Genomic DNA, 57,671 nt, shown 5'->3' with positions numbered 1-57,671 from the left:
CATACCCGGCTTTAATTGAGGTATTTTTAAAATGTTTGCTTTGGCAGCTTCTTGTAAACCTTTATTACCGCCAGTCACACTTTTGATTTCAACCTTTCCTTTGGTGTTTATCACAAAGTTTACAACTACACGTCCTTGGATGTTTTTTTGATATTCTTCTGTAGGATATTTGAAGTTTTTTACAATATGCTTTGTCAATTTACTATTAAAGCATTTGTCTTTTTGTGCTACAGATCCAGTACAACCAGGCCATACAGGAGGTAATTCTTTTAATGTCACTACGTTTTTTTCTACATTGCCCCATTCTTCTTGGGCATAAGTTGCAGTGGCTGTAAAAAGGGCTAAAAGGAGGAGCATTTTTTTCATAAGTAAGTATTTGGTTTTGTTTATATAGCAACGGCACCTTTAATGTGCGGATGCGGATTGTAATCAACTAATGTAAAGTCATCAAATTTGAAGCCAAAGATATCTTTTACTTCAGGATTGAGGATCATTTTTGGCAAAGGTCTAGGATCTCTAGACAATTGGAGCTCGATTTGTTCCATGTGGTTATTGTAAATATGTGCATCTCCAAAGGTGTGTATAAAATCTCCAGGTTGGTATCCGCATACTTGAGCCATCATCATGGTAAACAGCGCATAGGATGCGATGTTAAAAGGAACACCTAAAAAGATATCTGCACTACGTTGGTATAATTGGCACGACAGTTTCCCGTCGGCTACATAAAATTGAAAAAACGCATGGCAAGGCGGCAATGCAGCTTTCCCATTGGCCACATTTTCGGCAAAAGGTTTTGAGGTGTCTGGCATCACACTAGGATTCCACGCACTCACGAGCATTCTTCTGCTGTCTGGATTGTTTTTTAGGGTATTTATTACATCACTAATTTGGTCAATTTCTTCACTGTTCCAGTTACGCCATTGGTGGCCATATACAGGACCAAGATCGCCATTATCATCTGCCCATTCATTCCAGATACGTACCCCATTTTCTTTTAAATAATCTATGTTTGTATCTCCATTTAAGAACCATAACAGCTCATAAATAATAGATTTAAGATGCAGTTTTTTGGTGGTGACCATCGGAAAACCTTCACTTAGGTCGAAACGCATTTGGTGTCCGAAGACACTTTTGGTTCCTGTTCCAGTACGGTCATGTTTTTCGGTTCCGTTGGCTACTACGTGTTTAATAAGGTCGTGATATTGCTTCATGGTCTTGCAGTTTTTTTACAAGCGTAAAAGTATGTAACGTAAAAAAAATGATAAAATTTCAGCAGATTGTCTTATAATAAGTTATTAACTATTCTGAAATTTTATAGGGTGAAATTCTGTTTAGTTCCCTTGTTAGTCTATCCAATAATCATCCCCGCAATGGCTGCAGAAATTAAGGAAGCAATAGACCCACCAATTAAGGCCTTCATACCAAATTTAGACAAGGTTTTACGTTGCCCTGGTGCTAATGATCCAATACCTCCAATTTGAATACCAATAGAAGCAAAATTAGCAAACCCACAAAGCATATAGGTTGCCATAATGATAGACTTCTCATAATTGAGGTGCATTGCGTTATTGATATTTTTTAACTCGGCTAATTGTATGTATCCTACAAATTCACTTGCCGCTAATTTTATCCCTAATAATTGCCCCATCATTGTCATGTCTTCTGAAGCAACTCCAATAAGCCACATAAGCGGTGCGAAAATTGTCCCTAAAATTGCTTCTAGAGAAAGCGAAGGGTAGGCTGTATTTGCTGCCATCCAATCATTAATAGTAGTGATTTCTCCTACTCCTCCAATGATCCAATTAAGCATGGCAATAAATGCTACAAAAACAAGTAACATAGCTCCAACATTAACTGCTAATTTTAAGCCTTCGGTAGTTCCATTTGCAATGGCATCTAAAAAATTAGATCCAATTTTTTCTGAAGATACCGTTACGTCTGTATTAATCTCTTCGGTCTGAGGATACAGTATTTTAGAAATTACAATGGCGCCTGGTGCAGCCATTACAGAAGCAGCTAATAAGTGTTTTGCAAAGACCAAACGTAATACTGGATCATCGCCACCTAAGAAGCCAATATAGGCTGCCAAAACAGCTCCGGCCACAGTCGCCATACCACCAATCATGACCAAAAGCATTTCACTTTTGTTCATTTTTTCTAAGTAGGCTTTAATAAGTAAAGGCGCTTCTGTTTGACCTAAGAAAATATTTCCAGCAACACTTAAACTTTCAGCTCCAGAAATCTTAAGTATTTTGGATAATAACCAACCAAAACCTTTAACTACAATTTGTATTACACCTAAATAATACAAAACTGAAGTTAATGCTGAGAAAAATATAATGGTAGGTAATACCTGGAATGCGAAAATAAATCCAAAGGTATCCATGTCTACTACAAGCCCTTCAAACAAAAATTTACTTCCAGCTTGTGTAAATTCAAGTACTTTAATAAAAACTTTGCCAATACCTTCAAAAATACTTTGTATAAAAGGCACTTTTAAAACGCCTACTGCTATTATTAATTGAAAAGTAAGTCCGATACCTACCGTACGCCAACTAATGGCTCTTCTGTTTGAACTAAATAAAAAGGCAATAAAAATAAGTGTGACCATTCCTAGCACACCACGCCAAAGACTATTAAAAGAAAATCCTTGCGAAGGAATAACTGCTGAAGCATTTGAATTGTTGTTTTCATCCTGAATTGTTTCAACAGCAGTAATAGCTTCAGTGTTTTCTGGAGTTGTAAACGAGTAGGTTATATTATTTTCGGTAAACGAAAGGTTGGTTTCTGTGAGTTCGGTAACGCGATATCTACGAATGGTATCGGTTGGTGTGTTGTAAAACAGTACTAATAAGTTGTTCTGGAATAGATAGTCTCCACTTGCTTTTAAGTTGTCTTTTGCAGCAAGAGAATACTCAAAAACACCTTTTTCTAAACGAAACGTGTCGTTGTTTGTGTCGATGTTAAAAAGTGCCAATCCGTCTTGTGATGTGATGTCACTAAAGGTCCATTGCTTTTCTATACTTTGAGCTGTTATATTTCCGAAGAAAAATAAAACACCTATAATACATAACAGCTTTTTCATACGTTTAAGAGATTGGGTTTAATTTCGCTTCGAGATCTCGTCTCTAATTTTTGCAGCGCTTTCGTAATCCTCATTGGCTACGGCAGCATCTAGCATTTCGTTTAATTCTTTGAGAGTGTTGTTTTTGTAGTCGTCTGTATCTAAACTAACAGATTCTCTATCGTCACTAAGCAGTAACTCTTCAATAACAGCTTCTTCATCTACTTCTTTTTGCGCTGTCTTCTGACCCGTTTTTAGGAAGATTCCAGCACTATCTAAAATACCTTTGTAGGTGAATATGGGCGCTTTAAAACGCAAGGCAAGGGCGATTGCGTCACTGGTTCTAGCATCGATAATTTCTTCAATTTCATCACGTTCACAAATAATACTCGAGTAAAATACCCCGTCGACTAATTTGTGAATAATGACTTGCTTGATAACGATCTCAAAACGGTCTGCAAAGTTTTTAAAAAGGTCATGCGTAAGGGGTCTTGGCGGCATGATTTCTTTTTCTAGCGCAATGGCGATGGATTGGGCTTCAAAAGCACCAATTACAATGGGTAACTTTCTGTTTCCATCCACTTCGCTTAGTATTAAAGCGTAGGCGCCGTTTTGGGTTTGGCTGTAGGATATACCCTTGATATTTAATCGTACTAGACTCATTTTTGGTATACAGTTTTACACACTGAAAAAGGGCTGTTTAATCGGGAGGTTGTCCTTTTTAAACAGCCCTTTTTTGAAAGGCACAAATTAATAAAAATTATGCATTTTGAGCTTTAAAGGCTTTTAATTTTTCATTCAGCTGTGGTACTACTTCAAAAGCATCTCCAACAATACCATAATCTGCAGCCTTGAAGAAAGGAGCTTCTGGATCGTTATTGATCACTACTTTTACTTTAGAAGAGTTAATACCAGCAAGGTGCTGGATGGCACCACTAATACCAATCGCAATATATAAGGTAGAAGCTACTGGTTTTCCAGTCTGACCCACGTGTTCTCCGTGAGGTCTCCAACCCATATCACTTACAGGTTTAGAGCAAGCAGTTGCAGCTCCTAAGATAGTAGCCATTTCTTCGATCATTCCCCAGTTTTCTGGTCCTTTGAGTCCACGTCCAGCAGATACTACAATCTCTGCGTCTGCTATGGTTACTTTATCTGTTGCTTTGTCTACAGATACTACTTTGGTATTGTTTTCTGTAAGACTTGGTGAAAATGACTCGGTTACTGCTGCGGCACTTGTTTCATGCAAACCGTATGCGTTTTTACCGAGACCTACTACTTTTGTAGCGGTATTGATTTCTGTAACAGAAAACGCTTTGTTTGTAAATACGCTATGCTTTACCTTAAAAGGTGCTGTGCTCACTGGTAATGCTACTGCATTTGGCACATAACCAGCCTCTAAGTTTACAGCAACAAGTGGTGCCATAAATTTAGCATTTGCTGTTTGAGACAATACCACAACACTTGCACCTTCTGCTTTTGCTGCTTGTGCAACGGTATCTGCATAGGCTTCTGCGTTGAAGTTAGAAAGACTGTCGTTAGCAACTTCTAGTACTTTATCTGCACCATAGGTACCTAATTGCGATGCGTCACCTCCATTAATAGCTACTGCTGTTACAGAAGTACCCATTTCATTTGCGATTGCTTTTGCGTAAGACACTACTTCAAAAGCTGTTTTTTTGAATGAACCGTTTTCAGATTCTGTATATACTAAAACACTCATGTTTTTGATTTTTTATATTAAATTCTCCCCTTGAGGGGAGTAAGAGGGGTGTTTGCTTTGTTACAATGTTTCTATAACATCCCCCTAGCCCCCTTCAAAGGGGGAATTCAGGTTTAAATTACTTTTGCTTCGTTGTGTAATAAGTCGATTAATGCGTCTACATTATCTACTAATTTTACGGCTCCTTTTGGTGCTGGCTTTTCAAATACTGTAGTACTTGTTTCTGCAGCAGCATCGATAGGTTCTTTTACGTGTAGTGGTTTGCTTCTTGCTTGCATGATACCGCGCATGTTGGGGATACGAAGGTCACTTTCTTCTACCAACCCTTTTTGTCCTCCAACGATAAGTGGAAGCGAAGTGCTTAAGGTTTCTTTACCACCGTCAATTTCTCTAATAGCTGTCGCGTTAGTTCCTTCAACTTCAAGACTAATACAAGTGTTTACAAAGTTTGCGCCGATCATTTTAGCAACCATTCCTGGTACCATTCCACCGTTGTAATCGATAGACTCACGACCACCAATAACTAGATCATATCCTCCTTCTTGTACTACATTTGCTAATTGTTTTGCTACAGAATATCCATCTGTTGCTGGCGTGTTTACACGAATTGCTTCGTCTGCACCAATTGCCAAGGCTTTGCGAAGTGTTGGTTCTGTTTCTGGTCCGCCAACATTTACAACATGCACACTAGCACCTTGTTTTTCTTTAAACCACATAGCACGAGTAAGTCCAAATTCGTCATTAGGATTGATTACAAAGTTAACGCCGTTGGTGTCAAACTGAGTATCGCCATCGGTGAAGTTGATCTTTGAAGTAGTGTCTGGTACGTGACTAATACACACTAATATTTTCATAGAAATCTATATTTTAATTGAAGTAATTTTATTTGTTATTCTGAAATGCAAATATCTCAAAATTTCGGATGTCAAAGATAGTCAAAAATTTCTAATTTGCTATGCGTGCATAGTAAAAATTTAGCGTCAAAATGTGAAATTGCCTTCCTTTGGGTGTGTAAAAAATAAGATATTAATACTATTTTTGTTATTCTGAAATTTTAACGGGCATCTCATATTTCCGAAGTATTAAAATTTCCGAGGCTAAAAAAAATGGTACTATTAATCTGTAGTACTTTAAAATTGACTTGTTTGCTTAAAACGAAACAAGTTGACGTATAACTAAAATATACCCGCCTTTGCGGGCACTGAAGATGAAAACATTACAATTTAGAGAAGCCATTGCCGAGGCTATGAGCGAAGAAATGCGCAAAGATGAATCTATTTACCTCATGGGAGAAGAGGTGGCAGAATATAACGGTGCCTACAAAGCTAGTAAAGGAATGCTAGATGAGTTTGGTGCAAAGCGTGTGATTGATACACCCATTGCCGAGCTTGGTTTTGCGGGAATTGCCATTGGTAGTGCCATGAATGGTAACAGACCCATTGTAGAATACATGACCTTTAACTTCTCTTTGGTAGGTATTGATCAAATTATCAATAACGCAGCAAAGATTAGACAAATGAGTGGCGGACAATTTAACTGCCCGATTGTGTTTAGAGGTCCTACGGCAAGTGCGGGTCAATTAGCTGCAACGCATTCGCAGGCCTTTGAAAATTGGTATGCCAATACGCCTGGATTAAAAGTGATTGTGCCTAGTAACCCTGCAGATGCTAAAGGATTATTAAAGAGTGCTATTCGCGATGATGATCCAGTAATCTTTATGGAAAGTGAGCAAATGTATGGTGATAAAGGAGAAGTGCCAGAAGGAGAATACTTAATACCTATAGGTGTTGCCGAAACAAAAAGAAAAGGAACCGATGTGACCATTGTTTCTTTTGGTAAGATTATTAAAGAAGCATACAAAGCAGCAGATGAGCTTGCAAAAGAAGGGATAGAATGTGAAATTATAGATTTACGTACGGTACGCCCATTAGATCATGATGCGATTTTGGAATCTGTAAAAAAGACCAACCGTTTGGTGATTTTAGAGGAAGCATGGCCTTTTGGAAATGTATCTACAGAGATCACCTACCAAGTGCAAAGTCAAGCATTTGATTATCTTGATGCTCCTATTGAAAAAATAAACACAGCAGATACGCCTGCTCCTTATTCTCCAGTATTATTGGCAGAATGGTTGCCTAACAGTAATGATGTTATTAAAGCTGTAAAGAAAGTAATGTATAAAAAATAACCCTTCGGTTATTTTGTAATAAAGCTTTTTTAAACGAGTCTATAAAAGACACTAGTTTAAAAAAGCTTTTGTTTTACTGAAACGTTAATTTTAAGATTCCTTTACGACCAAGAAGCAATTTTTTATTTTTAATTTGTACGCTCCTAGTCTTAATTTAATACTAGGACTTTTATTTTATGAAGAATACCCTTTTTCTTTTTCTACTTTTTCTTTCGGTATGTGCATTTGCGCAGACTAAAATAAGTGGTTTTGTTAAAGACACTGACGGGGAACCAGTTCCTTTTGCAAATGTGGTTTTTAAAGACAGCTTTGAGGGTACTATTACCAATGAAGATGGACGCTTTTATCTAGAAAGTGACGAGACCTATACTACCGTAGTATTTTCTTTTGTAGGGTTTAAAGACAAAGAGCTCACCTTAACACAAAGAACCAATTACAAAATGGAGATTGTGCTAGAACAAGAATCTGCTGCTCTAGATGAGGTTGTTATTTTTAGTGGAAAACAGTCTAAGAAAAATAATCCTGCTATTGATATTCTTCGTAAGATATGGGAAAACCGTAGACAAAACGGAGTAAAGAAATTTCAACAATATGCCTACGACAAGTACGAAAAACTTGAATTCGATTTAAATACTATAGATAGTGCCCTTATAAAGCGAAAGATCTTTAAAGGCATGGAATTTATTTTTGATGAGGTCGATACTTCAAAAGTAACAGGGAATACCTATTTGCCTATTTTTATTAATGAGGCGTTTTCAAAAGTGTACGGTGATAATAACCTGAAAAAGGAAAAAGAAATTCTCGAAGGAAATAAAAACTCTGGTTTTGAGAATAACAATACCTTAATTGCTTTTCTAAAAGATTTGTATAGTGATTATGATGTGTATGATAATTATCTAAAGTTTTTTGACAAAGCTTTTACGAGTCCGTTGTCAAGAACCGGGATCGATGTATATAATTATGTATTGCTTGATAGTGCCTATCGAGGGGATAAATGGTGTTATAATATTGTCTACTATCCAAGACGTAAAAATGAACTCACTTTTAAAGGAGATTTCTGGGTAAACGATACCACCTGGGCTATTAAAGAAATTAACCTTCAGGCCACAAAAAGCGCCAATCTTAACTGGATTAGAGAGGTGTATATAGAACAAGAATTTGATGTATTAAACGATTCTATTTTCTTAATCACCCGTGATTATTTTATGAGCGATTTTAGTCTTCGAGATAAAGAGGAGGCAAAAGGTATTTATGGAAGAAGAACCACCCTATATGATGACTATACTTTTGATCAACCCAAAGACAAAGCATTTTATAAGAAACAAGTAGATCCGTATCAATACGAAGTTTTTAATAGACCAGATGAATATTGGGAAGAAAACAGATTAGAGAAATTAAATAAAGACGAATTAAGTGTCTATAAAATGTTAGACACCTTAAAAACAGTGCCGCGTTTTAAAGCGCTCTATAGTATAGGATCTGTTTTAGCCTCTGGATATTATGAGGTAGATAACTTTGATATTGGTCCGGTGTTTTCTATTGTAGGATTTAACGAGGCTGAAGGATTTAGAATTCGATTAGGAGGTAGAACGTATTTCTCTCAAAATGACCCGTGGCGTCTCGAAGGTTTTGGAGCCTATGGTTTTAGAGACAATCGTTTTAAGTTCGGACTCTCAGGAAAATACTTATTGGATAGAAAATCTAGGTTCACTGTCTATGGCGGATTTAGAAAAGATGTAGAACAAACAGGAGCAAGTTTAACTTCTACCACAGATGTGCTGGGAAGAAATTTAGCCTCTTCTTCACTAATTACTGTAGGAGCAAATGATCGACTTACACGTATTAGATTAGGAACGGTAGGAGTCTCTTCAGAACCTGCTAAGAATTTTAACATACGTCTTACAGGATCCTTTAGAACATTAACATCGGCTACCGAAACGTTTTCTATAGACTATCAAAAACAGGGAGAGGACATTCGAAGTGATGTGCAACAAGCCGAGGTCGAATTAGGCTTTTTCTACACCCCAAAACGAAAAACATCGGGCTATGGTGTAGAACGTACGGTGATTAATAGTGGTGATTTTCCAAGCATTTATTTAGGATTTTCAAAAGGTTTTGAAGGCTTGTTGGATAGCGATTTTGATTACGAGCGTATCCAAGGACTTTACTCGCACCCATGGAATATTGGTGGTATAGGACGTCTAACCACAACTATTGAAGCAGGAAAAACATTTGGTGAGGTGAACATTAGCTTGCTCAACCCAATTCCCGGAAACCAAACATTGTTTAGTATTTATAATACCTTTTCACAGTTAGATTTTTACGAATTTGTAAGTGATGAATATGTTTCGGTGCATCTGCAACATAATTTTGGCGGACGCATTTTTCAGCGCATCCCATGGGTGCGAGATTTAAACCTTCGTGAAGTGATTGGATTTAGAACAGTGATTGGAAATATTAGCCCGGAGAACATAGCGCTAAATAGATCTAACATTGACTATGTGGCTCCCACACAACCCTATTACGAATACAGCTTTGGAATAGGAAATATTTTTAAAGTCTTCCGCCTCGACTTCAATATTCGCGGAAATTACCTGAACGAGATAGACTATCCAAATGCCAGAAAGTATGGTTTTACGGGTACCTTTGGCTTTGACTTTTAGGGGTATTTCTGAAATATTATAGGCATTTTACTTCTTAACACACAAATAACATTCAATCTGCTTTCTTATGTGGCAATTTGTAGTATTTTTGCAGCCCGAAAAAGCGCATAACCTACAAGTAACCGTATTGCTTTTTCACTAAAATTTCAGAAGTAAAAAATTATGACAGTAGAAAAAGGAATGACTTTCGATGTGCTTATCGAAATCCCAAAAGGAAGTAGAAATAAATATGAATACGATTTTGATTTAAAAAAAATACGTTTTGATCGTATGTTGTTTTCATCAATGATGTATCCAGGTGATTATGGGTTTATACCAGAAACATTAGCGTTAGATGGTGATCCGTTAGATGTATTGGTAATGGGCACAGAACCTACGTTTCCAATGTGTGTAATGGAGGTAAAGCCTATTGGGGTTTTCCATATGGCAGATGAAAAAGGACCGGACGAAAAATTAATTTGTGTGCCTGTTACAGATCCAATTTGGAATAGCTATAATGATATTTCTGACCTAAATCCTCATAGAATTAAAGAGATCACACACTTCTTTCAAGTGTACAAAGATTTGGAGAAGAAGAGAGTGGATGTAGGAGGTTGGGGAGATGCCGATGAAGCCTATGCTATTTTACACGCCTGTGTAGAACGTTACCAAACAAGCGAACATAAAACAAAAGGAGATTTTACGATTTAATCTCTCATAATTAAGTACTTATAAACCCCTTTTTAGCTCCTAAAAAGGGGTTTTTTATTTGTCATTGATTTTGTTACTTTTAGCGACTTAATTAACAAATCAAAATATATATGGAATCAATGATGATTTATGTGCCAATTGCATTGGCAGTTTTAGGTTTACTCTACATGTGGATTAAACAATCTTGGGTATTAAAACAAGATGCTGGAGATGGAAAGATGAAAGAAATTAGTGACCACATTTATGAAGGTGCCTTGGCATTCTTAAAAGCAGAATATAAATTACTTGCTATATTCGTTGTAATAGTAAGTGTATTATTAGCAATTGTTTCTTTTGTAGTACCAACAACCCATTGGCTCATTGTGATTGCATTTATCTTCGGAGCTGTTTTTTCTGCATTTGCTGGAAACATAGGTATGAAGATCGCAACCAAAACAAACGTACGTACTACGCAAGCGGCACGAACGAGTTTGCCTAATGCACTTAAAATCTCTTTTGGTGGAGGTACCGTAATGGGACTAGGTGTTGCAGGTCTTGCAGTACTAGGATTAACTGCATTCTTTATCTTTTTCTTCCACTTCTTTATGGGAGGTGTGTGGACCAACACGATGGATATGACGATTGTACTTGAAACCTTAGCTGGTTTCTCGTTAGGAGCAGAGTCTATTGCATTATTTGCACGTGTAGGTGGTGGTATTTATACCAAAGCTGCCGATGTAGGAGCAGATCTTGTAGGTAAAGTAGAAGCAGGAATTCCTGAAGACGATCCTCGTAACCCTGCAACTATTGCAGATAACGTAGGTGATAATGTTGGTGATGTTGCTGGTATGGGAGCCGATTTATTTGGTTCTTATGTAGCAACGGTATTGGCTGCTATGGTCTTAGGGAATTATGTAATTAAAGACATGGGCGGAAGTATTGCCGATGCTTTTGGAGGAATAGGTCCTATCTTATTGCCAATGGCAATTGCAGGTGCAGGAATCATTATTTCAATCATAGGAACAATGTTGGTGAAAATTAGCAGCAACGATGCTAAAGAAAGCCAAGTAATGGGCGCTTTAAATAAAGGAAATATTACTTCTATTGTTTTAGTTGCAGTAGCATGTTTTGGTCTTTGTAAGTGGATGTTACCAGAAACCATGAATATGGAATTTTTTGGAGAAGGACTTAAAGAAGTTTCTTCAATGAGTGTATTTTATGCAACCTTAGTAGGTTTGGTAGTAGGAGCAGTGATCTCTGCAGTAACAGAATATTATACTGGATTAGGTAAAAAACCTATTCTTAAAATTGTACAACAATCAAGTACTGGTGCTGGAACAAATATTATTGCTGGTTTGGCAACGGGGATGATTTCTACATTTCCTTCTGTATTATTATTTGCAGGTGCTATTTGGGCGTCGTATGCATTTGCAGGATTTTATGGTGTAGCATTAGCTGCTTCGGCCATGATGGCAACCACAGCAATGCAGTTAGCAATTGACGCATTTGGACCTATTAGTGATAACGCAGGTGGTATTGCTGAAATGTCTGAACAAGAGCCTATCGTTAGAGAACGTACAGATATCCTAGATTCTGTTGGTAATACAACTGCTGCAACAGGAAAAGGATTTGCTATTGCTTCTGCAGCCTTAACTTCATTGGCATTATTTGCTGCCTATGTAACCTTTACGGGTATTGATGGAATTAACATCTTTAAAGCACCGGTATTAGCAATGTTATTTGTAGGAGGTATGGTGCCTGTAGTATTCTCTGCCTTAGCTATGAATGCAGTAGGTAAAGCTGCCATGGAAATGGTACAGGAAGTACGTAGACAGTTTAGAGATATTCCTGGCATTATGGAAGGAACTGGTAAGCCAGAATACGATAAGTGTGTCGCAATTTCTACAGAAGCGTCTTTAAAAGAAATGATGTTACCTGGTCTATTGACTATTGGTTTCCCATTAGTAATTGCTTTTGTACCATTATTATTTGGAATGGACAAGTTGGCTATCGCTGAAATGTTAGGTGGTTATATGGCTGGAGTTACCGTAAGTGGTGTACTTTGGGCAATCTTCCAAAACAACGCTGGTGGTGCTTGGGATAATGCTAAGAAATCTTTTGAAGCCGGAGTAGAGATTAACGGAGAAATGACGTATAAAGGTTCTGATGCACACAAAGCTGCAGTAACAGGTGATACTGTTGGTGATCCTTTTAAAGATACTTCTGGACCTTCTATGAATATCTTAATTAAACTTACTTGTTTAATTGGATTGGTAGTGGCTCCAATATTAGGAGGTCACTCAGATGGAGATACAGCTCATAATTCTGATGCTCAAGAAATGATGTTTATCGATACAGAAGGAAACACCAAAGTGTTAAAGGAAGTTACTGAAGAAGTTGAAAAACAAGTGCGTGTAGAAATGACAGAAGAAAACGGTATTACTACTGCAAATGTAACGATTGAAACAAACCAAGACGGATACACAAAGAAGGAGACAAAAACATTCTCTGGAACTGAAGCAGAAGTCTTAGCAAAAATAGAAGCTATTAAAGGAGTGGATATTAATGTGAATAAAGAGTAAGTGGTACTCAAAATACAATCATAAAAAAAACCTGCCAATTGGCAGGTTTTTTTAGGTTTTTATAGGTGCTTAGAATAATCCGTTAATCTCAGCATCAATTTTACTGATCACTTGCCCTAAGTGTTCTGGGTTATCCACAAAATCTAAATCATCTACATCTAAAATGATGAGGTTGCCTTTGTCATAAGTTGTGATCCAAGCTTCGTAACGTTCGTTTAATCTACTTAAATACTCAATACTAATAGTGTTTTCATATTCACGACCACGCTTGTGTATTTGTTTCACCAAATTTGGGATAGAACTACGCAAGTATATTAAAAGGTCTGGACCTTCTGTAACACTTTCCATTAAATCGAAAAGTGACTTGTAGTTTTCATAGTCTCTATTAGTCATTAAACCCATGGCATGCAAGTTGGGCGCAAAGATGTAGGCGTCCTCATAAATCGTTCTGTCTTGAATAATTTTCTTACCACTTTCTCTAATGTCTAAGATTTGACGAAAACGACTGTTCAAGAAATAGATTTGCAAGTTAAAAGACCAACGCTCCATCTGGTTGTAGAAATCATCTAGATACGGGTTGTCTTCTACATCCTCATAGTGAGGTTTCCATTTGTAATGTTTTGCTAATAAACGTGTAAGGGTGGTCTTTCCAGAACCAATATTTCCTGCTATGGCAACGTGCATACTTCTATTTCTTTGGTTTTTGTGTGGCTAATGCGTAAACATTTTTGCGGTCATAAATATACAAGAAATCTTGAGACAGCTGCAAGTCTTGAATGCTTATTTGAGGAGTTTTTATAGGGTTGATTGCTGTGTTTCCTTCGGAAATTTTATACAACGTATTTTGTTTTAGAATTACTAAAGTACCGCGGTGTTGTACAATCTTTTCTCCGCCTTCAAAAGGAATAGAACTTACCAGGCCACCAAAAACTGTATATATGTGAATTGCAGAGGGTGTAAGCAAGTATTTGTAATTAAAATTACTGGCTTGGTCTGTTAAAATTTCAGCAATTGGAAGTGAAATACTGCTTTTAGTATTCAATCTGTAGTTGTAAATTTCTAATTGTTGTAAGTCTGCATTAAAAAGCCACAACTTGTTACCACCAGCATTACTTGCGGTACTAATATTTGCAAATTCTTCTAGTGTGTTAAAGTTGATGCGTTCAATCTCATTAAGCCTATTGTCTAATAAAATGACAGTATTGGTGTCTGCATAAAAAACCACGACATTTAGTGGGTTTATGATATCTACATTGGTAATGTTTCCCAATTGGAAGTCGGTAAATTGAAAGACACCGGTAGGACCTTCTTTATGAAGTACCATACCAGTAACGGTGTAGGTGTTGGAGTAGATGTCGTATCCAATAAATTGATCAGCTTCAAGCATTATGACATTAGTTTCATTAAGTGATTGACTTGTCACAGCTTGGAAGCAAAAAAAGAAAATAAGGAGGATGCGCTTCATGACCTACAAGGTACAAAAAGCAGACCAGTTGTTCAATACGTTAATTTATAGCCATATCCACGCACATTAATAATCTGAATGTTTTCATCTTTGCTCAGTTTTTTACGCAGTTTAGAAATAAACACATCCATGCTTCGGGCACTAAAGAATTGATGAGTGAAACGCAAAGTTCTCAAAAAAGCAAAAGAAAAAAGGTTTGCTTTTTAGAGAACAACCACCAGTAAACTCTGGAATATTAATACGTTAATTTATAGCCATATCAACGCACATTAATAATCTGAATGTTTTCATCTTTGCTCAGTTTTTTACGCAGTTTAGAAATAAACACATCCATGCTTCGGGCACTAAAGAATTGATGAGTGAAACGCAAAGTTCTCAAAAAAGCAAAAGAAAAAAGGTTTGCTTTTTAGAGAACAACCACCAGTAAACTCTAGAATATTAATACGTTAATTTATAGCCATATCCACGCACATTAATAATCTGAATGGTTTCATCTTTGCTTAGCTTTTTGCGAAGCTTAGAAATAAACACGTCCATACTTCGGGCACTAAAGAAATCGTCGTTATTCCAGAGTTTTTTTAAAATCACAGAACGATCTAACACTTCATTTTTATTGTTGTTTAAATGAAATAGCAAATGAGCTTCTCTATGGGTTAGGGAAATAGGAGGTTCTTCTTTATACTGTAATGTTTGTTTTTTAAACAAAAAAGTGAAATCGCCAATCTGAATATCTTTTGGGATGTTTTGTAGTTTTTTTCTTTGGAGTAAGTTTTCAATACGTACGATTAACTCTTCGATACTAAAAGGTTTTTTTAGGTAGTCGTTTCCACCACTTTCAAAGCCTTCTACGACGTCTTTGGTCTGTGATTTTGCTGTTAAAAAAATAATAGGAATGTGCTGGTCTTGCATGCGTATTTCTTTGGCTAGGGTAAAGCCGTCTTTCTTGGGCATCATGACATCCAGAACCAAAATACTAGGCTGCTCTTTGGTGTAGGTGTCCAATGCCTGCTCGCCATCGGTGCAATGTATGACTTTGAAGTCTCTACTTTCTAAACTTTCTTTTACAATTTGTCCTAGGGCAATTTCGTCTTCGGCTAATAAAATGGTCGATTTATCCATGAGGTAATGTAATTTTAAATATAGTAGGATTCACAGATACGGCTATAGTTCCCCCGTGTTTTTCAATAATAGCTTTGGTGTAGTAGAGTCCAATACCAAAACCTTTTACATCATGCGTATTTCCTTTAGGGACGCGGTAAAACTTTTCAAATACTTGTTTGCTGTGGGCCGCTGTTAATTTATTTCCGTTGTCTTGAATGCTAATTTCAATAGCTTTCGATGTTGTTGCTAATGAAATAGCAATAGTATCACCTCCATATTTTAGGGCGTTGTCTACAATATTATTGAGGGCATTTTCAAAGTGAAAACGATCTATGGGGTATTTAACTAACATTTCCGAAGATGAAAAAGAAATTGTTTTTTCTTCACTACTAAAAATTTCTTTTTGACTAATACCTTCTAGTAGTTCATGAAGATTTGTGGTTTCAAAATTTAGCTCTAATTGTTCTCCATCCAAAGTAGCTGTCTCCAGTAATTTTTCCACCATGGTAGTTAATTTGCTTACTTGATTTGCAGAGATATTAGCATACTTTAGTGTTTTTTCTGTGTCATTAGAGGTATTAAAAACTTGAATGCCTTCCATGGCAGCTCCAATGGTTGCGAGTGGGGTTTTAAACTCATGGGTAATATTGCTTATTAAATCGTTTTTAACTTCTGCCAACTGCTTCTGGTTTTTAATGATTTTTAAAAGATACAATAGTGCTCCAATAATGGCTATGGCAAAAAAACAGGAGAGTAATAGACCAATGATATTTCGTTTTAAAATGGTACTCGCAATATTGCTGAAGTGTACAGCAAGAGAAGCACCATTGGGAAGGTAACTAGATTTAGAATTCGTTGTTAGGTTATGATTTTCTGAAGCAGTACTAGTATCTATCGATGCTTTAAATTGATTGTTTGCATAGTCTAAGCCATAGGCAATGTTGATGTTTTTCCGCTCTAGTTCATTCTTAAAAAGTGTATCAAATGCAACAACATCTAGTTCTTTCTCAGTAATCCCAAAAATGACACGTGAGGTTAATTGCGCTAATGGATTTTTAAAAATAGTATCTCCAGTACGGTGCCATTGCGCCATGCTTTTTTTCATCCCTTCAGAAATGGATATTCTATCGTATAGGGTATCTGTGTTTCGAATTCCTGAACTACTAAAAATTGAAACTCCTTTACTACTGTCTCTTGCATCTATGTTAATACTTAGCTCTTTAATAGTGTTGGTTTCTATAGAATCTAACAAAACAAAACTTTCAAAAATACTATCCAAAGCTTCTTGCTTCATGTTTGTGGCTTGGTCTGATAATGAAAATCCAATAATGTTTTCCTCGGCTAATGCTGCATAGTACGTTTCTACTGCATTGTCTAGACTAATTTGAACTTCATTAACAAGTTGTTGCTTACCCGCTTGGTAATTTTTGTAATTCCAATACACTTGCATAGCTAGTGTTGCGAGTATTACAATACTAATAAAATATAATATCGTTTTATAATGTCTTTCTTGCATGAGTGCAAAATACAACCATAATTTGTTGGTATACAAATCACTTAACACACGTTAACAGTGGTTAACTTTTAAATATAGAAATGTAATGCATCTTTGTGGTGTATTAATTTCTGAAATAGTAAACACAAAATAAATTCTTATGAAAACAATAGTTACAACACTACTCATCCTAACGCTTTCCATCGCTACAAGTTTCTCACAACAATTAGAAGGTATCGCCACCTATAAAACCGATAGGAAGGTCGATTTAAAAATGGACGGACAAGATGGAATGAATGAAGACATTCAAAAGCAAATTCAGGCTCAGTTAAAAGCACAATTTCAAAAAGAATTCACGCTTACTTTCAATAAAGACGAATCTATATATAAGGAAGTGCCAAAGTTAGATGCGCCGCAGGCTCCTTCAAATGCAGCAATACAAATAACTGTTTCTGGAGCAAGTGATTTATTGTATAAAAATACAACAGAAGGAACTTTTGCTAACAAAACTGAGATCATGAGTAAAGAATTTTTAATTCAAGACACACTATCAAAACCAAAATGGATTCTAGAAAAAGAAACCAAAAATATTGGTGACTATTTGTGTTTCAAAGCAAAGCGTATCGATACAATTATGACCAGTACCTTTGGGGAAGAATCAATGGAGTACGAAGAAGTTGAAGAAGAACGAGTGACAACTGTTTGGTATACCCTACAAATACCAGTATCTCATGGTCCAGGAATTTTTTGGGGTTTACCAGGCTTGGTCTTGGAGGTGAATGACGGACAGCAAACAATATTGTGTTCTAAAATTGTACTAAATCCAAAAGAAGGTGTTGTTATTGAAAAACCAAAAAAAGGGAAAAAAGTAACTCAGGCTGAGTTTGATAAAATCCAAGAAAAGAAAAATAAAGAAATGATGGAGCGCTTTCATCAAGGAAACAATAAAAGAAAAGGGAACACGACCACCATAAGAATAGGAGGGCAATAGCCTCTCACGCGCAGAGAATGTATATGTATTAGCAGGCCAATTAAACTTTTTGTGAAAACCTTAGTCAAATGAGTTGTAACAAAACGCTAAGTTTGTTACTAATTACTCAAAATGACATATATGAAAGTTTTATCGATAGCAATTGCGCTGTTTTTTACAAGTATCTCTGTTGCACAGACTATTAATGGTCAAGCCTTTTATGAATCGAAAACCACAGTAGATATGGATGCAATGGGTGGCGGACAGATGAATGAAGACATGAAAAAAAGAGTGGCCGAGATGATGAAGAGCTACCTAGAAAAAACATACATCCTTACCTTTAACAACAACGCTTCTATTTATAAAGAAGAAGTAAAGTTAGAAGCGGGTCCTGGTAGCGGAGGTCCTTTTGCCATGATGATGAGTAGTTATACACCCGGTGCACAGTACAAAAACATTGAAACGGGTGAGATGGTAGAAGAGAATGAGTTCTTTGGAAAAGAGTTTTTAGTTACCGATACCATTGCCAAATTAGATTGGAAAATAGGCAAGGAATCCAAGCAAATAGGGCAGTATGTTGCTTTTAAAGCTACTGCCATAAAAGCCGTAAATCCAAACGATTTTAGCATGGCAAGGCCAAGAAGAAGAGGCAGACGAGGTGACAGAGATAAAAAACCTGAAGATGAGAAGGAACTTACACAGGAACAAAAAGATTCTATGAACGATCCTATGAATCAGTTTGATATTCCTAAAGAGGTCTTGGTTACAGCTTGGTTTACGCCTCAAATACCAGTAGGGCATGGTCCAGGAGAATATGCAGGTTTGCCGGGATTAATTTTAGAACTTAATTTTTACAGAACTACACTGTTGTGTTCTAAAATTGTAATGAACCCTAAAGAAGCAGAAAATATTAAGCCGCCTACTACAGGGAAAGAGGTAACAAGAGAAGAATACACCAAAATTGTAAAAGATAAAACTGAAGAAATGCAAGAAAACTTTAGAGGTCGAGGCGGTAGACGTGGCGGCGGAGGTAGACGCGGAGGCTTATAAAAAATACGAACTAACATATTGAACTGCGCAGAACAAGACAACATATAGGTTGCTTTTGCGCAGTTTTTTTATTCAGAACAATCAAAAAACATGAAAAAATTAATCTTAGTATGTATCGTGCTTTTTAGCACTGCTGCATCGGCACAGAGCATTAACCTTCGAGGAACTATAAAAGACTCCATAGGGTCGCCTTTAAGTTTGGCGAACGTTATTGCAACAGTGAAAGAGAGTGGTGAGATAGAATCGTATGCCATCACAAATGATGATGGACGCTATCAATTAGATCTTCCAAAGGGACAATCCTATCTTTTAAAAGCTAGTTTTTTAGGGTATGAAAATGCCGAGAAAGAATTAAATGTAGCAGACGATGCAGAGAATATGACCTACGATTTTGTGTTACAGCAAAAAGTGTCAAGCCTAGATGATGTGGAGTTGGTATACGAAATGCCTGTTACTGTAAAAGGAGATACCATTATTTATAATGCAGATTCTTTTACAAATGGTGAGGAACGTAAGCTAGGAGATGTCATGAAAAAATTACCTGGTGTTGAGGTTAACGACGATGGTGAAATACAAATTGAAGGAAAAACAGTCAACAAAGTCATGGTCGAGGGAAAAGACTTCTTTGATGGAGATTCTAAACTCGCTACCAAAAATATTCCCGCAGATGCTGTAGATAAAGTTGAGGTGTTACGTAATTATAACGAGGTAGACCAAATGCGAGGTTTGGGGAACGATCGTGATAATGTTGCTATCAATATCAAGCTCAAAGAAGGAAAAAAGAATTTCTGGTTTGGAGAAGTAACGGCTGGTGCAGGCGTTGCCACTGGAGAAGAAAGCCAAGACGACGGACGCTATCTAGTGCATCCTAAATTGTTTTATTACAGCCCGAAATATAGTATCAATATCATCACCGATTTCAATAACATCGGGGAAGTGCCATTTACCTTTAGAGACTACTTTAATTTTACTGGAGGTTTCAGGAACTTTAATAGTGGTGGAGGAACAAACTTCAGTATTCGTGATAGCGAATTAGGGTTTACAACCACCCAAAACAATAGGGCCAATGCCATAGAAGCCAAATTCGTTGCAGGAAATTTCAGCTATGCTTTTAATAAAAAATTAGACCTCACTGGTTTTGCTATTTTATCTGATAACAAAACCAACATCGTGAACAATACCTTACGAACTTTTACATTAAACCAGCAAGTAGAAAATACAAATGCGGTAAGTGATACAAGAAATCAACTCGCCATGGGGAAGTTGAGTGCGGTATACAAACCCAACACAAATTTTCAAATTGATTATGACGCTTTGATAAAAACCTCAAAACAAACCGAAGATTCAAACACGCTTTCTGTGGTACAAGATTTTGAGAACGATATTGTCGAGCAATTAGAAAACAAACCCTTTTCGATAAATCAAAATGTAAATGCCTACTACACGTTAAACGATAAAAATATTTTTGCGGGGCAAGCGCAGTATTTATATCAAGATGAAGATCCTTTTTACCAAGCTGCACAGGATGTGGTTCCTTTTAGAGGAGTGTTTACAGAGTTCGAAGATAATGGAGATGATGTGCCACCCACAGAAAATTTTACACCATTACTCTTTAGTGATCGATACAACATCAATCAAAGTAAAAATGTTGTGAGTAACAAGTTGGATGCAAAAATAGATTACTACTATGTACTTAATAATGTGAGTAACATTAATGTAACGCTAGGGACTACCTACAGTAAGCAGCAATTTGATTCTGGGATATTTCAAATATTAGATAATGGAGATCAAAATACATTTACGGGAGCAGATTTTAATAATGATGTGAGCTATAGTTTTACTGATGCTTTTTTAGGTTTGCATTATAAATTAAAAACTGGAAAGTTTATTTTAACGCCTGGGGTGACGCTACATAACTACGGACTCAAAAATGAGCAGTTAGGCTCAGAGGTTTCGCAAAATGATTGGCGTGTATTACCCGATGTAAATGCGGTTTGGGAAATTAAAAAGAGTCAGAATCTTCGATTTAACTATAGTATTTCTGCCAATTATAGGGATGTAAATAACTATGCACGTGGTTACGTGTTTAACAATTACAACAACTTATTTCGTGGAAATAGGAACTTAGAAAACTCACTAGCGCATACCTACAACTTGACCTATTTTAGTTTTAATATGTTTAACTACACCAATATCGGCGGAAATATTAACTACACGAGAAGCATAGATGCCATTAAACAAACCGTCGGTGGAGAAGGAATTAACCAAGTGGGTTCTCCTGTAAACTTTGACAGTAATTTTCCTGATGAATCTCTGTCAGTATTTGGACGTTTTAGCAAGCGCGTGAAGAAGTTCCAGTTTAGGTTAAATGCTAATGTGTTTTGGAGTAATACCTTTAATACGTTTGGTGAGGAGATTCAAGAAAGTACAAGCTTTACACAAAACTATAGAGCGAGCGTACAAACCAATTTTAGAGATTGGCCTAATTTTGAAGTAGGCTATCGCTATGTATTAAACGATTATGAAAACGGACAAGGAGTACAAAAGTTCACCACCAGCAGACCTTATGCAAATGTTGATGTCACTTTCTTAAAAGATTTTCAGCTAAGTGCCGAGTGGGATTTTTACGATTACTCAAACGATGCAAATACCATAGAAAATCGCTATTCGTTCTTTAATGCAGACCTGTACTATCAAAAAGGAGAAAGTCCTTGGGAGTTTTCTATAAAAGCGACCAACATCCTCAATACCGAAGCGATTAATAATGATAGTTTTAATGACCGATTTAATAGCACCACAGAGTATTTGGTGCTACCAAGAATTGTCATGTTTGTAGTGAAATATGATATTTAATGAGCCAATTAGGTTGTATTAAAAAGCCTCGTTATTATTTAATAACGAGGCTTTTTGTATTCTAAAATTTCCGAAGAAAACCCTAACCTAAGAACGGGTATTTGTAATCTGTTGGAGATACAAAGGTTTCTTTTACCATTCTAGGAGAACACCAGCGGTATAGGTTTAACTTGCTTCCCGCTTTGTCGTTTGTTCCACTCGCACGAGCACCACCAAATGGTTGTTGTCCAACAACAGCACCTGTAGGCTTGTCGTTAATGTAGAAGTTACCCGCTGCATTTTCTAGGATCTTCACACCTACTTCTAAAGCATAACGGTCTTCACTAAATACAGCTCCTGTTAAGGCGTACTCACTTGTTTGGTCTACTAAATGTAATGTTTCTTCCCAAGCATCATCTTCAAATACATATACCGTTACTACAGGACCAAATAATTCTGTACACATGGTGGTGTATTTTGGATCATTGGTTTTAATTACCGTAGGTTCGATAAAGTATCCTTTGCTCTTGTCATATCCTCCACCTGCAATAATCTCAGCGTTATCGTCTTTTTTGGCTTGGTCAATAAAACCTGCGAGTTTATCAAAAGAACCTTCATGAATCACGGCAGTAATAAAATTGCTCATGTCTTCTGGAGATCCCATGGTAAAGGTGTCCATTTGTGCTTTAAGATGCTTCTCGGTAGCAGCCCAAATACTTTTTGACACATACACGCGACTAGCGGCACTACATTTTTGTCCTTGAAACTCAAAGGCTCCTCTAGAAATAGCGGTTGCTACTTGTGCTGGGTTTGATGATTTGTGTGCTACAATAAAATCTTTACCACCTGTTTCCCCAACAATACGTGGGTAGGTTTTGTAGTTGTGAATGTTTAATCCAATTTTTTTCCAAAGCTCTTTAAAGATAAAGGTAGAACCCGTAAAGTGTAAACCACTAAAATCTGGGCTGTCCATTACCGTATCGGTAATCATAACAGGATCTCCCATCACCATTTGGATCACTCCTGGAGGAACTCCTGCTTCTTTAAATACATCCAATACTATCTTAGCTGAATATACTTGGCTGTCACTTGGTTTCCACACCACAACATTCCCCATCATGGCTGCGCTGGCAGGAAGATTGGCTGCAATGGCAGTAAAGTTAAAAGGTGTAATAGCATATACAAACCCTTCTAATGGGCGGTATTCTAAACGATTCCATACATCACTGGTAGAAGCAGGTTGTTCTGCATACATTTCTGTCATGTATTGTACATTAAAACGCAAGAAATCTATCAACTCACAAGAAGCATCAATTTCTGCTTGGTGAATGGTTTTAGACTGCGCCAACATCGTAGCAGCGTTTATTTTTGCACGGTAGGGTCCAGCGATTAATTCGGCTGCGCGAAGAAAAATACCTGCACGTTGTTCCCATGGCATTTGAGACCACATTTTACGAGCTTCTAAAGCAGTAGCAATAGCTTCTTCAATATGCTTTTTCTCTGCTTTGTGGTAGGTTCCTAAAATATGTTTGTGATCGTGTGGAGGTGACATTGTAGCCGTATCTCCTGTAGCGATATCTTTTCCGTTAATATATAAAGGCACATCAATCGTGCTATTGTACATATCCTTATATGTTTTTGCAACAGCTGCGCGCTCTGGAGATCCAGGAGCATATCCTTTTACAGGCTCATTAACAGCAACTGGAACTTTGTAAAATCCTTTTCCCATGGTGAGTTTATTTGTGCATTTGCAAGAGCAAAATGCAATTGGTTACATACTAAAATTCGAACTGCGAAGGTACAAAAAATCTGTTTCAGAATATAGGTGTTGCATCTGTTGCTTTTATAGGAAACTTTATTCCTCAAATCACATTAGTAAATAGAAAAAAGAGAGAGTAAAAGAGTACAATGATGTCTGGTTGAGCGCACGCGTGTCGCTGAAGCTTTAGCGTAAATACAGTCGAAACCTACTTTAAATTAATTAGATGAGTTCTAGTTTCGAAACTTTGGGATCTCCTGTATGCAGAAAAAATAGGTACAGATAAAAATTCTTTATTCAATAAATAGTAATAAGTGTCTAACACAATGAATTGTTTTTAATATTTCCGAAGAGATGCGTATTTTTAAAAAGAATTGTTTTTTGCAGCAGTTTGCTTGCGTATTTTTGAAACCAATTAATGCATCTTTGCGTAAGTTTCTTGAAAGAACAAAGACAACTTCTTTATGTGTACAGTTACTTTTTTACCAAATGGCTTGACGGGTTTTACGCTTACCTCAAATAGAGATGAAGCGCCAAATCGTGAGACGCTGCACCGCAGCAGTATACTGTTAATCAAACTACATTGCTGTTTCCTAAAGATGTGGAAGCAGGAGGAACTTGGATTGGTATGAGTGAACGCAAACGATTGGTGTGTTTGCTAAATGGTGGTTTCGTGGCACATGAACGAGAAGCGAGCTACAGGATGAGTCGCGGTATTGTTGTGACACAGTTGCTTACGAGTTCTAATGCCCTTGAGGCCATACAAGGTTTTGATTTTAAAGGGATAGAGCCTTTTACGATTATTTTAGTAGACTGGAATACAACGCTTTCGCTACATGAGTTGGTGTGGGATGGGGAAGAAGTACACCTAACAGAAAAACCCTGGGCGCCACATATTTGGTCATCTTCTTTATTGTATGCTCCAGAAGTGAAACAAGAAAGAGAAACCTGGTTTTCTGAATTTTTATTTAAAAATTTGAGGCCTTCTAGGGCTGAAATTTTAGACTTCCATACGCATGCAGGTACTGGTAATACAGCAACAAATTTGATTATGGACCGAGGCTTTGTGAAAACGAAGAGTATCTCGCAGGTACATGTTGAAGATGCAAAAGCGACCATGCGGTATCAGGATTTAGAACATCAACAAACAACGAGCATAGCACTTTGAAGTACACAGGAAAAATAATAGCATTGGCGTTTCCTGATACTTTTGTAAAGGGAAGTACAGAGTTAATCTGTAAGTTATTGCCGTATGTAGGTCTTGGTACCAAGCATTATATAAAAGCAGGGCATGCTGCATTATTGCTGGTTGAAAATGAGACAGGTGCGATTCGATATTTCGATTTTGGACGCTATGTCACGCCACCCGGTCATGGAAGAGTGCGCAGTGCAGAAACCGATGCCGAATTAGCACTGCCTTTTAAAGCTGCTTTTGATGAAAAAGGCACCATGCTAAATGTGGAAGAAATATTATTATGGTTAGATGCCAATCCGCAACGTACCCATGGGAGTGGTAGATTGTTAGCTTCTGTCTGTGATCAAATTGATTTTGAAAAAGCAGAAAGGTATATTTTAGCATTGCAACAACGAGGAAATATTCCTTATGGCGTTTTTGAAAAGGAAGGAAGCAATTGTTCTAGATTGGTAGCCGAAGCTTTGTTGGCTGCTACAGATGCTACCCGTATTATCAAAAGATTAAAATTCAATAAACTATTTACACCCAGTACCGTGGGTAATGTAGAAATTGCAGCTACAGATGGTGTTGTGTATCAAGTGTTGGATGGGGCTATACAACCTTTTAAAGGTTCTGCTTTTAAAGAAAATTTGACAAATTACTTCGATAAGAAAAACATTCCTGTGTTAGGCCCCAAAAACAAGGTGTCTATATCTGAGGATTTACACGCCTTAGAGGGTATCGGTAGTGCTGCCTACTTTAAAATGTTGCCAAGTAATCTGCCTAAAGGGCATTACAGAATTCAGCGATATAACGAACAGCTAGAAATTGATTTTGATGGTGTCTATGTGTGTGAAACCTTTGATGCAAGCATAGCCTATACATTTACCTACGATTCGCATTGTAAATACTGTCACGTACTACAAAATGATGAGAAATTGAAAATGGATTGTGTTGGAGAATTTTCAATGTTTAGTTCATCGAAAAAGGTGCACTCAGCTTAAAGTTTGGGATTTTAACTCTAAACTTTTTAGTAGAACTAAAGTTAATCATTTCGTAATAGCCGCTCATAGATCCAAAAGGGCTTAATAATAAACAACCACTACTATACGTATGCGAACTTCCTGGATCGATTACCGGTTTTTTGCCTACCACGCCTTCTCCAAATACCATGTCTATATCGTTTAAAGCGTCTTTAATTTTCCAGTGACGTGATTTTAATTGTACCACATCTTTACTTTGGTTCTCTATACGGATGATATAAGAAAATGCATATTGCTGTTTCCCGTTAGACACGAAAGAATTCTCAAAACGAGTTTTGATTGATACCTTTATTCCCTGCGTAACCTGTTGAACCATATTAATATGTCGCTGCTGTTGCTAAAAAGAACAAACTGGCTGCTGCAGTTGCACTTATTACAAAAACGAAATTTAAAAATACAAATTTTATAATTGTTTTCAAACGAGACTGTTTGTAAAAGTTTCTTAAAGCTTTATAAAAGTAGAACGGACCTAAAATTCCAAATAAAATTCCTACAAAAACATCTGTATCAAATAGCATATCTGGAATTGCTATCAATAATAATACTAAGAAGATAAAACTAAAAATATGAAATATGAGTACGAGGTGCTCCATGTATTTTTGAGGACGTCTTATATAAATAAGTGAGAAAAACAAGGCAAAAATAGGGGCGAAGAAAAATAAGAAAAAAGGAATTTTGTTGAACAAAAATTGGAAGAAAGTAACTGGGTCTTTTTCAATTTTTTCAATAGATTTATTTTTGTTATACAACCAGACATTGGTGTTGGTTTCAGGTAATTGCAAACTGTCTAATGCTCTTGAAGCAGATTGAATTTTTGTCTCTTTATAGAAATCTTGAAATAAATTAAATTTTTCAAAAAAGCCTTGCACATTACCTCGTTTTTCTAACAACTTAGTTCTTGCGATGTAATCGAATTCTTTTACGGTATCTCCTTGTATTATTTTAATGTTTTTCTCTTTTTTTTGTTTTTCTCTACGACGAATAGAATCTTCTTTTCGTAAGATTTCTGCGAATTTTTTTGTGGTTGGATTTGCTTGCAGCGCTTCAATAGCTTTATCTACTTCCTCTTCATCAGTTTCAAAATAAAATTTCCCTTTTTGATTGTTGATGGTAACCTCGTTGTCATCCATATTTATATTAAAAGGATTACCAGCTTGTGGGCTAAAAAACCCAATAATACTGTACAATAAAAAGTAAATAATAGAGACACTTAAGAAAAACCGAAACGGGTTGCTATACTTTAAACGTTGTCCGTTGATGTAATTTCTAGTAATGGTGCCAGGCTTAAAGAGTAAATCTTTTACGGTAAAACGAAGTCTAGAATCGTAACTTACTAAACTACTTAGAAACTCCAAAAAGAAGTCTTTTAAAGAAAGTGGTTTTGTGCTGTTTAGTTGAGAACAATACGGGCAATATCTGTCTGTGACATCAAGAGGTTGTGTGCAGTTTAGGCACTTAGTACCTCGATATTTAAAGTGTCTACGACTGTTTTCGGAAACATTATCCTGTTGCTGTTTTACTTCCTCTTTTGCAGGAGAAATTTCAAGAGATTGATTTTCAGCCACATTTGCTGTTTCTATCTCTTGTGCAGGGTCTATGTGCTCCTCAGGTGTTTCGCTCATAGGGTAAATGTAGCAAAGATTTTTTAGTTTCTGCTATGCTTTTAATGCAAACAAAGCTTCATGTTCGGCCACAAAAGTTTCAATGGTTTTAAAGAACGTAATAATATCTTCGTCACTATTTCCGCTATTAATGGTTACTAAGCGCACAAATTCTGTTCCTCTAAAGGTTCCAAAACCTACCATAGCTGTTGCGTGCTGGTATAGTAAGGTACAAAGTTCTTGGGCAGGAATACCTTTGTAGTTAAAACAGATAGAAATGGAATCGTCAAAACTGTATAAGGTATAGTCTGGATTGCTTTTAATGTAATTCCTTGCAACCTCTCCTAGATGAAATTGCTGGTCTACTATTTTTTCTAGTCCTTTTGTTCCAACAGATTTCCATAATGTCCAAAATTTTAACGCATCATTTCTTCTCCCACATTGAATCGATGTTTTTCCTAGGTTGTAATCATCTCCATCTGTTTGGTAAAGATACGCAGCGTCATTACTAAAGCTATCGTACAAGTATTTTTTGTGTTTGGTTAAAATGATAGAACAGGTAAGAGGTGTTCCCATCATTTTATGAGCATTATAGCTAAATGAATCTGTAAGTTCTAGACCTTTTACAAGGTGTTTGTATTTGTGGCTAAAAATCACACTTCCACAATAGGCACCATCTACATGAAGCCATAGGTTGTGTTCTTTGCAAATTTTTGAAAGAGGTTCAATGGCATCAAAAGCTCCTAGTACTGTAGTTCCCGCAGTAGCATTTACAAAAAAGGGTTCAAAGCCTGCGGCAATATCTTCGGAAATTTTAGTCGCCAAATCTGTTGCGTCTATTTGACCATATTCATTGGTGGCTACATAGCGCACTTGTTCGCGTCCTATGCCTATAAATGCAGCATTTTTAGGGGTTGAGTAGTGAGATTCTATAGAGGTGTAAGCTGTCATTTTTTTTAAGACCCCTTCATTTTTGATGTTGGCATTATGGGCATCACGAGCCATGAGAATGGCCATGAAATTACTCATAGAACCGCCTGGTGCAAAGGTGCCATCAGCCTCTTTTGGGTATCCTATAAGGTCACAAGATTTGCGTAAAATTTCTTTTTCGATTCCTACTTGTGGGCCAGCAACTTTGTAAGTGTACATGCTATTATTAAGGAGTACAGCAAGTAAATCGCCTAAAGTTGCTTTTGGGTTTCTACCTCCAAATAATTGATTAAAAAATAAACGTGTCGCTGTGCGTGGTGTATTCAAGACCAGTTTTTCAATGGCCTCTTCAAAGTCAGCTTCGTTTGCAGGTTGCTCTTCAAGTGCAAGGGGAAGTACATCAAAAAGTTGTGTTGCAGGAATGGGTTCAGCGATGGGCTGGTCCTTTTCGGCTTGTAATAATTTTTCGGCGAGTTTTTGAAATAATTCCAGGTCTTTTTGCATCTCGTGAGCTTGATTTTTTGGCAAAGATACATTAAATAGCACTAGGCTTCGGTGTCTAATATTTCAGAAATAAAAAAGCGTAACGTAATTTATTGTCTAGGAATAGATGGTATGTTCTTTCTTATCACGGCACAGCAGTCTATCATCTATTAGAGAGCAAAGTGAACGGTCTATGAGCATAGCGGTCTATCTTCTAATTTCTATCTTCTAACTAGTTATTAGTAATATTGGTAGAACTAGCGTAGCCTTCTCCTAACAATCTGTCAAATCTTGATCCGGGTGCTCTGTAATACACAAGAACTGTATATTGGTTTTCTGTTTCCCAGAAATTACCACTAATAGGTCCTTGCTCGACACTTCCGTCACGATTAACCATTACGTATTTGTAATTGTAAAATCCTTGTTTGAAAAGACGTGCGTTTTGGTAGGTGTCTGTCTTCTCGTTGTAACGCATGTAGGTGGTCTCATCAATGGTCCAGTTGTTAAAATTTCCGTAGATGTGAATCTCCTTATCATTTAAAGCGCCATAATGCTGGAGGTTAAAATGCATGATGACATATTCTGCCTCGATATCTTGGTTTTGTGTGGCGTACAAGTTTCTTACTTGGAAATTTCCGTTGATGTCTGGGTTGTAGGTATAGGGCCTGGTGCTTCTGTCAATGTTGGTGTATAAATAATTTTCATACAAATCATTTAGTTGTACACTTCGAATTCCGTTGGTGGCAGAACGAATGTCTTTATTGTCGAAAAATAAAAACTCATTGCCTCCCCAAAAAGCAGCTTCTTGATCGTATCTATAGATAAGTTCGCTACCAATAGTGTATTGCGGTTTTAAATTGGTGATGGCAGTTTTTAAATTACTGTTTTGTAAGACCAAGGTTTTTACATTTTGCTTAGGGTTTATAAGCAGAAGGTTAGGGGAGTCTACGGTAAAGTTGACCACCTGTTGTTCTTCAATATGTTTGATTTTACGAGCTCTTTTTATTTCTACAGCCACACTTAAGGTGCGTTCAAGAACCATAAATTTTCTTGAGAAGACAATGTTGCCGTCATCATCAAAAACACTAAGCAGGTAGTTGCCACTTTTTTGAATGGCGCGGGTTTCTCTGTTTGGGATACTAACCGTATAGTGAGAATAGATTTGTAAGGTAGTGAAACTGTTTTCGTAGGTTTCTATGCGAACATCGTCAAATCCATCGAGGTACTCACCTTTAGACAAATCACTTGGGGTCCAATCGAAATTAAAATGTTCGATGGTGTAGTAATAATCAGATTCGTCACCTATTATGTCATCAAATGAGAGTTGTAGTCGTTGTCCTAGTTCTATGATAGGAAGACGACTTTGAGAGGAGCTTCCTTTAAATTGTATGGTTCTAATGTATTCTGGTTCAGGGGTTTCTTCTACTTGTGAGAAGCTTGCAGAAATGTTACATAAAAATAATAATAGGGATAAAGCGAGTGCGCGCATGGTATGTGTTTAATGTATTATAAATATAAACAAATTTTATGCCTTAAAATTGTCTAACATTTCCGAAGAACATATTGCTAATAAAATTATGCTAATTAATTGGAATGTTGCTCTTTTAATTCTTAAATTTGCAATCCTTAAAAAGCTGTAAGAATTCTACAAGCATTTTAGGAAAATAAAAGACAATTTTAACACGACTATCCTATGTCCAAAGACATTAAGATTAAAAAAGGTCTTACCATTCGCCTAAAAGGTGAAGCGGATAAAACACTTTCTAACGCACCGCGTTCTCGCACATTTGCTATTCGTCCTTCAGATTTTCATCTATTTACACCAAAGTTGGTGAAGAAAGAGGGTGAAAAAATTCAAGCTGGAGAAACGTTATTTTACAGCAAACAAAACGAAGCAATTACTTTTTCATCTCCTGTAAGTGGAACGCTTACAAGCATTGAAAGAGGTGCCAAACGTGTGATCACTAAATTAACTATTGAAGGTGATCAACAAGATACATTTAAAGATCATGGAGTAAAATCTCCTGAGAGCCTTTCTGGCGAAGAGATCAAAAAACACTTACTAGCTTCAGGTTGCTGGCCATTTGTAAAACAACGTCCGTATGACGTAATTGCAAATCCAGACAAAGCCCCTAAAGCTATTTTTGTTTCTGGTTTAAGTACGGGTCCGCTTGCTGCAGATCTTGACTTTACTCTTCAAGGAAAAGAGAAGGAAGTACAAGCTGCTTTTACCGCTTTAAGTAAGTTAACGGAAGGCGATGTACACCTTACGATAGGTAAAAATGGGTCTTCTCCTCTAGCGGGAATGAATAATGTAGTGATGCACAAAGCAAACGCATTGCACCCAGCTGGAAATGTAGGAACTCAAATAAACAAACTAGACCCAATCAATAAAGGAGAAACTGTTTGGACAGTAGCTGCACAAGATTTGGTGATTATTGGTGAGTTATTTTTAACAGGAAAATACAATGCTGAGCGTGTAATTGCGTTGGCAGGATCTTCTGTAAAAGCTCCAAAATATTACAAAACAAGAATTGGTAGTGAAGTTGCTACCATGATTTATGATTCTGGATTAAACGAAGAAAACGTTCGTGTTATTAGTGGAAGTGTTTTAAGTGGAGATACCATTTCTCCAAAACAACACTTAGGATTTTACCATGATGCGATTACAGTAATACCAGAAGGTGACGATTACGAATTCTTTGGTTGGAATAAACCAGTTTTCAATAAAATATCTCCTTCAAGAGCCTTGACGTTTTCTTGGATGCAACCCAAAAAAGAGTATGCGCTAAACACCAATACCAATGGTGAGCATCGTGCTTTTGTGGTGACAGGAAATTACGAAGAAGTATTTCCTCTAGATATCTATCCATTACAAATCTTAAAGGCCTGTATGGTGAAAGATTTGGATGCAATGGAAGCCTTAGGAATGTATGAAGTAGCACCAGAAGATTTTGCATTGACAGAATTTATTTGTGTGTCTAAACAACCACACCAAGAGATCATTAGAGAAGGATTAGACTTAATGTATAAAGAAATTGGATAAGCGATGGGTTTAAAACAAAGTTTACATAACACAAAAATGAAGTACAAGGGTACGAAGATGGCACCTGCGTTTAACGTAATCCATACCTTCTTGTACTTGCCAAATGAGACCACACACAATGGTACTCACATCAAAGCGGCAGACGATTTGAAACGTACCATGAACATGGTAATCCTATCTTTGGTGCCTTGTTTGTTATTCGGAATCTTTAATGCTGGATATCAATACCATTTGCAAACAGGTGACGTCACAAAAGCCTTGAGCTTTTTTAGTACAGAATTCTGGAATTTTGCAAACTTCGGTGTAGGAGCATGGAAAGTATTACCACTAGTGATTGTTTCTTACGGAGTAGGACTTCTAGTAGAATTTATTTTTGCTGTCATTAAAGGACACGAAGTAGAAGAAGGATACCTAGTAACAGGAATGTTAGTGCCATTAATTGTACCTGTAGATATTCCACTATGGATGTTAGCAGTTGCAGTTGTCTTTGGTGTTGTTATTGGAAAAGAAGTATTTGGAGGAACTGGAATGAATATCTTAAATCCAGCCCTTACTATTAGAGCTTTCTTATTCTTTGCATATCCAACATGGATGTCTGGAGATAAAGTATGGGTGACAGGAGCAGTAGATACTGTGGGTCAGCCTGATGCTATTTCTGGAGAAACTATTTTAGGTAGTTTGGCACAAAACAATGGTTTTGCAGATTGGAGTTTAGCAGATCAATTTTTAGGATTCATTCCTGGATCTGTTGGGGAAACTTCAAAAGTATTAATCGTTGTAGGAGCATTGATCTTAATCTTAAGTAAAATAGGAAGCTGGAGAATTATATTGAGTACCCTTGTTGGTGCTTTGTCTATGGGACTTATCTTTAACGGTGTTGTAGATGCTGGTTGGATATCAGAAACCTCTAAGTTCTATGGTCTTATGAGTGTAGATTTCTGGCAACACTTATTTATTGGTAGTATTTTATTTGGAGCTGTATACATGGCAACGGATCCGGTAACCGCCTCTCAAACAAACAAAGGGAAATGGATTTACGGGTTCTTGATAGGGTTTATCTCTATTATGATACGTGTCTTCAATCCAGCCTATCCAGAAGGTGTCTTCTTGGCAATTCTATTGATGAATGTATTTGCACCAACCATAGATCACTATGTGTTGGAAGGAAATATCAAGAAAAGAGCTAAACGTTTAAAAGTTAAAACAGCATAACCATGGCAGTGAATACAGATAAAAATAGTTTTACCATCATATTCGCCGTTATTATGGTGTTAGTGGTGGGTACACTTTTAGCAGGATTTGCTAGTGGGTTAAAGCCCATGATCAAAGCAAATGAGAAATTTGAAAAGCAACAAAATATCCTGTATGCAATGGGCATAAGTGATAATGAAGGTGCTGGAGATGTTGCTTTTATTAGCACAGAAAATGTAGAAGCAGAATTCAATAAATACATTACTAAGCAACTCGTTATCGAAGGAACTAAAGTTTCCGAAGACAATGAAGCCTACCTTATTGATATAAAAAAGGAAGGTGCTAAAGCTAAAAAAGCTGGGTATACTAGAAAATTGCCATTGTTTGTAGGTAATAAAGATGGAAAAGAAGTATACATCATGCCAGTAAGAGGAAAAGGACTTTGGGATGCTATTTGGGGCTTTGTAGCTGTAGATAAATCGATGACGGTTCAAGGGGTGTATTTTGACCATAAAGGGGAAACGCCTGGATTAGGAGCAGAGATCAAGCAACGTTACTTTATGGATGACTTTACAGGTGAGAAATTACTAGATGGGGCTACCTATAAAGGTATTAAGGTCGCAAAAGGAAACAATGATCCTAAGAACCTTATTAAAGACGATTATGAAGTAGACGCCTTAGCTGGAGCTACGATAACTGGAGATGGTGTATCTGCTATGTTGAAAAAAGACATCGCTATGTACGTACCTTACTTTCAAACTTTAAACAACTAAGAAGATGGGACTACTTTCAAAAAAAGACAAAGGGTTAATCCTAGATCCATTAGCAGATGACAACCCAATTACTATTCAAGTACTTGGTATTTGTTCTGCCTTAGCCATTACGGCACAGTTAAAGCCATCTATTGTAATGGCAGTATCTGTAATCTTTGTATTAGGAATCGGAAATGTGGTAATTTCTTTAATGCGAAATATTATACCATCGAAGATTCGAATTATTGTACAACTTATCGTTGTAGCAACACTGGTAATTATTGTAGATCAAGTGCTAAAAGCATTTGCATATTCTTTAAGTAAAGAACTATCGGTATTTATTGGATTGATCATTACCAATTGTATTATCATGGGACGTTTTGAAGCATTTGCTTTAGGAAACGGACCTTGGAGATCGTTTTTAGATGGTATAGGAAATGCATTAGGATACGGAGTGATCTTAATTATTGTAGGATTCTTTAGAGAATTACTAGGTTCTGGAACTTTGTTTGGTTTTAAAGTACTTGGAGATTCTGTTGAGAAAACTGGATTGTATGCTATCGGATATGAGAACAATGGTTTTATGGTATTGCCTCCAATGGCACTTATTGTAGTAGGAATCATTATCTGGGTACAACGTAGCCGTAACAAAGCACTAATAGAAGAAAATTAAAATAGACGAATTTGTCACACTGAGCTTGTCGAAGTGTATTCAATACTATATATATGGAACATTTAGAATTATTTTTTAAATCAATCTTTGTAGATAACATGGTATTTGCATATTTCTTAGGAATGTGTTCTTACTTAGCAGTATCTAAAAAGGTAAGTACGGCAGTAGGTCTTGGTGCCGCTGTAATTTTTGTACTTACTGTAACCGTACCTTTAAACTGGTTTTTAGATCAGTATATATTACAACCAGGTGCTTTAGCATGGTTAGATGGTAATCGTGAAACACCAGAATTGAGTGCGTATGCAGACTACGATTTAAGTTTCTTATCTTTTATCTTGTTTATTGCAACCATCGCAACCATGGTACAATTGGTAGAGATTATTGTAGAGAAATTTTCTCCATCATTATACAACTCTTTGGGTATTTTCTTACCACTTATCGCAGTAAACTGTGCTATTCTTGGAGGATCATTATTCATGCAGTCTAGAGAAATAGAAACAGCGGCATTAGCCTTAAACTATGGATTTAGCTCTGGTATAGGATGGTTCTTGGCTATCGTTGCCATTGCAGCCATTAGAGAGAAGATTAGATACAGTAATGTGCCTGCACCTTTAAGAGGGTTAGGAATTACATTTATCATCACAGGTCTTATGGCCATTGGTTTTATGAGCTTTGGTGGAATGCTAACCGGAGGAGATGATGCAGCACCAACACTAGAAGGACAACCAGAAAAAGTAGGCATAGAGCAACCAGCTATTGAAAATGAATTAGAAACGGCACAAGCAGTGGTTTCAGAATTAAAAAACTAAGAGTATGTTTTTAGCAGCAAGTATCACAGGAGTAATCGCAGCAACAGTTATCGCCTTTTTGGTGTTAACATTGTTATTGGTAGCATTGTTACTCTTTACAAAACAAAAATTATCTCCATCGGGACCGGTAAAGATTACCATCAACGGAGAAAAAGAAATTGAAGTAGCTAGTGGTGGAACCTTACTTTCTACCTTAGGTAATAACAAGATTTTCTTGCCCTCTGCTTGTGGTGGAGGTGGAACATGTATTCAGTGTGAGTGCCACGTCCTTGAAGGTGGTGGGGAAGCATTGCCTACAGAAACGCCTCACTTTAGTAGAAAAGAATTAAAAGATGGAGCACGTTTGTCTTGCCAAGTAAAAGTAAAACAAGACATGAATATTACCATTCCAGAAGAGGTGTTTGGTATTAAGAAATGGGATGCCGTTGTTGTTCGTAATTACAACGTAGCTTCTTTTATTAAAGAATTTGTAGTTGAAATCCCTGAGGATATGAACTACAAAGCGGGTGGATATATCCAGATTGAAATTCCTGAATGCGAAGTGAAATTTGCAGATATGGACATTACAGCGCACCCTGAAGAGCATAACGATCCTGAAATGTTTAAGGCAGAATGGGACAAATTTGGTTTGTGGCCATTGGTCATGAAAAATAATGAGATTGTAGAGAGAGCCTATTCTATGGCTTCTTATCCTGCAGAAGGACGTGAGATTATGTTGAACGTTCGTATTGCTACGCCGCCATGGGATCGCGCTAAGAACCAATGGATGGATGTAAATCCTGGTGTGGCTTCATCATACATTTTCGGACTTAAAAAAGGTGACAAGTGTGTGATCTCTGGACCTTACGGTGAGTTCTTTATCAACCCATCTGAAAGCGAAATGTTGTACGTAGGAGGTGGAGCAGGAATGGCACCTATGCGTTCTCACTTATACCACTTATTCCGTACGTTAAAGACGGGAAGAAAAGTAACCTATTGGTATGGTGGACGTTCAAAGAGAGAATTGTTCTACTTAGATCATTTCCAACAACTAGAAAATGATTTTCCAAACTTCAAGTTCTACTTAGCTTTGTCTGAGCCAATGGAAGAAGATAACTGGAAAGTAAAAGACGGTATTGATGGAGAAGGAGATGGTTTTGTAGGCTTTATTCACCAAGTGGTAATTGACAACTATTTAAATCACCATGAATCGCCAGAAGATATAGAATTGTATTTCTGTGGACCACCATTGATGAACCAAGCTGTTCAAAAAATGGGAGAAGATTTTGGTATCCCAGACGAGCATATTCGTTTTGATGACTTTGGAGGATAATTTCTTCTGAAATTTTAAATATGTGAAACCGCTTTCAAGCAATTGAAAGCGGTTTTTTATAGTAAGTTTTAGTGTATTAAATTACAATCCAGGACAGAATAGTAGTGTAAGCTATTGTTTTTATGTGTAATAACTGTATTTTTATTTATTAGAACAAATTAAATAAACTAGAATTGTAAATAACTACCGCCATGAAAAAGTCAATAATATTTTCATTCATAACAACCGTTACTCTCTTTTTAGTTTTTCTACTCGGAAATTTTAACACTCCAGAAGAAGCAAGTATAACTCAAGAACAAGAAGTAAATACTTCTAAAGTAGCCAAAGAAGAAACCGACCAACTTATTAAAAAGGCATTCCTATCTCGAGTAGGACCGCACATACAAAACTCTATCAAGGAATCTATAGCTGCCCTAAAAAGTAATCCTGATGAATTCTTCGAGTTGCCAGCTTCTTGTTTTGCGCCGGGTACTGATCAAGCGGTGATAGATGATTTTTATAAGAATAGAGAAAAAATAATTAATAGTTTAGCACCTAATATTGGGTCTAGATTTAACTTAGGAGGAAGATGGGGAACTACAGCTACAGATGGCGGAGGTTTAGGTCAAGGTGATGTTACTACACTAACATGGAGTTATGTTCCAGATGGGACTGTCTTTGCAAATGGATGTGGTGTTTCAGGGGAATCTACGGGTCCAAGTGATTTTATAGCCTTTTTTAATGGTGTGTTTGGAGGCCCTACTACACCTGGAGATTTTACAACTGCTCCATGGCATAACAATTTAATGGTTCCAATGTTTAATTCATGGTCTGAAGCTAGTGGGCTTATTTTTGTTTATGAGCCAAATGATGATGGGATAGCAACAGCTTCTCAATTTAACAATGGTGTTTCAGGAACTAGAGGTGATATACGAATAGCTGGCCGTCCACTAGATGGAACTAATGGTGTGTTAGCGTGTAATTACTTCCCTAATATTGGGGATATGATTATTGATACTTCAGATAATTATTATGCCAATAATCCCACAACGGGTTCTCTTAATGTGTTAACACATGAAATTGGTCATGGGTTGGGTCTTTTTCATGTATGTCCAGTGAATTTAAGTAAGTTAATGGAGCCTTTTGTTACTACAGCTTTTGTAGGGCCTCAAGAAGATGATATATTAGCAACTAATAGACATTATGGAGATCCAGAAGGATCTAATGATACTTTCGCTACGGCTAGTTTTTTAGGGAATACGGCAAACCCTATTTCTTATAATAAGCTGCAACGAAGTATAGATGATAACTCAGATGTAGATTATTATTCTTTTACAGTAAGTGAAACAACAGTACTTACAGGAACACTTACGCCAACTGGGACCACCTATTTAGATGGTGTTCAGTTTTCAAATGGGTCATGTTCAACAGGGTCAAATTTTAATGCGTTAACAGTTTCAGATTTAATGGTCGAAGTGTTGGATACAGATGGGTCCACTGTTATAGCAACTGCAAATGCAAATGGCTTAGGTCAAGTAGAAAATTTAGTGGGTGTTGGGTTACCCCTAGCAGGTACCTACTTTATAAGAGTAAGACAGCAAAGTAATATTGATAATGTTCAAATGTATGATTTAAACATTTCGCTTGCTGCAGGAACTGTTCCAAATAACGATGTGTCTATTACTACAATAATAGAGCCTGCTGCCATTGAAGTAGGACTAACCAATGCAGAGCAATTATTAATAACTCTTGCAAATTTTGGGACATCTTCGCAATCTAACATACCCTATGAAGTATCTATCGATGGCGTTGTAGTTGCAAATGAGGTCTATGCCCCTACATTAAATGGTGGAGCTTCTGTAAACGTTACAGTTCCTACAACGGTTGATTTATCTGATCTTGGTACCTATAACATCTGTGTGTCAACCCAGTTGGTAGGAGATGAAAACATGGCGAATGATGAGTCCTGTAAAATCGTAGAAAATACAATTTGTATTCCTACTACAATAAATGGATGTGGTGTAGATGGCATTAAACAGTTTGTATTAGGTACTATTAATACAGATGATGGTGCTTCGGGTTGCAATACAGATCCAGGAGCTCCTCAAGGATATGCAGATAGAACCGCTTTGGTTACTGATTTGGATAGAAGTGCAGGTAACAATGTGTATACACTTCAAGCTTCTACACGATGGAATGATGAGCGTATCAAAGTTTGGATTGACTTTAACGAAAATAATGACTTTACCGATCCAGGAGAAGAAGTCTTGAACCAAGTGTTTACAATTACAGATGGTACCTTAGAAAACTTTAGCATTACCATACCAACGGGGACAACATTAGGAACTAAATTATTAAGAGCAAGAGCATTTGATGCATCTGCAGATCCAATTACCACTGGACCTTGTGATGATATTACATGGGGAGAAACTCAAGATTATACGGTGAATATTATCGATACTACCGCTTGTCCTGGTGCTATGATTACCTGGAATGGTACAGCATGGGTTGGTGGTGTTGCTCCTGGAGTTACAGATACAGCCGTAATTAATGGTGCTTTCGATACGGGTTCAGATGGAAACATCGATGCTTGTCAACTTATCGTCAATGCAAGTCAAATGGTAACTGTTGCTGCAAATACATACATACGAACACAAAGTGATATCACAGTTAATGGAAGCCTTGTAGTTGCGCATCAAGGAAGTTTGGTGCAAGTAGATGATGCTGCTACAGTAACGAATAACGGAACTATCGAAGTACAAGTTACCACTCCAAACTTAAATCCTAGAGATTTTATGGTAATTGGTAGTCCAATGACAATAGAGGTTCGTGAAGATTTAGCTGGCTTTAGAATGCTAGAACACAATACGAGCAATTTTAATCCAAACCCTGCTATTCAAACATTGTTTCCAGATGGAACTAATTTCGTAGATGATAACATTGCAGGTCAAGCTGGATTTGATTGGAGTTTCAATTCGGGCGTTTTAAACCCAGGTGAAGGATACTACTATATTCCTGGTCCAAACCTACAAACAGGAGGGAGCTATGACCTAGCTTTTAATACAGGAACGCTAAACAATGGGGTTATAAATTACGCTACGACCTTTGGGGATAATCAAAATGATAGTCCTAATGTCCTTTCAAACCCATATCCTTCTGGAATAGATACTGCTTTGTTTATCAATGGTAATAGCGCAGTGAATGAAGTGTATTTCTGGAATCATGATACGAATCCTGGAGCTACATATCCAGGTTCAGATGATTCATATTATAATATGGAGGATATTTCAGTATTCAATACCATGGGAGGAACTCAAACGGGACCTTCTGTGATTTCAACCGGACAAGGTTTTGGGGTGAAAGCAGTAAATGGTGATGCGATTGTATTTAACAATGCAATGAGAGTGCTAACTGGAAACACTACCCTAAGAAGTCCCGAAGCTAGTACTAACAAATTATGGTTAGAAGTAACCAATGAACCATACGATTTAAAAAGCAATATGTTGCTAGGGTTTACTCCTGAAGCTACTGCTGGATACGAAGCTGCATACGATAGCAAACGTCTAGCAGCAAGTGTGTCTTTATATTCTATGATTGAAGGTGAAGCACAAGGCTATGCTATTCAAGGAAGAGAGGCTTTTGAAAACACAATGACTATCCCACTAGGGTTTCAAACGTTGGTTGATGAGTTGGCAACGTATACCATTAAGCTAGCCGATCTTGAAGGTCTGGCTTGGGAAAGCAATGCCGTTTATCTTTTAGACAGACTTACAAATACGGCAACTAATTTAAATGAAAGTGGCTACACATTTACTGCAGCGCTTGGAAACCATACCGATCGTTTTGTGTTGCAATTCGAGAATGAATCTATTTTAAATACGTTCGATAATTTGGTGAATAGTATTAGTGTATATCCTAATCCTGCTGGTAACAGAGTATCTGTTTGGTCTCCAAATGCAAGTATTGAATATATTACGTTGATAGATATGCAAGGAAGAACCGTTGCTGTGTATGCAAACCTAGGAAAGAATATGGTGAATTTTGAAATGAACACCTATACAACAGGAACTTATTTTGTGAACATTCAAACTTCAAAAGGGCTCGTTATAAAGCGAATTGTAAAAAAATAACAAACAATATTTTTCATTAAAAAGTCTGCTAGGTATTCTTAGCAGACTTTTTTATGTAAAGATGTTCATGAACTTTTAATTTGATAAGTTCTAAAATAAGTCTTGCTACTTCTAGTTATCTATATAATGAAAAAAGGAATTGTACTTATTTTTTTACTTGTTTTGGTTGGCTTCTTTTGGTTCACAAAAAAGGGAGACACCATCAAGAATACTGCGCTCACTTATGTGCTACCTCCTAGTTATTTGAATCCAGCTGGTATGACTATCAAAGACAGGATAAAGGTGCCAGAAGGATATTTGCAAACAGATATAGAGGCATCTAGTTTTGAGGCTTATATTAGAACCTATTCCTTAAAAGATGCCAGTGCCTCGGTGATTAATTATGATGGTAAACCTTATGTATATCAGCAAGGGCATGTAGGGGTTTTAGAACTGCCAGTCCCTTCAAATGGTTTACAACAATGCGCAGATGCTTTAATGCGATTAAGAGCTGAATATCTCTGGGAGCAAGATCAAAAAGAGGCTATTGGTTTTAATTTTACCTCTGGTCATTATTGCTCGTGGAAAGAATATGCAAAGGGCTACAGACCCAAGATAAAAGGAAATAAAGTAAGCTTTCATAAAACAGCTGCTCAGGATGCTTCTAAAGCAAATTTTTACAAATACCTCAACCTCATCTATACCTATGCGGGGACACAATCATTATATGATGAACTACCAAAGGTAACGTCTATTTCTGACCTACATATTGGAGATATGATTATAAAACCAGGTAGTCCTGGTCATGTAGTCATGATTGCTAATATCGTTGAAAATGAACAAGGTGATCGTTTGTTTGCCTTGTTGCAGGGCAATACCCCCGCACAAAGTGTGCATTTGCTAAAGAACCCCAAAAACACCAGTATTTCTCCTTGGTTCGAATTAACACTAGGGGAAGAACTTCAAATACCTACCTACTATTTTGAGGAAGTGAAGTGTATGCGGTTTATTTAGTCTTTAGTCTTTGGTTTGTTGGAAGTAACAAAGGCTCAAAGTAACAAAGTAACAAAGTAACAAAGATTAAAAGTTCCAAAGTAGCAAAGTAGAATTTTCAAATCGACACATTTTCAAATCATTTTGCTGCCACTGAACACTACATACTTATTTTCCGTCATCCGTCAACTTTTCCTGAAACTTCGATTTCGATTTCGATTTCGATTTCAGAAGCCGTATTTTTGTATTCTAAAATTTCCGAAGAAAAAATGTCTCAAGAGCTTACCAAACAAGAATTACACAACCTCGCCATGAATATTGTGGGTGAAGATATGAAAGCACAGGGCTTTGAGTTTATGGGAGTGAATAGCAAGATAGGGAAGGACCCACAATTTGTAGGTTTAAAGAATAAAGACCTTCATTTTGTGATTGTTCGTGTGGTGCAGTATCCTCAAGATGCGAATGTATACGATCCAGTTTTTATGCAAACCATAAAAGAACATGCCAATAAATTTGAGGCAAAAACCTATTATGCAGGTGTTGGTCTTGGTCATGGATCAGATTATGGAAAACCTGTAATAAAAGGAGAAGAGTATACCATGGTATATAAAGGCTTACAAGAAATAGTATGAGAGCAGGAATTTATATTTTAATAGCATTTGTTTTTATTGGATGCAAAAACGAACCTTCATTTACCAAAAAAGTCTTACAAGGCAATGCTTTTGGAACCACCTATACCATTCAGTATTTTACAGACTCAAATTTTGATGCTCAAAAAGGAATTGATAGTGTATTATATGCCGTCAATAAATCGATGAGTACCTACATACCAGAAAGTGATATTTCTAAAATTAATAGCGGAGATACTACTGTGGTTGTTGATTCACTATTTAAAGAGGTGTGGCGAATTTCTGAAACGGTATATACCAACTCTAAGGGTTATTTTGATCCTACGGTAGGGAGCCTTCGAAATGCCTACGGTTTTGGCGACACCGATTATCTAGATGTAATTGATCAAGCGGTTTTAGATAGCGTGATGACCTTGGTAGGTTTCAAAAAAATACAGATTCAGGCAGATGGTACGTTGCATAAAGACCATCCCAATATATACATCGACTTTAATGCAGTGGCAAAAGGGTATGGTATTGATTGCCTAGGAAATATGCTAGCTCAAAACAACATTAAAAATTTTATCATAGAGCTTGGGGGCGAAGTGTTAGCCAAGGGGCAAAATCTTGCGAAAAATAAACCTTGGACTTCTGGGGTGGAAGCCATCATTTCGGATGTTTCAAATAGAGAAGCAGTGGCGTATTTTAGCCTTGTAGATAGAGGTTTAGCGGGTTCTGGGAATTATAGAAAATTTAGAATCGATGACCTCACAGGAAAAAAATATGTCCATACTATAAACCCTTTAACAGGCTTGGCAGAACAAAACAACGTAACAAGCGCTACTGTAATGGCACCTACCTGTGCATTGGCAGACGCCTATGCTACTGCTTGTATGGCGATGGGTATAAAGAATGCAAAAGAAATGCTCGTAACGCTAGATGAAGTAGATGCATATCTAACCTATGTGGATAGTCTTGGAGCTCCTCAAACCTATATCACCAAAGGATTCGAGAAAGCGCTGCTATAATAAGCTTATTTTTTACAGACAGGCAGTAATTCTCCTTTGGCCAATCGGTAGCGTTCTAGATCAGTTTCGTTGAGATTTTTTGAGTATTCTAGCGCTTCTACGTTAAAACCAATGCTTCGTAATTTGTCAAAATAATCCATTCCATAGATGCGTACATGATCATACTGCCCGAAAATTCGGGTACGTTCTTTTTGATCGGTAATGGTATCATCTTCAAAGGTAACAGCGCGCTCATTTTCTAAGGGGACTTGCAGAATTGCAGTTCCCCCTGGTGCCAATACACGGTAAAGTTCCTGCATGGCTTTGGTGTCGTCTGGGATATGCTCTAAGACGTGATTACAAATAATAAAATCATAACTCTCATCTTCAAAAGGTAGCTCACAAATATCGGCTTTTACATCGGCGATAGGGGAGTTGAGATCGGTTGTGGTGTAACGAATGTTTTTGAGGCGTTTAAATTTCCGAAGAAAGGCTTGCTCTGGTGCAAAGTGAAGTACGCGTAATGTATCTGTAAAAAAAGAAGTTTCATTTTTTAAATACAGCCAAAACAAACGATGTCTTTCTAAAGATAAGGTGCCCGGAGCCAATACATTTTCTCGAACGTTTGCATAACCATAGGGTAAAAATTTGCGGTACGATTTTCCATCAATGGGGTCTGTATACGTATTTCCTCTCAAGAAAAATGCAACCAGTGGTCGTATCAAGTAACTCAATCTAATAAGGAGTGTTCTTGGAAATAAGTTCAAGAAAAATTTAAAAAGTTTGCTCACAAAAAATGGGTCTTATTGCTAGAATGTATTGCAAATATAAGTCTTTGTAGGAGACGTTTTTTATCTGAAATGTTAGTTCTCAAAAAAAAGTCTCGCTGTTGTAGCGAGACTTTCTATTTTTTATTGCTTCATTCCGGGAGGATATGTTGCTAATATTTCAGAAACTATGAGACGAATTCTTTCTTCTCTTTTTTCTATATCATTGCCTGTATATAGAGAAGAACGTCCAACACCTTGCCATACCAACTCATTTGTTTTGGCGTCGATGAGGTCAATAAATAGGCTCCCTTCGGTGCTTCTAGCTACGGTGTTGTTATTGAAACCTGCGCCCCAGCCAGGTCCCCAGCCGCCACCCCAGCCCCAGCCGCCACCCCAGCCCCAGCCGCCGCCCCAACCAAAGTTGTTTTGGTAGACGTCTACACGCTGACTCTCCTTAGTGAAAATACTCACTAATAGATCTGGTGTTGCATTTTTGTTCATGCCTTTGGCAACAAGGTTCGCCTCAATAGCGCGAAGAATTCTTTTTTTGTCTAAGTCACTAATTTGTGCTTTGTCGATACCAGGTTTAAAAAAAGCAAAAGAATTGTAATTGTTGAAATTGGCATCTTTGTCATAGTCACTCACAACCCTAACAGTGCTGCAAGAAGTCAAAGCGAGAAGTGCAATGACGGGGAACATTTTTAGTAGTTTCATAGCGTTTTATTTTAAAAGTGAATCATCTACAAAATTTGGAAGCGTTACTTTAAGATTAGGATTACGTTCCATTTCTCTTTTAATAGCAAATACCGCTTCTTCATTTCTTGCCCAACTACGTCTTGCAATTCCGTTGTTTACATCCCAGAAAAGCATACTTTCTAGACGTCTTTGTGCGTCTTTACTACCATCAAGAACCATACCGAAGCCACCATTAATTACCTCACCCCATCCAACACCACCTCCGTTGTGAATGCTTACCCAGGTAGCACCTCTAAAACTATCACCAATGACATTATGTATGGCCATATCTGCTGTAAAGCGACTGCCATCATAGATGTTACTGGTTTCACGATAGGGGGAGTCGGTACCACTCACATCGTGGTGATCACGTCCTAAAATCACAGTTTCTATAACTCCTTCTTCAATGGCTTTGTTAAAGGCACTGGCAATTTTCATTCTTCCTTCGGCATCTGCATATAGAATTCTGGCTTGTGATCCAACCACCAATTTGTTTTCCTGAGCTCCTTTTATCCATTGAATGTTATCTGCCATTTGCTGTTGGATTTCTTCAGGAGATTCCTTCATGATTTCTTCAAGCACTTGACAAGCAATAGCATCCGTCTTGGCTAAATCTTCTGACTTTCCAGAAGCACATACCCATCTAAACGGACCGAAACCATAATCGAAACACATAGGTCCCATAATGTCCTGCACGTAACTTGGGTATTTGAAATCAATATTATTTTCTGCCATGATATCTGCTCCGGCTCTAGATGCTTCTAATAAAAAAGCATTTCCATAATCAAAGAAGTAGGTGCCTTTTGCAGTATGTTTGTTAATTGCTGCAGCATGACGTTTCAAGCTTTCGTGTACTTTTTCTTTAAATAGCGCTGGATTGTTTGCCATCATCTCATTGGCTTCTTTGTAGCTAAGTCCAACCGGGTAGTATCCTCCTGCCCAAGGGTTGTGTAGAGACGTTTGGTCACTTCCTAAGTCAATATGGATATTCTCTTTGTCGAAATGCTCCCAGACCTCTACAATGTTTCCATCCCAGGCAATAGATACCGTTTCTTTATTTGCTAGTGCTTGTTTTACACGACTAGCTAGAAGTCTTAGATCACTAATTACTTCATCTACCCATCCTTGACTATGTCTTGTGTGGGTTGCTTTTTGATTAACTTCTCCACAAACCGTAACACAACCTGCAATATTTCCTGCTTTGGGTTGCGCTCCGCTCATACCTCCTAATCCAGAGGTGACAAACAAGCCGCCTTTAGGCGATTTTTTAATTTTTCTGAAACCATTAAGAACGGTTATAGTTGTGCCATGAACAATTCCCTGCGGACCAATATACATATAACTTCCAGCGGTCATTTGTCCGTATTGTGTAACCCCTAAAGCGTTAAATTTTTCCCAGTCGTCTGGTTGCGAGTAATTAGGAATCATCATCCCGTTAGTAACCACTACGCGTGGAGCATCTTTATGTGAAGGGAACAAGCCAAGTGGGTGGCCAGAGTACATAACCAAGGTTTGTTCGTTAGTCATTTGCGCTAAATACTGCATCACTAATCGATACTGCGCCCAGTTTGAAAAGACGCCACCATTACCACCGTAAGTAATTAATTCATGTGGGTGTTGAGCCACTGCATGGTCTAGATTATTTTGTATCATGAGCATGATCGCTTTTGCTTGCGAAGAGGCTCCAGGGTATTCATCTATAGGTCTCGCATATATCTTGTAATTGGGTCTAAAGCGATACATGTAGATGCGACCATAGGTTTCTAATTCTTCCTTGAACTCAGGTAGGAGGGTAGCATGGTGTTTTGGGTTGAAGTAGCGTAGGGCATTTTTTAATGCCAATACCTCTTCTTCGGCACTTAATATTTTTTTTCTTTTTGGAGCGTGGTTGACTTCGGGGTCATAGGGTTTTATAACGGTTAATTCTTTTGGGATTCCAGCAAGTATTTCTTCTTTAAACGTCATTTTTGTTTTTTTTAATGTGTGTAGTTTTTTAAAATTTCAGTAAAAAACCAATCCTATGGGTACCGAATATCTGCTCTGTGATAGCTCCCTGCAATGACTACTTTGTATGTTTTAAAATACCTGTCCAAACTTAGTTATTTTGTGGTGTTTGTTTTTTTGTCAAATCCGTACGGACAATGACGGCATCCGCTTTCACAGCAATAGCCTCTTTTGAGGTGGTATTGTTCTGTAAAGCATTTGTAGCCTTCGGGAGTGAGGTAGTAATCACCTTCTTCTAGTTCTATTTTTTTCTTCGGAAATAACACACAACAAAAATACGTAAAGTTGTTTGTAATTGTGGCTTCATTTTTAGTTGGAATGAGATTTGCTATTTTAGTTGTGAATTCAACTAGTTTGAGAATTTAATTTTTCATAAAACACTAATATTTTGATTTTTATTGTCAATAAATATTTAATACATAAACAGTACAGAGGGATTACGCTGTGGCCTTTTATTGTGATGCGTGATGCACATTTAAAAAGGGATGCGGTGTTTGTGAATCATGAAAAAATACATCTGCGGCAGCAAAAAGAGTTATTGGTGTTGCCTTTTTATGTTTGGTATGTACTAGAGTTCTTACTAAAGCTTGTGTACTATAGTAACTGGAATAAGGCGTATATGAATCTTAGTTTTGAGCGTGAGGCATATGCAAAAGAAAAAGACCTTAGCTATCTAAAGTCAAGGTCTTTTTGGAATTTTATTAAGTATTTATAATTTATTTTTTTAGCGCTTTAATCTCGGCTTTTAATTCTTCAATCATAGCTTGTTGTTCCTTCATTGCCTCTACAAGAACAGGAATAACTGCAGTGTAATCTACTACATTTAATATTTCTTTTTCAGTTACTGTTCTGTTATCAGGTTGGGATACCATAACATTCTTTTCTTTTACTGCATGCGGCAATTCTTCTTTTACATTTTGAGCTATAAAACCATAATAGGTGTTATCATCCTTCAAAGGATTATTACTGAATTTAGCGAAATCATATTTAAAAGAGACACCTTCAAGATTCATGATTTTTTCCAAGGATCCCTCGATGCTGTTTACATCTTTTTTTATTCGTGCGTCAGAAACATTATAAACTCCACCTTGGTATGCGAGACCTCCATAAAAGGCACCTCCAAAACCAAGATCAGATCCTATTATGGTTGGATCCATAGGATCTGTCCAAGGACAAAATCCTGAAACTCCATATGCATCTGAGTTTGTCACTGAGAGACCTCTTACAGCAATGCCAGGACCAGCTGTTGCTCCTTCAATGGCTGCATAAGGGTTTGTAGCATCTTCTATAACCCCATTAATACCTCCACCAAAATCACCTTGGTTCCAACCAGCAATAGCGTATTGAATACCTGTGGTTCCTGTTCCATCATTAATAGCGTTAGCGTAAGAGTTAAAAGGATCTATGTATGCTGCAATATGATGGGCATTATTTCTAATAAATACTTGATCTTCTGCGCCATTCACAAAAATCATGTTTTCTTGGTCATCAGATTCTACTCTAAAGTCAATAGCTCCGCTATTTTCATTAAAAACTGTTTTGTTAGCTCCTAGCGTTAATGTGTGTCTTGAGCCAATTTCATTTCGGTTGTCTTCTGCTTCATCCCATACGTAAAAATCAATAGCATTATCATCATTTGAGCCGTCATCATGTCTAGTTTTTACACTATGTCTTAGGTCTTTTGTATTTGAAGTATCCCCAAAAGAAAATAGAATTTGACTTCTTGAATCTCCTGCAGCTTCATTCCCATTGTTTAAATTGAAATCTTGGTCTTGGTTATCGAAGTTCAAATCAAAGTTGTCAAAACTTAAGGTTCTATCTCCTTTTAGTACATCATCATTAGTATAGATGTTTTTGATGTTGTGTAAGGGTAACCAAACGGTGCCATCCCAATAATGAAATCCTTCACCCGTTGTGGTATTTGTATTGTAGATTAATAGTCCTTCGGCAGCTGATAATTCGGCTGCGGTTGTTACTTCTGTAATAGGAGCAATGGTTGAAAGATCTGTAACATCTAATCTTGGTATCATAATCCCTTTTTCGGCACTATTGATGTCTAAAATAGATCCTTTTGTAGGAGATGCAGTGTTAATTCCAACTTGAGCGTTTACATTTTGTAATGAAAAGAATAATGCACAAGCAGAAATAATGAAAGTTTTGTTGGGGCTAAATTTCATATTAAAATTTTGTAAGTTATTTCTAGGCAATTATAATAAAGCTTTCGCTTAAAAACAATAATAATCGATTAAAAACGTATTTTGTTAATAACTAATCTTAAAAAAATAAAAAATCCTTAGAGAGTTCTAAGGACTTTTTATAATGGGTATTTTATGCTTGATTATATAACTATCTCTTAATCAATTTTTTAGTAACTACACCATCTGTAGTTTCGATAGTTGCGTAGTAAATAGCAGTTTCAAGAGAAGAAATATCTATAACATACTGATTATCTTCTTTGCTAATAACATTTACAATTCTTCTTCCTCTCAAGTCAAATATTTCAACATTGTTAATATCTGTTCTTGGCGATGAGATGGTTATAAGACTAGATGATGGATTTGGAAATATTTTAATACTATCGAATACTGAATCTGAAGTACCAAAAGTTTCTCCTTCAAAAAGGATTGTAAATCTATTGTTTTGTACCCCAGCACCTGCTTTAAATGTATAGTTGGTTTCTGATAGGTTTGTTAAAATATTTAATTCGGTATCGAATAAAAAGATGGTGCTTCCTTCGATGTTTGGTCCTGCAAGGTCATGTATTGCAATCGTATACTCATGATCATCAATTGCCACTGCAGTCTCAAAGCCCATAGGAATAGTTATAGTGTTATTAAATAACTCTCTTCCTTGAATTCCTAATTGTTGTGTTCCGTCTTCAAGGTGTGTGTACAATGATACCACGGTGCTTAGCTTGTCTGAATCGTATCCTCTATCGTAGATAGCACTTGCTTCTTCTAGAAATCCTATTCCTGTAGTGCTTCCTAAATCAAATTCACTTTCACTTACTTGAATCCACAATAGGTCTCTATTTTCTGGGTTTCTTAAGGTGGTGTTTCCTGTTGTTAAACGCATTGCATTTGTAAAGGTTACATCTCCCCCTGGGCTGTTTGCTTTTATAGCAAAACCTTGTCCTGTAGAAATTACATTTGTAGGGGTGGCGCCACCACTCGCCGAAGGAGTTCCCATAGTACCATTAAATAAAGACACATCTTCCATACTGAAATTTGCGTTTGAGGGTCCAGGGATAGTTGTATTGGGTGTAATTCTGTGTTCCCAGAAATATACCTCACTAACCACTGCATTTTCATTGATAAACTGAGTGGCATCTATTGCAGAAGCATAAGGATTTGCTAACACATTCGGACTGTCATTTTTGTCGTCTCCGTACATTGCGTTGTAGACTACATTTCCAGTATTAAGTGTTCCTTCTGTGTAGTTATAATTATAGGTTCCATCATCTACTAAAGAAGGCATAATAAAGTATCCTTCTCCTGGATTTAATGTTCCAGTATGCGTGGCCCAATTGTTTTGATCGGCATCTAAAAAGTTTACACCATTTAAAGGTTCTGCAGTATATGGTTCAAACTCAGATGTAAGGTGTTTTAACACACGTGACGCACCATTAAAAACGGTATTTGTCTCTGCGCTTACTGGGCTGCCTAAAAACATAAAGTCACGAGCTGTAAGTGCAGGAGTTGTAAGTGCTACATCAATATTTGCACTAGCACCTCTAATAAATTGTGCATCTGCATCTTGTTGTACTACACTACCTGTATGTGCTACATTTAATGTTCCATTTACAGTAATGTCTTTTTGAATGTTGATGTAGTCTCCTGCATTTACAGTAAGACTTTTAGTGTTGTTTACTTGACAGGTACAAGCATCGATGCTTCCGCTAGCTGTAGTATAATTTTCAGTTATTCTTGCATACGATCCAGGTCCTGGAGTACCATCATCCCAGAGGGTTCCATTCCATTTAGTTTCATTTGGCTCAATGGTGATGGTTCCTGTAATGCTATCTTCAAAACCATAATCGTCTTTAACAACAATGGTTACTGTTTGTGTTCCTATGTCGTCACACGTAAATGTAAGTTGGTTTGTACCATTAACGGTAGTAGAAACAATACCTATATTATCTGTAGATGTGCTTATTTGATCTGCAGTTAGGGTAAGAGTTCCTGAATTAGGTAATGTAAATGGGTTAGATTCTATACCCGCAACTGGTGGTGTGTTGTCGTAATTTGGATCTTTTACCAAAAATAACCCACCATCGGTATTGCTACTAAGTGAGCCAAATCCAGAGGTAATTAAAATACCACTTTCTAAATAGGGATATACATTCCAGACTCCTTCTGTACCAGTGCTACTTGTTGTAGGCATAGTGTCGTAGTAGTTTACCTCTACCATAGAAGGGGTGCTTTCATACAGTCCGTCAATCTTAAATACCTTAGCACCTTCTTTGTAGTTAGCTAAATAATATCTATTTCCACGAACATAACCATTGTGGTCTGTAGCCCCAGTAGTACCTGTATGAGTATAATGTAATGTAGGGTTGTCTAGATCTTGAAAATCAAAAACAAATGTTCTTGTATTTCCGGTAACATTTTCGTCAAGTTCGTCACCTAGGATAAAAAAGCGTTTGTCTTCTGTAAACCATCCTTGGTGTGTATATCTTGCCGTAGAGTAGGTGAAAGAAGAAATTTGTGAAACAGAACTTTTGTTAGTAACATCTAAAATTTTTACATCCCTATCATCACTAAAACTCCCAATTAATATCTGTTTTCCTTGATGATCTGGGTCAGGTCCATCATAGGTAACTATTTGCGCATCATGGCAATATCCAAAAGAAGAAGATATGTTTCCAGCAACCGTAGGATTTGTAGGGTTAGAAATATCTAAAATTCTTGGGGCTCCGCCATTTCTGTTTGAACCTAGTATGTATAAAAAGTCATTGTCCTCATCAATAATAATGTTGTGCGCATAGGAAATTCCACTATAATGACCATCTCCATTTTTATTAAAAGTTCTGGTAGTAGTAGCTCCAAGACTTCTAAGTCTTGTTAGATCAAAGATTTGTATACCATGAGAGCCGTTTCCATCACTTACGATATAGGCGTGATTGTTATTTACTTTTACATCTCTCCAAAATCCAGATCCTGTAAAAGAAGGCATTCTTCCTAGGTATTCTGCATTGGTTCCTTCATTTACTCTAATAAAGGCAGTACCGTTATCGCAACCAACGATTGCGTATTCTTCTCCATCAACTGGATCTGTCCAACCCCAAGAGTCTTGGCCCTCAATAGCGCCCATTTGCGCTACGGTAATATGTTTTAATAATGTAAGTTGGGATGAAGGTCCTCTGTTAGTAGTTTCGGTTGTTGTTGGTTCCAATTGAGCAAAGCCAATAGAAGCAGTAAATAGTAGAGTAAGTAGGAATATTTTTTTCATTGTTGGTTTTTTTGCGGGGTGGTAATTAATACTTATTTTTTTTAGTTGTTATTTTTTAATTTTCCTCAAGATAGGTGAATTCTACTACACACGGAATTGAAATTCCAACATAGGCACGTCCATCTCCAGAGTTTCCATCATCTTCAAAATTATCAGAGACAAAAACATCTACTTGAAGACTAAAATCATAGGTGTTACCTGCTATTAAATCATGATAGAGAATTAAAGATGAATCATGTCTAAATTGCTCCATGTAGTGATCTGGATCAGGTAAATCGTCATTGTAAATAGAGTATGCATGGGTGTAAATTTCATGGTCAGTACCATCGAATGTAAATTTAAAAAAACCTTCTTGCGTAGCCATTCTAATGTCTCCATCATCTGGGGTGAGTATTTTTCCAGCTCCAAAATTAAAGTTGGCTTTCACTCTGTAGGTTCCTGTATATTTTGCCGTAAAAGAGCTTCCTGTTCCTAAGCCAGGAATATCTACATAAGGATCGTCGGTTACGACTCTAAAGCCTAATGATGATTGAGTGAACGTAACAGCATCTTCTAATAAATATTGAGGTTTCCAAAAGGCACCATCCCAAGCATAAATACCAGGATAGACATCAAAGGAACCAGTAGAAGTACTGTTGGTGTTAAAAATAACCGTACCAGCTGCCAAGCTTCCTCCTTGTGGGTTCATAACAGGTGCAGCAACATTTGCTGCTGTTAATGCTGCTTTTGGAAATACAATACCAGCTAAGTTACTGTTTTGTACATCTAGTATTCCTTGGGGCTTGTCTGTAGCAATACCAATTTGTGCCGAATGCTTCTGTGTTCCTAAAACAAGAAGCAATGCAGTGATTACTATTTTATAGAGTGTAATTTGTTTCATACCATTTATAGTTAAATTAGTATTGATTATTGGTTAAGGTAGGTAAATTCAATATGACAGGGTACTTGAGAACCTACGTGGCCTCTACCAGTACCAGCATTTCCTTGAGATCTAAATCCATCATTGTCTTGAGTACTTGTTTGATCAAACGCAAGGCTTAGGGAATAGGTGTTTCCGGCAATAAGCGTAACATATTCTACCATTACTGTCTCAACCCAAACGTCTTTGTAATGTGTACCTCCATTAACATCTGGATGGTAACTGGAAATAGCAGATGTGTCGGTAAAATAATCTGTACCATCAAAAGTCAATCTCCAAGTGCCAGTTCCCATGATGGCATGGATTCCTTCATTTGATTTTACCTCTCCGGCACCATAATACCCTTTTGCTTCAATTCTATAGGTTCCAGAATATACAGGCTCAAAGGTGTTGGCAGAGGCAACATCTAATCCTGGTACCTCTTGGTATCCTGCGTTTGAAGAAGTTCTTAATTCAGTGGTTTGTACATATTCCATGGTCTCTCTTTTGTAAAAGTGAGTCACCCATGAGTCACCATCCCATGCATAGATACCTGGCTCTACATCAAAAGCGCCAGTTCCTGTTCTCGCTGTATTAAAGATGGTAGTACCAACGGCCAAAACACCACCTTGTGGATTTACCACTGGGGCTTGAACTTGAGTAGAGGTTAATTCTACAGTAGGGTATACAAATCCTTGTGTACTACTATTTAGATCTAATATACCTTCGGGTGTTGATGTGCCAATACCTACTTGTGCAAATGAAATGCTACCAAGTAGTAAACAAGCTATAAGATTTTGTGTAATAGTGTTTCTCATAATAATAGTATTAGTCAGTTAGGTATGTAATTTCTACAGAGCAAGGAATGTCAAATCCTATATACCCAGTTCCTTGACTGTAAAATCCTATCCAAGGATCGTTGTCACCTCCATTTACAAACTCTGGTGAATCAAACTGATCAAAGCTAAGGTTAAAGTTGTAAGATTGACCTTTAATACAATCTTTATAAATTACAACTGAGTATTGTTCCCATATTAAATAGTAGTTAGTACTACCTTGAACAGAATACGCTTTTGTTTCTAATTCTTGAGTATCCCCATCAAATTCGAACCTAAAGTTTCCATCTTGTACCGCCATGTCGGTTATGGCAGAATCTCCATCCAAATCTTCTAAAATACCTCCACCATAATTTACACTCAACTCTATTTTATACGTTCCAGTAAATTCGGCTGTAAATGATTGTGCAGTAAGTCCAGGTATGTTTTCATAACCAGAACTCGACTGAGGCCTTAAATAAGTAGATTGTGTGAAAAATTCTGATTGTTTTTTTGTAAACTTGTTAAACCAAGAAGAACCTGTCCAAACATAGATGCCAGGTACAATATCATTTGTTCCTGTATTAGTAGTACTTGTATTATATACTACCGTTCCAACAGCCAATGTGCCTCCTTGAGGATTTACAACAGGTGCTTGAGAGTTTGATGCAGTTAAAGCAATACGCGGTAAAACAATACCATAGGTATCACTGTTAATGTCTAAAATGCCCTCTGGAGTAGTTGTGTTAATTCCTACTTGGGCAGTACCGATAAAAGTATGCAATAGTATTGTTAAAAAGCATAATTTTAATGTTGTGTATTTTTGTTGCATATGTAGGTTATTTTTTGTTTGGGAATATAATAGTATGTATAACAACGATTAAAAACAAAAATTATCGATGAAACGCATTAAACTTTAACATATTTTTTCGGATTAACAGTGGTTTTCGACGATTAACCGTTTATTATCGACGTTAAATTCAGGCTAATCAGTTTTTTGGCTAGTATATAATTAGTATGTTTAAGAGTGCATTTATGATGATTTTGAATCCAATAATTTCTTTTCATAAATGAATCAAAAAATTAAAATATCTTCATTCGCAGGGAGTTATGTTTTAGATCTAAAAAGAGAAGACCTTATACACCCTATTATTTCGGGAAATAAGTTTAGGAAGCTTACCTATACCTTAGCGTATATAAATAGTATATCCCAAAACTGCATGTTAACCTTTGGAGGAGCATTTTCAAATCATATTGCTGCTGTTGCTGCCGCAGGAAAATTACATGGTCTTAAATCCATTGGAGTAATTAGAGGTGAGGAGTTGGTAAAAGTGTATCGTAATAACGCAACATTAGCATATGCAGAAGACCAAGGTATGAAGCTTGTGTTTGTTTCAAGAAAACAATATGCTCAAAAAGATACACCCGCATTTATAGCTTGGCTCCATGATACCTATGGAGCATTTTATGTCGTGCCAGAAGGTGGTACCAACGATTTTGCCATACAGGGTTGTTCTGAAATTTTAACAGCCGAAGATGCATCTTATGACTATGTATGTGTGAGTGTTGGAACTGGAGGTACATTGGCTGGAATTGTTTCTTCGCTTCAACCACATCAAAAAGCGATTGGTTTTTCTGCTTTAAAGGGAACTTTTCAAGAAGAGGTTGTAAAGAAATACAATGCTACTACAAACTTTGAAATAGTAGATGCTTATTGTTTTGGTGGCTATGCTAAAATAGATTCAGATTTAGTACGTTTTATTAATGACTTTAAAGCCATCCAAGGTATTGGCCTTGATCCAGTATATACAGGTAAAATGATGTATGGTATTTTTGATCTTATGAAAAAAGGATATTTCAGAAAAAATAGCCGTATTTTAGCAGTTCATACGGGCGGTATGCAAGGTATTGCTGGGATGAACCAAAAATTGAAGAAAAAGAACTTACCTCAAATTAATATTTAGTATGTATTATAAAGTAATGGTTGTTTGTGCCATTTGTATCATTATGCTAGCGGGTTGTAAATCAAAACAAAACACCGTTTCAAAAAACAAAACACCAAGAACTACCCAAGTACCGAACCCCCCAAAAAAGGAAACCACTCCAAAAACGGTTACCTCAAAACCAACTACAGTTCCAGCTCCAAAAACGACCACAAAACCAAAACCTTCTGGAAGTTATGCAGTGGTTGTTAGCAATTATATTGATGAATTTCAAAAGATCGCAAAAGAAGAAATGCAGCAATATGGCATTCCTGCAAGTATCACGCTAGCACAAGGTATATTAGAAAGTGGTGCAGGAAGAGGAGATTTAAGTGTACGAGCTAACAATCATTTTGGTATTAAATGTCATCGTGGTTGGGAAGGCGAGCGTGTGTATCACGATGATGATGAAGCGCAAGAGTGTTTTAGGAAATATGTCGACGCAAAGTATTCTTACAGAGATCATTCTTTGTTTTTGTCTGAACGAAGCAGATACAGAAGTTTGTTTAGTTTATCAAAATCAGATTACAAAGGTTGGGCTAGAGGTTTAAAAAAGGCTGGGTATGCAACAGATCCGAAGTACCCAAATAAACTGATAAGCATTATCGAAAAGTATAATCTACAAGCTTTCGATGCAGAAGTATTGCAAGGTACAACAGCTACAACTCCACCAACTCCTATTTCAGAAACTCCCATAAAAACCTATACAGTTGCCAAAGGAGATACGTTATATAACATATCTAGGAGGTATAATATTTCAGTAGAGAGCTTAAAAAAATATAATGGATTAACAGACAATACCTTGTCTATCGGACAAGTATTGTATTTACATGCGTCAAAAAATTAGCATATGATTTACAAAAGAAGTAGCGCGCTTTTTACAGAAGCCAAAAAAGTAATTCCAGGAGGCGTAAATTCGCCAGTACGAGCTTTTAAAGCTGTTGGAGGTGATCCTATTTTTGTTGAAAAGGCAAAAGGAGCCTATCTGTACGATGCAGATGGAAACCAATTAATAGACTATATTAATTCGTGGGGGCCCATGATTTTAGGACATGCTCATGAGCCTGTTGTAAATGCCATCATAGAGAAAACACAATTAGGAACAAGTTTTGGAATGCCTACAGAAATAGAGACGGAAATTGCTGCATTAGCGGTTTCTATGGTTCCAAATATAGACATGATTCGTTTTGTGAATAGCGGTACAGAAGCATGCATGAGTGCGGTTCGCTTGGCAAGAGGCTATACCCAAAAGGATAAAATTATAAAGTTTGCGGGATGCTATCATGGACACAGTGATTCTTTTTTAATTCAGGCGGGTAGTGGAGCGGTTACTTTTGGAAGTCCAAATAGCCCAGGTGTTACCCAAGGAACAGCAAAAGATACGTTGTTAGCACGGTATAATGATCTCGAACATGTAGCAGCAATAATTTCAGAGAACCTTAACGAAATTGCTTGTGTCATTATAGAGCCTGTAGCGGGTAATATGGGCTGTATCCCTCCAACAGATGGATTTTTAGAAGGATTAAGATCACTGTGTGATGAACATAATATTTTATTGGTTTTTGATGAGGTAATGACTGGTTTTAGATTGGCAAAAGGTGGGGTGCAAGAACTTAAAAATGTGCGTGCAGATATTGTTACTTTTGGAAAAGTAATTGGTGGCGGATTACCGGTAGGAGCTTTTGCTGCTAGCAAGGAAATTATGAGTCATTTAGCACCTTTAGGACCTGTATACCAAGCAGGCA

General features: G+C 37.0%; 48 protein-coding genes (2 of these 48 cut by a window edge). 23 read left to right on the top strand and 25 right to left on the bottom strand.

Annotated features, from left to right (window positions below; genetic code table 11):
* The 6 genes from ACY2RS_RS09430 to ACY2RS_RS09405 all read right to left on the bottom strand — a co-directional run.
* On the bottom strand, nt 1-366 hold the 5' portion of the coding sequence (locus ACY2RS_RS09430) for an energy transducer TonB (protein WP_490098396.1). The gene continues 63 nt to the left of window position 1, outside the view; the window shows 366 of its 429 coding nt (coding positions 1-366); its start codon is at nt 364-366; its stop codon lies beyond the left edge, outside the window.
* 20 nt (nt 367-386) lie between these two features.
* A complete protein-coding gene (locus ACY2RS_RS09425; RefSeq protein WP_490098395.1) occupies nt 387-1,211 on the bottom strand; it encodes a thymidylate synthase in 825 nt (274 codons plus the stop codon).
* Between the two features lie 137 nt (nt 1,212-1,348).
* Entirely contained in the window at nt 1,349-3,085 is a 1,737-nt protein-coding gene (locus ACY2RS_RS09420) for a NupC/NupG family nucleoside CNT transporter (RefSeq protein ID WP_490098394.1), read from the bottom strand.
* An 18-nt stretch (nt 3,086-3,103) separates the two neighbouring features.
* Nucleotides 3,104-3,727, bottom strand: coding sequence for a bifunctional nuclease family protein (locus tag ACY2RS_RS09415; protein ID WP_490098393.1), 624 nt, complete (start codon nt 3,725-3,727; stop codon nt 3,104-3,106).
* A 97-nt stretch (nt 3,728-3,824) separates the two neighbouring features.
* Nucleotides 3,825-4,787, bottom strand: a complete 963-nt coding sequence (locus tag ACY2RS_RS09410; protein WP_490098392.1) for an electron transfer flavoprotein subunit alpha/FixB family protein — start codon at nt 4,785-4,787, stop codon at nt 3,825-3,827.
* Nucleotides 4,788-4,900: 113 nt separating this feature from the next.
* Nucleotides 4,901-5,641 carry an electron transfer flavoprotein subunit beta/FixA family protein gene (locus ACY2RS_RS09405; RefSeq protein ID WP_490098391.1) on the bottom strand — a complete coding sequence of 247 codons (741 nt, stop codon included), beginning with the start codon at nt 5,639-5,641 and terminating at the stop codon, nt 4,901-4,903.
* Between the two features lie 353 nt (nt 5,642-5,994).
* Here ACY2RS_RS09405 and ACY2RS_RS09400 point away from each other — a divergent pair, with 353 nt between their 5' ends.
* From ACY2RS_RS09400 to ACY2RS_RS09385, 4 genes are all read left to right on the top strand, one after another.
* Nucleotides 5,995-6,975, top strand: coding sequence for a pyruvate dehydrogenase complex E1 component subunit beta (locus ACY2RS_RS09400; RefSeq protein ID WP_490098390.1), 981 nt, complete (start codon nt 5,995-5,997; stop codon nt 6,973-6,975).
* A 176-nt stretch (nt 6,976-7,151) separates the two neighbouring features.
* Nucleotides 7,152-9,638, top strand: coding sequence for a DUF5686 and carboxypeptidase-like regulatory domain-containing protein (locus ACY2RS_RS09395; protein WP_490098389.1), 2,487 nt, complete (start codon nt 7,152-7,154; stop codon nt 9,636-9,638).
* Nucleotides 9,639-9,800: 162 nt separating this feature from the next.
* Nucleotides 9,801-10,328: an inorganic diphosphatase gene (locus tag ACY2RS_RS09390; protein ID WP_490098388.1), complete on the top strand. Its 528-nt coding sequence runs from the start codon at nt 9,801-9,803 to the stop codon at nt 10,326-10,328.
* Nucleotides 10,329-10,438: 110 nt separating this feature from the next.
* Entirely contained in the window at nt 10,439-12,889 is a 2,451-nt protein-coding gene (locus ACY2RS_RS09385; protein ID WP_490098387.1) for a sodium-translocating pyrophosphatase, read from the top strand.
* 69 nt (nt 12,890-12,958) lie between these two features.
* On the opposite strand, the gene ACY2RS_RS09380 is transcribed toward ACY2RS_RS09385, so the two are convergent.
* From ACY2RS_RS09380 to ACY2RS_RS09360, 5 genes are all read right to left on the bottom strand, one after another.
* Entirely contained in the window at nt 12,959-13,573 is a 615-nt protein-coding gene (locus ACY2RS_RS09380; RefSeq protein ID WP_490098386.1) for a deoxynucleoside kinase, read from the bottom strand.
* 4 nt (nt 13,574-13,577) lie between these two features.
* Complete coding sequence (locus tag ACY2RS_RS09375) at nt 13,578-14,276, bottom strand: hypothetical protein (protein WP_490098385.1); 699 nt, start codon at nt 14,274-14,276, stop codon at nt 13,578-13,580.
* 110 nt (nt 14,277-14,386) lie between these two features.
* Nucleotides 14,387-14,521, bottom strand: a complete 135-nt coding sequence (locus tag ACY2RS_RS09370) for a winged helix-turn-helix domain-containing protein (RefSeq protein ID WP_490098384.1) — start codon at nt 14,519-14,521, stop codon at nt 14,387-14,389.
* Between the two features lie 271 nt (nt 14,522-14,792).
* Complete coding sequence (locus ACY2RS_RS09365; RefSeq protein ID WP_490098383.1) at nt 14,793-15,473, bottom strand: response regulator transcription factor; 681 nt, start codon at nt 15,471-15,473, stop codon at nt 14,793-14,795.
* Nucleotides 15,466-16,986, bottom strand: coding sequence for a sensor histidine kinase (locus ACY2RS_RS09360; RefSeq protein ID WP_490098382.1), 1,521 nt, complete (start codon nt 16,984-16,986; stop codon nt 15,466-15,468). Before ACY2RS_RS09360 ends, ACY2RS_RS09365 begins: the two co-directional genes overlap by 8 nt.
* Before the next feature lie 124 nt (nt 16,987-17,110).
* Here ACY2RS_RS09360 and ACY2RS_RS09355 point away from each other — a divergent pair, with 124 nt between their 5' ends.
* From ACY2RS_RS09355 to ACY2RS_RS09345, 3 genes are all read left to right on the top strand, one after another.
* Nucleotides 17,111-17,941: a GLPGLI family protein gene (locus tag ACY2RS_RS09355; protein ID WP_490098381.1), complete on the top strand. Its 831-nt coding sequence runs from the start codon at nt 17,111-17,113 to the stop codon at nt 17,939-17,941.
* A 120-nt stretch (nt 17,942-18,061) separates the two neighbouring features.
* Nucleotides 18,062-18,970: a GLPGLI family protein gene (locus ACY2RS_RS09350; protein ID WP_490098380.1), complete on the top strand. Its 909-nt coding sequence runs from the start codon at nt 18,062-18,064 to the stop codon at nt 18,968-18,970.
* A gap of 90 nt (nt 18,971-19,060) precedes the next feature.
* Nucleotides 19,061-21,823, top strand: a complete 2,763-nt coding sequence (locus ACY2RS_RS09345; protein ID WP_490098379.1) for a TonB-dependent receptor — start codon at nt 19,061-19,063, stop codon at nt 21,821-21,823.
* Nucleotides 21,824-21,905: 82 nt separating this feature from the next.
* Here ACY2RS_RS09345 and pruA read toward each other — a convergent pair whose 3' ends face one another.
* Entirely contained in the window at nt 21,906-23,531 is a 1,626-nt protein-coding gene (pruA, locus tag ACY2RS_RS09340; protein ID WP_490098378.1) for an L-glutamate gamma-semialdehyde dehydrogenase, read from the bottom strand.
* 631 nt (nt 23,532-24,162) lie between these two features.
* Here pruA and ACY2RS_RS09335 point away from each other — a divergent pair.
* Both ACY2RS_RS09335 and ACY2RS_RS09330 read left to right on the top strand, forming a co-directional pair.
* Nucleotides 24,163-24,729: an NRDE family protein gene (locus ACY2RS_RS09335; RefSeq protein WP_490098377.1), complete on the top strand. Its 567-nt coding sequence runs from the start codon at nt 24,163-24,165 to the stop codon at nt 24,727-24,729.
* The gene (locus ACY2RS_RS09330) at nt 24,726-25,739 is read left to right on the top strand and encodes a DUF6695 family protein (RefSeq protein WP_490098376.1); all 1,014 of its coding nucleotides are present in this window, start codon (nt 24,726-24,728) and stop codon (nt 25,737-25,739) included. Before ACY2RS_RS09335 ends, ACY2RS_RS09330 begins: the two co-directional genes overlap by 4 nt.
* On the opposite strand, the gene apaG is transcribed toward ACY2RS_RS09330, so the two are convergent.
* The 4 genes from apaG to ACY2RS_RS09310 all read right to left on the bottom strand — a co-directional run bounded on the left by apaG (nt 25,708) and on the right by ACY2RS_RS09310 (nt 30,281).
* A complete protein-coding gene (gene apaG, locus ACY2RS_RS09325) occupies nt 25,708-26,094 on the bottom strand; it encodes a Co2+/Mg2+ efflux protein ApaG (protein ID WP_490098375.1) in 387 nt (128 codons plus the stop codon). The two genes, ACY2RS_RS09330 and apaG, sit on opposite strands and share 32 nt — an antisense overlap.
* A 1-nt stretch (nt 26,095) precedes the next feature.
* Complete coding sequence (locus ACY2RS_RS09320) at nt 26,096-27,400, bottom strand: DUF3667 domain-containing protein (RefSeq protein ID WP_490098374.1); 1,305 nt, start codon at nt 27,398-27,400, stop codon at nt 26,096-26,098.
* A 33-nt stretch (nt 27,401-27,433) separates the two neighbouring features.
* The gene (locus ACY2RS_RS09315; RefSeq protein WP_490098373.1) at nt 27,434-28,813 is read right to left on the bottom strand and encodes a pyridoxal phosphate-dependent decarboxylase family protein; all 1,380 of its coding nucleotides are present in this window, start codon (nt 28,811-28,813) and stop codon (nt 27,434-27,436) included.
* A gap of 211 nt (nt 28,814-29,024) precedes the next feature.
* Entirely contained in the window at nt 29,025-30,281 is a 1,257-nt protein-coding gene (locus ACY2RS_RS09310) for a type IX secretion system plug protein (protein ID WP_490098372.1), read from the bottom strand.
* A gap of 204 nt (nt 30,282-30,485) precedes the next feature.
* On the opposite strand from ACY2RS_RS09310, the gene ACY2RS_RS09305 reads away from it, so the two are divergent.
* From ACY2RS_RS09305 to ACY2RS_RS09260, 10 genes are all read left to right on the top strand, one after another.
* On the top strand, nt 30,486-31,838 hold the full coding sequence (locus ACY2RS_RS09305; RefSeq protein WP_490098371.1) for a Na(+)-translocating NADH-quinone reductase subunit A: 1,353 nt from the start codon (nt 30,486-30,488) through the stop codon (nt 31,836-31,838).
* A gap of 3 nt (nt 31,839-31,841) precedes the next feature.
* Nucleotides 31,842-33,050: an NADH:ubiquinone reductase (Na(+)-transporting) subunit B gene (locus ACY2RS_RS09300; protein ID WP_490098370.1), complete on the top strand. Its 1,209-nt coding sequence runs from the start codon at nt 31,842-31,844 to the stop codon at nt 33,048-33,050.
* 2 nt (nt 33,051-33,052) lie between these two features.
* Nucleotides 33,053-33,802 (top strand): Na(+)-translocating NADH-quinone reductase subunit C, encoded by a 750-nt coding sequence (locus ACY2RS_RS09295; RefSeq protein WP_490098369.1) that lies wholly within the window; start codon nt 33,053-33,055, stop codon nt 33,800-33,802.
* Between the two features lie 4 nt (nt 33,803-33,806).
* Nucleotides 33,807-34,454: an NADH:ubiquinone reductase (Na(+)-transporting) subunit D gene (locus ACY2RS_RS09290; RefSeq protein WP_490098368.1), complete on the top strand. Its 648-nt coding sequence runs from the start codon at nt 33,807-33,809 to the stop codon at nt 34,452-34,454.
* 53 nt (nt 34,455-34,507) lie between these two features.
* Entirely contained in the window at nt 34,508-35,263 is a 756-nt protein-coding gene (gene nqrE, locus ACY2RS_RS09285) for an NADH:ubiquinone reductase (Na(+)-transporting) subunit E (RefSeq protein ID WP_490098367.1), read from the top strand.
* Between the two features lie 4 nt (nt 35,264-35,267).
* The gene (gene nqrF / locus ACY2RS_RS09280; RefSeq protein ID WP_490098366.1) at nt 35,268-36,575 is read left to right on the top strand and encodes an NADH:ubiquinone reductase (Na(+)-transporting) subunit F; all 1,308 of its coding nucleotides are present in this window, start codon (nt 35,268-35,270) and stop codon (nt 36,573-36,575) included.
* 191 nt (nt 36,576-36,766) lie between these two features.
* Nucleotides 36,767-40,684 (top strand): DUF8693 domain-containing protein, encoded by a 3,918-nt coding sequence (locus ACY2RS_RS09275; RefSeq protein WP_490098365.1) that lies wholly within the window; start codon nt 36,767-36,769, stop codon nt 40,682-40,684.
* A 126-nt stretch (nt 40,685-40,810) separates the two neighbouring features.
* On the top strand, nt 40,811-41,677 hold the full coding sequence (locus tag ACY2RS_RS09270) for a DUF4846 domain-containing protein (protein WP_490098364.1): 867 nt from the start codon (nt 40,811-40,813) through the stop codon (nt 41,675-41,677).
* Between the two features lie 248 nt (nt 41,678-41,925).
* The gene (locus tag ACY2RS_RS09265; RefSeq protein ID WP_490098413.1) at nt 41,926-42,288 is read left to right on the top strand and encodes a DUF8840 domain-containing protein; all 363 of its coding nucleotides are present in this window, start codon (nt 41,926-41,928) and stop codon (nt 42,286-42,288) included.
* Entirely contained in the window at nt 42,285-43,292 is a 1,008-nt protein-coding gene (locus tag ACY2RS_RS09260) for an FAD:protein FMN transferase (RefSeq protein WP_490098363.1), read from the top strand. The genes ACY2RS_RS09265 and ACY2RS_RS09260 overlap by 4 nt, the downstream gene beginning before the upstream one ends.
* Before the next feature lie 5 nt (nt 43,293-43,297).
* Here the strand turns inward: ACY2RS_RS09260 and ACY2RS_RS09255 are convergent, their stop codons facing one another.
* The 4 genes from ACY2RS_RS09255 to ACY2RS_RS09240 all read right to left on the bottom strand — a co-directional run bounded on the left by ACY2RS_RS09255 (nt 43,298) and on the right by ACY2RS_RS09240 (nt 47,046).
* Nucleotides 43,298-44,062 (bottom strand): methyltransferase domain-containing protein, encoded by a 765-nt coding sequence (locus ACY2RS_RS09255; protein ID WP_490098362.1) that lies wholly within the window; start codon nt 44,060-44,062, stop codon nt 43,298-43,300.
* 120 nt (nt 44,063-44,182) lie between these two features.
* A complete protein-coding gene (locus ACY2RS_RS09250; RefSeq protein WP_490098361.1) occupies nt 44,183-44,755 on the bottom strand; it encodes a DUF4136 domain-containing protein in 573 nt (190 codons plus the stop codon).
* A gap of 6 nt (nt 44,756-44,761) precedes the next feature.
* Nucleotides 44,762-46,741, bottom strand: a complete 1,980-nt coding sequence (gene hutU / locus ACY2RS_RS09245; RefSeq protein ID WP_490098360.1) for a urocanate hydratase — start codon at nt 46,739-46,741, stop codon at nt 44,762-44,764.
* Nucleotides 46,742-46,875: 134 nt separating this feature from the next.
* Nucleotides 46,876-47,046: a C1orf53 family protein gene (locus ACY2RS_RS09240; RefSeq protein ID WP_490098359.1), complete on the bottom strand. Its 171-nt coding sequence runs from the start codon at nt 47,044-47,046 to the stop codon at nt 46,876-46,878.
* A gap of 122 nt (nt 47,047-47,168) precedes the next feature.
* On the opposite strand from ACY2RS_RS09240, the gene ACY2RS_RS09235 reads away from it, so the two are divergent.
* Nucleotides 47,169-47,495, top strand: a complete 327-nt coding sequence (locus ACY2RS_RS09235) for a hypothetical protein (protein ID WP_490098358.1) — start codon at nt 47,169-47,171, stop codon at nt 47,493-47,495.
* Between the two features lies 1 nt (nt 47,496).
* On the opposite strand, the gene ACY2RS_RS09230 is transcribed toward ACY2RS_RS09235, so the two are convergent.
* The 5 genes from ACY2RS_RS09230 to ACY2RS_RS09210 all read right to left on the bottom strand — a co-directional run bounded on the left by ACY2RS_RS09230 (nt 47,497) and on the right by ACY2RS_RS09210 (nt 54,776).
* Entirely contained in the window at nt 47,497-48,957 is a 1,461-nt protein-coding gene (locus tag ACY2RS_RS09230; RefSeq protein WP_490098357.1) for a tail fiber domain-containing protein, read from the bottom strand.
* 169 nt (nt 48,958-49,126) lie between these two features.
* Nucleotides 49,127-52,231, bottom strand: a complete 3,105-nt coding sequence (locus tag ACY2RS_RS09225) for a choice-of-anchor B family protein (protein WP_490098356.1) — start codon at nt 52,229-52,231, stop codon at nt 49,127-49,129.
* A gap of 55 nt (nt 52,232-52,286) precedes the next feature.
* A complete protein-coding gene (locus ACY2RS_RS09220; protein ID WP_490098355.1) occupies nt 52,287-53,111 on the bottom strand; it encodes a phage tail-like protein in 825 nt (274 codons plus the stop codon).
* Nucleotides 53,112-53,137: 26 nt separating this feature from the next.
* Nucleotides 53,138-53,947, bottom strand: coding sequence for a phage tail-like protein (locus ACY2RS_RS09215; protein WP_490098354.1), 810 nt, complete (start codon nt 53,945-53,947; stop codon nt 53,138-53,140).
* 10 nt (nt 53,948-53,957) lie between these two features.
* Nucleotides 53,958-54,776 carry a phage tail-like protein gene (locus ACY2RS_RS09210; RefSeq protein WP_490098353.1) on the bottom strand — a complete coding sequence of 273 codons (819 nt, stop codon included), beginning with the start codon at nt 54,774-54,776 and terminating at the stop codon, nt 53,958-53,960.
* 238 nt (nt 54,777-55,014) lie between these two features.
* Between ACY2RS_RS09210 and ACY2RS_RS09205 the strand changes: the two genes are divergently transcribed.
* The 3 genes in view from ACY2RS_RS09205 to hemL are tightly spaced (at most 3 nt apart) and all read left to right on the top strand, a layout consistent with a single transcriptional unit that may run on beyond the window.
* Nucleotides 55,015-55,908: a 1-aminocyclopropane-1-carboxylate deaminase/D-cysteine desulfhydrase gene (locus ACY2RS_RS09205; protein ID WP_490098352.1), complete on the top strand. Its 894-nt coding sequence runs from the start codon at nt 55,015-55,017 to the stop codon at nt 55,906-55,908.
* 1 nt (nt 55,909) lies between these two features.
* Nucleotides 55,910-56,773, top strand: coding sequence for a glucosaminidase domain-containing protein (locus ACY2RS_RS09200; protein ID WP_490098351.1), 864 nt, complete (start codon nt 55,910-55,912; stop codon nt 56,771-56,773).
* A 3-nt stretch (nt 56,774-56,776) separates the two neighbouring features.
* A protein-coding gene (gene hemL, locus ACY2RS_RS09195) for a glutamate-1-semialdehyde 2,1-aminomutase (RefSeq protein WP_490098350.1) crosses the window boundary here: on the top strand, nt 56,777-57,671 show its 5' portion. 398 nt of this gene lie beyond the right edge of the window; 895 of the gene's 1,293 nt are visible here — the first part of the coding sequence; its start codon is at nt 56,777-56,779; its stop codon lies off the right edge, out of view.

It is taken from the genome of Patiriisocius sp. 208BN25-11, from assembly GCF_058147145.1.
The sequence above is the reverse complement of the archived record's forward strand: the minus strand, read 5'-3'. Positions and strand labels throughout refer to the sequence as shown.

What these genes read in the sequence shown, in the direction of transcription:
- nqrF (WP_490098366.1), top strand. Translation starts at nt 35,268, where the DNA reads ATGTTTTTAGCAGCAAGTATCACAGGAGTAATCGCAGCAACAGTTATC.
- ACY2RS_RS09200 (WP_490098351.1), top strand. Translation starts at nt 55,910, where the DNA reads ATGTATTATAAAGTAATGGTTGTTTGTGCCATTTGTATCATTATGCTA.
- ACY2RS_RS09210 (WP_490098353.1), bottom strand. Translation starts at nt 54,776, where the DNA reads ATGCAACAAAAATACACAACATTAAAATTATGCTTTTTAACAATACTA.
- ACY2RS_RS09425 (WP_490098395.1), bottom strand. Translation starts at nt 1,211, where the DNA reads ATGAAGCAATATCACGACCTTATTAAACACGTAGTAGCCAACGGAACC.
- ACY2RS_RS09205 (WP_490098352.1), top strand. Translation starts at nt 55,015, where the DNA reads ATGAATCAAAAAATTAAAATATCTTCATTCGCAGGGAGTTATGTTTTA.
- ACY2RS_RS09375 (WP_490098385.1), bottom strand. Translation starts at nt 14,276, where the DNA reads ATGCTTGAAGCTGATCAATTTATTGGATACGACATCTACTCCAACACC.
- ACY2RS_RS09305 (WP_490098371.1), top strand. Translation starts at nt 30,486, where the DNA reads ATGTCCAAAGACATTAAGATTAAAAAAGGTCTTACCATTCGCCTAAAA.
- ACY2RS_RS09220 (WP_490098355.1), bottom strand. Translation starts at nt 53,111, where the DNA reads ATGAAACAAATTACACTCTATAAAATAGTAATCACTGCATTGCTTCTT.
- ACY2RS_RS09265 (WP_490098413.1), top strand. Translation starts at nt 41,926, where the DNA reads ATGTCTCAAGAGCTTACCAAACAAGAATTACACAACCTCGCCATGAAT.
- ACY2RS_RS09395 (WP_490098389.1), top strand. Translation starts at nt 7,152, where the DNA reads ATGAAGAATACCCTTTTTCTTTTTCTACTTTTTCTTTCGGTATGTGCA.
- ACY2RS_RS09315 (WP_490098373.1), bottom strand. Translation starts at nt 28,813, where the DNA reads ATGCAAAAAGACCTGGAATTATTTCAAAAACTCGCCGAAAAATTATTA.
- ACY2RS_RS09215 (WP_490098354.1), bottom strand. Translation starts at nt 53,947, where the DNA reads ATGAGAAACACTATTACACAAAATCTTATAGCTTGTTTACTACTTGGT.
- nqrE (WP_490098367.1), top strand. Translation starts at nt 34,508, where the DNA reads ATGGAACATTTAGAATTATTTTTTAAATCAATCTTTGTAGATAACATG.
- ACY2RS_RS09400 (WP_490098390.1), top strand. Translation starts at nt 5,995, where the DNA reads ATGAAAACATTACAATTTAGAGAAGCCATTGCCGAGGCTATGAGCGAA.
- pruA (WP_490098378.1), bottom strand. Translation starts at nt 23,531, where the DNA reads ATGGGAAAAGGATTTTACAAAGTTCCAGTTGCTGTTAATGAGCCTGTA.
- ACY2RS_RS09355 (WP_490098381.1), top strand. Translation starts at nt 17,111, where the DNA reads ATGAAAACAATAGTTACAACACTACTCATCCTAACGCTTTCCATCGCT.
- ACY2RS_RS09230 (WP_490098357.1), bottom strand. Translation starts at nt 48,957, where the DNA reads ATGAAATTTAGCCCCAACAAAACTTTCATTATTTCTGCTTGTGCATTA.
- ACY2RS_RS09380 (WP_490098386.1), bottom strand. Translation starts at nt 13,573, where the DNA reads ATGCACGTTGCCATAGCAGGAAATATTGGTTCTGGAAAGACCACCCTT.
- ACY2RS_RS09295 (WP_490098369.1), top strand. Translation starts at nt 33,053, where the DNA reads ATGGCAGTGAATACAGATAAAAATAGTTTTACCATCATATTCGCCGTT.
- ACY2RS_RS09320 (WP_490098374.1), bottom strand. Translation starts at nt 27,400, where the DNA reads ATGAGCGAAACACCTGAGGAGCACATAGACCCTGCACAAGAGATAGAA.
- ACY2RS_RS09350 (WP_490098380.1), top strand. Translation starts at nt 18,062, where the DNA reads ATGAAAGTTTTATCGATAGCAATTGCGCTGTTTTTTACAAGTATCTCT.
- ACY2RS_RS09415 (WP_490098393.1), bottom strand. Translation starts at nt 3,727, where the DNA reads ATGAGTCTAGTACGATTAAATATCAAGGGTATATCCTACAGCCAAACC.
- ACY2RS_RS09345 (WP_490098379.1), top strand. Translation starts at nt 19,061, where the DNA reads ATGAAAAAATTAATCTTAGTATGTATCGTGCTTTTTAGCACTGCTGCA.
- ACY2RS_RS09420 (WP_490098394.1), bottom strand. Translation starts at nt 3,085, where the DNA reads ATGAAAAAGCTGTTATGTATTATAGGTGTTTTATTTTTCTTCGGAAAT.
- ACY2RS_RS09260 (WP_490098363.1), top strand. Translation starts at nt 42,285, where the DNA reads ATGAGAGCAGGAATTTATATTTTAATAGCATTTGTTTTTATTGGATGC.
- ACY2RS_RS09405 (WP_490098391.1), bottom strand. Translation starts at nt 5,641, where the DNA reads ATGAAAATATTAGTGTGTATTAGTCACGTACCAGACACTACTTCAAAG.
- ACY2RS_RS09390 (WP_490098388.1), top strand. Translation starts at nt 9,801, where the DNA reads ATGACAGTAGAAAAAGGAATGACTTTCGATGTGCTTATCGAAATCCCA.
- apaG (WP_490098375.1), bottom strand. Translation starts at nt 26,094, where the DNA reads ATGGTTCAACAGGTTACGCAGGGAATAAAGGTATCAATCAAAACTCGT.
- ACY2RS_RS09275 (WP_490098365.1), top strand. Translation starts at nt 36,767, where the DNA reads ATGAAAAAGTCAATAATATTTTCATTCATAACAACCGTTACTCTCTTT.
- hutU (WP_490098360.1), bottom strand. Translation starts at nt 46,741, where the DNA reads ATGACGTTTAAAGAAGAAATACTTGCTGGAATCCCAAAAGAATTAACC.
- ACY2RS_RS09365 (WP_490098383.1), bottom strand. Translation starts at nt 15,473, where the DNA reads ATGGATAAATCGACCATTTTATTAGCCGAAGACGAAATTGCCCTAGGA.
- ACY2RS_RS09225 (WP_490098356.1), bottom strand. Translation starts at nt 52,231, where the DNA reads ATGAAAAAAATATTCCTACTTACTCTACTATTTACTGCTTCTATTGGC.
- ACY2RS_RS09250 (WP_490098361.1), bottom strand. Translation starts at nt 44,755, where the DNA reads ATGAAACTACTAAAAATGTTCCCCGTCATTGCACTTCTCGCTTTGACT.
- ACY2RS_RS09300 (WP_490098370.1), top strand. Translation starts at nt 31,842, where the DNA reads ATGGGTTTAAAACAAAGTTTACATAACACAAAAATGAAGTACAAGGGT.
- ACY2RS_RS09410 (WP_490098392.1), bottom strand. Translation starts at nt 4,787, where the DNA reads ATGAGTGTTTTAGTATATACAGAATCTGAAAACGGTTCATTCAAAAAA.
- ACY2RS_RS09290 (WP_490098368.1), top strand. Translation starts at nt 33,807, where the DNA reads ATGGGACTACTTTCAAAAAAAGACAAAGGGTTAATCCTAGATCCATTA.
- ACY2RS_RS09310 (WP_490098372.1), bottom strand. Translation starts at nt 30,281, where the DNA reads ATGCGCGCACTCGCTTTATCCCTATTATTATTTTTATGTAACATTTCT.
- ACY2RS_RS09270 (WP_490098364.1), top strand. Translation starts at nt 40,811, where the DNA reads ATGAAAAAAGGAATTGTACTTATTTTTTTACTTGTTTTGGTTGGCTTC.
- ACY2RS_RS09385 (WP_490098387.1), top strand. Translation starts at nt 10,439, where the DNA reads ATGGAATCAATGATGATTTATGTGCCAATTGCATTGGCAGTTTTAGGT.